The organism is uncultured Modestobacter sp. (assembly GCF_947486615.1).
GTDB lineage: Bacteria > Actinomycetota > Actinomycetes > Mycobacteriales > Geodermatophilaceae > Modestobacter.
The window spans coordinates 1-42,118 of record NZ_CANKUD010000018.1; the positions used below are offsets into that span (position 1 = coordinate 1).

General features: G+C 74.3%; 36 protein-coding genes and 2 tRNA genes. 17 read left to right on the forward strand and 21 right to left on the reverse strand.

Annotated elements, in window-relative coordinates; all coding sequences use genetic code 11:
- Positions 1 to 67: 67 nt before the first annotated feature.
- Positions 68 to 628, reverse strand: a complete 561-nt coding sequence (locus Q1A09_RS21995; protein ID WP_299960338.1) for a copper chaperone PCu(A)C — start codon at positions 626 to 628, stop codon at positions 68 to 70.
- A 139-nt stretch (positions 629 to 767) separates the two neighbouring features.
- Here Q1A09_RS21995 and Q1A09_RS22000 point away from each other — a divergent pair, with 139 nt between their 5' ends.
- A complete protein-coding gene (locus Q1A09_RS22000) occupies positions 768 to 1,922 on the forward strand; it encodes an acyl-CoA dehydrogenase family protein (RefSeq protein ID WP_299960340.1) in 1,155 nt (384 codons plus the stop codon).
- Positions 1,923 to 2,015: 93 nt separating this feature from the next.
- Here the strand turns inward: Q1A09_RS22000 and Q1A09_RS22005 are convergent, their stop codons facing one another.
- From Q1A09_RS22005 to Q1A09_RS22015, 3 genes are read right to left on the reverse strand one after another with little or no spacing between them, the layout of a single operon-like run.
- Positions 2,016 to 3,095 (reverse strand): NAD-dependent epimerase/dehydratase family protein, encoded by a 1,080-nt coding sequence (locus Q1A09_RS22005; RefSeq protein ID WP_299960343.1) that lies wholly within the window; start codon positions 3,093 to 3,095, stop codon positions 2,016 to 2,018.
- The gene (locus tag Q1A09_RS22010) at positions 3,088 to 3,954 is read right to left on the reverse strand and encodes an alpha/beta fold hydrolase (protein WP_299960347.1); all 867 of its coding nucleotides are present in this window, start codon (positions 3,952 to 3,954) and stop codon (positions 3,088 to 3,090) included. Before Q1A09_RS22010 ends, Q1A09_RS22005 begins: the two co-directional genes overlap by 8 nt.
- A 35-nt stretch (positions 3,955 to 3,989) precedes the next feature.
- Positions 3,990 to 6,560 carry an EAL domain-containing protein gene (locus tag Q1A09_RS22015; RefSeq protein WP_299960350.1) on the reverse strand — a complete coding sequence of 857 codons (2,571 nt, stop codon included), beginning with the start codon at positions 6,558 to 6,560 and terminating at the stop codon, positions 3,990 to 3,992.
- Positions 6,561 to 6,715: 155 nt separating this feature from the next.
- On the opposite strand from Q1A09_RS22015, the gene idi reads away from it, so the two are divergent.
- A complete protein-coding gene (gene idi / locus Q1A09_RS22020) occupies positions 6,716 to 7,273 on the forward strand; it encodes an isopentenyl-diphosphate Delta-isomerase (protein ID WP_299960353.1) in 558 nt (185 codons plus the stop codon).
- A 34-nt stretch (positions 7,274 to 7,307) separates the two neighbouring features.
- Here idi and Q1A09_RS22025 read toward each other — a convergent pair whose 3' ends face one another.
- Entirely contained in the window at positions 7,308 to 8,282 is a 975-nt protein-coding gene (locus Q1A09_RS22025; protein ID WP_299960356.1) for an ATP-binding protein, read from the reverse strand.
- Positions 8,283 to 8,420: 138 nt separating this feature from the next.
- Here Q1A09_RS22025 and Q1A09_RS22030 point away from each other — a divergent pair, with 138 nt between their 5' ends.
- Together Q1A09_RS22030 and Q1A09_RS22035 are read left to right on the forward strand one after the other, a co-directional pair.
- Positions 8,421 to 9,452, forward strand: coding sequence for an NAD(P)-binding domain-containing protein (locus Q1A09_RS22030; protein ID WP_299960359.1), 1,032 nt, complete (start codon positions 8,421 to 8,423; stop codon positions 9,450 to 9,452).
- A 36-nt stretch (positions 9,453 to 9,488) separates the two neighbouring features.
- Entirely contained in the window at positions 9,489 to 9,770 is a 282-nt protein-coding gene (locus Q1A09_RS22035) for a hypothetical protein (protein ID WP_299960362.1), read from the forward strand.
- A 139-nt stretch (positions 9,771 to 9,909) separates the two neighbouring features.
- On the opposite strand, the gene Q1A09_RS22040 is transcribed toward Q1A09_RS22035, so the two are convergent.
- Genes Q1A09_RS22040 through Q1A09_RS22050 form a run of 3 tightly spaced genes read right to left on the reverse strand, consistent with a single transcriptional unit; the run spans position 9,910 to position 14,182 of the window.
- Positions 9,910 to 12,291 carry a SpoIIE family protein phosphatase gene (locus Q1A09_RS22040; RefSeq protein ID WP_299960364.1) on the reverse strand — a complete coding sequence of 794 codons (2,382 nt, stop codon included), beginning with the start codon at positions 12,289 to 12,291 and terminating at the stop codon, positions 9,910 to 9,912.
- Positions 12,288 to 13,004: a biliverdin-producing heme oxygenase gene (locus Q1A09_RS22045; protein ID WP_299960367.1), complete on the reverse strand. Its 717-nt coding sequence runs from the start codon at positions 13,002 to 13,004 to the stop codon at positions 12,288 to 12,290. Before Q1A09_RS22045 ends, Q1A09_RS22040 begins: the two co-directional genes overlap by 4 nt.
- Positions 13,001 to 14,182, reverse strand: a complete 1,182-nt coding sequence (locus Q1A09_RS22050) for a CdaR family transcriptional regulator (protein ID WP_299960370.1) — start codon at positions 14,180 to 14,182, stop codon at positions 13,001 to 13,003. Before Q1A09_RS22050 ends, Q1A09_RS22045 begins: the two co-directional genes overlap by 4 nt.
- Before the next feature lie 134 nt (positions 14,183 to 14,316).
- Here Q1A09_RS22050 and Q1A09_RS22055 point away from each other — a divergent pair, with 134 nt between their 5' ends.
- Positions 14,317 to 15,249, forward strand: a complete 933-nt coding sequence (locus tag Q1A09_RS22055) for a proline dehydrogenase family protein (RefSeq protein ID WP_299960373.1) — start codon at positions 14,317 to 14,319, stop codon at positions 15,247 to 15,249.
- Positions 15,250 to 15,325: 76 nt separating this feature from the next.
- Positions 15,326 to 16,984: an L-glutamate gamma-semialdehyde dehydrogenase gene (gene pruA / locus Q1A09_RS22060; protein ID WP_299960376.1), complete on the forward strand. Its 1,659-nt coding sequence runs from the start codon at positions 15,326 to 15,328 to the stop codon at positions 16,982 to 16,984.
- A gap of 107 nt (positions 16,985 to 17,091) precedes the next feature.
- Here the strand turns inward: pruA and Q1A09_RS22065 are convergent, their stop codons facing one another.
- Entirely contained in the window at positions 17,092 to 17,640 is a 549-nt protein-coding gene (locus Q1A09_RS22065) for a gluconokinase (RefSeq protein WP_299960378.1), read from the reverse strand.
- 56 nt (positions 17,641 to 17,696) lie between these two features.
- Here Q1A09_RS22065 and Q1A09_RS22070 point away from each other — a divergent pair, with 56 nt between their 5' ends.
- Complete coding sequence (locus Q1A09_RS22070; protein WP_299960380.1) at positions 17,697 to 18,872, forward strand: MFS transporter; 1,176 nt, start codon at positions 17,697 to 17,699, stop codon at positions 18,870 to 18,872.
- A 4-nt stretch (positions 18,873 to 18,876) separates the two neighbouring features.
- Here the strand turns inward: Q1A09_RS22070 and Q1A09_RS22075 are convergent, their stop codons facing one another.
- Genes Q1A09_RS22075 through Q1A09_RS22085 form a run of 3 tightly spaced genes read right to left on the reverse strand, consistent with a single transcriptional unit; the run spans position 18,877 to position 20,812 of the window.
- Positions 18,877 to 19,248: a hypothetical protein gene (locus Q1A09_RS22075; protein ID WP_299960381.1), complete on the reverse strand. Its 372-nt coding sequence runs from the start codon at positions 19,246 to 19,248 to the stop codon at positions 18,877 to 18,879.
- 14 nt (positions 19,249 to 19,262) lie between these two features.
- Positions 19,263 to 20,057 carry an enoyl-CoA hydratase/isomerase family protein gene (locus tag Q1A09_RS22080; protein WP_299960384.1) on the reverse strand — a complete coding sequence of 265 codons (795 nt, stop codon included), beginning with the start codon at positions 20,055 to 20,057 and terminating at the stop codon, positions 19,263 to 19,265.
- Between the two features lie 29 nt (positions 20,058 to 20,086).
- Entirely contained in the window at positions 20,087 to 20,812 is a 726-nt protein-coding gene (locus Q1A09_RS22085) for a GAF and ANTAR domain-containing protein (RefSeq protein ID WP_299960389.1), read from the reverse strand.
- A 347-nt stretch (positions 20,813 to 21,159) separates the two neighbouring features.
- On the opposite strand from Q1A09_RS22085, the gene Q1A09_RS22090 reads away from it, so the two are divergent.
- Positions 21,160 to 21,894 (forward strand): GAF and ANTAR domain-containing protein, encoded by a 735-nt coding sequence (locus tag Q1A09_RS22090; protein WP_299960392.1) that lies wholly within the window; start codon positions 21,160 to 21,162, stop codon positions 21,892 to 21,894.
- A gap of 282 nt (positions 21,895 to 22,176) precedes the next feature.
- Here the strand turns inward: Q1A09_RS22090 and Q1A09_RS22095 are convergent.
- Positions 22,177 to 22,252 (reverse strand) — tRNA-Lys (locus Q1A09_RS22095).
- Positions 22,253 to 22,446: 194 nt separating this feature from the next.
- Between Q1A09_RS22095 and Q1A09_RS22100 the strand changes: the two genes are divergently transcribed.
- On the forward strand, positions 22,447 to 23,640 hold the full coding sequence (locus Q1A09_RS22100; protein ID WP_299960395.1) for an Ig-like domain-containing protein: 1,194 nt from the start codon (positions 22,447 to 22,449) through the stop codon (positions 23,638 to 23,640).
- Positions 23,641 to 23,694: 54 nt separating this feature from the next.
- Here Q1A09_RS22100 and Q1A09_RS22105 read toward each other — a convergent pair whose 3' ends face one another.
- Positions 23,695 to 24,237, reverse strand: coding sequence for a DUF1353 domain-containing protein (locus Q1A09_RS22105; RefSeq protein ID WP_299960398.1), 543 nt, complete (start codon positions 24,235 to 24,237; stop codon positions 23,695 to 23,697).
- A 399-nt stretch (positions 24,238 to 24,636) separates the two neighbouring features.
- Here Q1A09_RS22105 and Q1A09_RS22110 point away from each other — a divergent pair, with 399 nt between their 5' ends.
- Positions 24,637 to 24,906 (forward strand): hypothetical protein, encoded by a 270-nt coding sequence (locus tag Q1A09_RS22110; RefSeq protein WP_299960401.1) that lies wholly within the window; start codon positions 24,637 to 24,639, stop codon positions 24,904 to 24,906.
- A 107-nt stretch (positions 24,907 to 25,013) separates the two neighbouring features.
- Here Q1A09_RS22110 and Q1A09_RS22115 read toward each other — a convergent pair.
- Both Q1A09_RS22115 and orn read right to left on the reverse strand, forming a co-directional pair.
- Positions 25,014 to 25,089 (reverse strand) — tRNA-His (locus Q1A09_RS22115).
- A 62-nt stretch (positions 25,090 to 25,151) separates the two neighbouring features.
- On the reverse strand, positions 25,152 to 25,832 hold the full coding sequence (orn, locus tag Q1A09_RS22120) for an oligoribonuclease (protein WP_299960404.1): 681 nt from the start codon (positions 25,830 to 25,832) through the stop codon (positions 25,152 to 25,154).
- A gap of 139 nt (positions 25,833 to 25,971) precedes the next feature.
- Between orn and Q1A09_RS22125 the strand changes: the two genes are divergently transcribed.
- Positions 25,972 to 27,195 (forward strand): hypothetical protein, encoded by a 1,224-nt coding sequence (locus tag Q1A09_RS22125; protein ID WP_299960407.1) that lies wholly within the window; start codon positions 25,972 to 25,974, stop codon positions 27,193 to 27,195.
- A 115-nt stretch (positions 27,196 to 27,310) separates the two neighbouring features.
- Positions 27,311 to 29,296, forward strand: a complete 1,986-nt coding sequence (locus tag Q1A09_RS22130; RefSeq protein WP_299960409.1) for a hypothetical protein — start codon at positions 27,311 to 27,313, stop codon at positions 29,294 to 29,296.
- A 61-nt stretch (positions 29,297 to 29,357) separates the two neighbouring features.
- Here the strand turns inward: Q1A09_RS22130 and Q1A09_RS22135 are convergent, their stop codons facing one another.
- Positions 29,358 to 29,954 carry a TetR/AcrR family transcriptional regulator gene (locus Q1A09_RS22135; RefSeq protein ID WP_299960412.1) on the reverse strand — a complete coding sequence of 199 codons (597 nt, stop codon included), beginning with the start codon at positions 29,952 to 29,954 and terminating at the stop codon, positions 29,358 to 29,360.
- A 62-nt stretch (positions 29,955 to 30,016) separates the two neighbouring features.
- On the opposite strand from Q1A09_RS22135, the gene Q1A09_RS22140 reads away from it, so the two are divergent.
- Positions 30,017 to 31,621: a carboxyl transferase domain-containing protein gene (locus Q1A09_RS22140; RefSeq protein ID WP_299960415.1), complete on the forward strand. Its 1,605-nt coding sequence runs from the start codon at positions 30,017 to 30,019 to the stop codon at positions 31,619 to 31,621.
- Positions 31,622 to 31,661: 40 nt separating this feature from the next.
- On the opposite strand, the gene Q1A09_RS22145 is transcribed toward Q1A09_RS22140, so the two are convergent.
- On the reverse strand, positions 31,662 to 32,192 hold the full coding sequence (locus Q1A09_RS22145; RefSeq protein WP_299960418.1) for a ferritin: 531 nt from the start codon (positions 32,190 to 32,192) through the stop codon (positions 31,662 to 31,664).
- A gap of 98 nt (positions 32,193 to 32,290) precedes the next feature.
- Here Q1A09_RS22145 and Q1A09_RS22150 point away from each other — a divergent pair, with 98 nt between their 5' ends.
- From Q1A09_RS22150 to Q1A09_RS22165, 4 genes are all read left to right on the forward strand, one after another.
- Positions 32,291 to 32,467, forward strand: a complete 177-nt coding sequence (locus Q1A09_RS22150; RefSeq protein WP_299960421.1) for a hypothetical protein — start codon at positions 32,291 to 32,293, stop codon at positions 32,465 to 32,467.
- Positions 32,468 to 32,501: 34 nt separating this feature from the next.
- Positions 32,502 to 34,496 carry an acetyl/propionyl/methylcrotonyl-CoA carboxylase subunit alpha gene (locus Q1A09_RS22155; RefSeq protein ID WP_299960424.1) on the forward strand — a complete coding sequence of 665 codons (1,995 nt, stop codon included), beginning with the start codon at positions 32,502 to 32,504 and terminating at the stop codon, positions 34,494 to 34,496.
- A 2-nt stretch (positions 34,497 to 34,498) separates the two neighbouring features.
- Positions 34,499 to 35,653, forward strand: a complete 1,155-nt coding sequence (locus tag Q1A09_RS22160; RefSeq protein ID WP_299960427.1) for an acyl-CoA dehydrogenase family protein — start codon at positions 34,499 to 34,501, stop codon at positions 35,651 to 35,653.
- Positions 35,654 to 35,944: 291 nt separating this feature from the next.
- Entirely contained in the window at positions 35,945 to 38,275 is a 2,331-nt protein-coding gene (locus Q1A09_RS22165) for a metallophosphoesterase (RefSeq protein WP_299960431.1), read from the forward strand.
- 94 nt (positions 38,276 to 38,369) lie between these two features.
- Here the strand turns inward: Q1A09_RS22165 and Q1A09_RS22170 are convergent, their stop codons facing one another.
- The 3 genes from Q1A09_RS22170 to Q1A09_RS22180 all read right to left on the reverse strand — a co-directional run bounded on the left by Q1A09_RS22170 (position 38,370) and on the right by Q1A09_RS22180 (position 41,989).
- Positions 38,370 to 39,383, reverse strand: a complete 1,014-nt coding sequence (locus tag Q1A09_RS22170) for an NADPH:quinone reductase (RefSeq protein ID WP_299960434.1) — start codon at positions 39,381 to 39,383, stop codon at positions 38,370 to 38,372.
- Positions 39,384 to 39,529: 146 nt separating this feature from the next.
- Positions 39,530 to 39,790 (reverse strand): WhiB family transcriptional regulator, encoded by a 261-nt coding sequence (locus Q1A09_RS22175; protein ID WP_222193747.1) that lies wholly within the window; start codon positions 39,788 to 39,790, stop codon positions 39,530 to 39,532.
- Between the two features lie 519 nt (positions 39,791 to 40,309).
- A complete protein-coding gene (locus Q1A09_RS22180; protein ID WP_299960437.1) occupies positions 40,310 to 41,989 on the reverse strand; it encodes a DUF885 domain-containing protein in 1,680 nt (559 codons plus the stop codon).
- Positions 41,990 to 42,118 lie beyond the last annotated feature (129 nt).

Here is a 42,118-nt window from a genome sequence, read left to right on the forward strand (position 1 = left end):
GAGTGCTGACCCACCGGCCGCTACCGGCACCGAACCTGCCAGAGACCAGCAGGCTCGGTAAGCCCCATTAGTCGTCGCTGGTGGTGGCGCCGCCCGGCTCCGGGACGCCGGTCTCGTCACCCGGGTCCGGCTCCTCGGGGGACACGGTGGCCTCCACGTCGACCGTGCCGGCGTCGGCGAACTCCAGCGTCACCGGGACCGCCTGGGCCGAGCGCAGGCTCTGGGTCAGCCCGACCAGCGTCAGCCGGGCCACCCCGTCGTCCCCGAGCAGGACGGTCTCGCCGGCCGGGATGGTGAGGTCCACGCCGGTGGTGCCGTCGGCGTCCCGGACGTCGGTGAACCCCTCGCCGGTCACCCCGACCAGCCGCGCCTCGGTCGGGCCGGTGTTGCTGATCGCCATCTGCAGCTCGACGTCCGCGCCGGCCTCCCAGACGCCGTCGGGCGGGTAGGGCAGCTCGACGTTGGTCACCTTGACGTCCTCGCTGACCCGCTCATCGGCCATGGCGTTGCCGCCCGGCACCTCGACCCCCGGGGTCTGGCTGGGTGCGTCGCTGCTGCAGGCCGCGGTGCTCAGCGCGGCGGCCAGCGCCAGCACCGGGACCCAGCGCCGGGGAGTGTGCTCGCTCATGGTCGTCCTCTCCGTCGTCCTCGTTCGGTGTCCGCCCGTCGGGTACCCCGGGGCGGCCGATCCGTGCGACGTGGGCCCCCGACGTCATCTGTTCGCAAGGTCGGGTGCGCCGCCGGTGCCGGCGCGGCACCATGACCGGGTGGACACCGATGTCTTCCGCCAGGTCCAGGACGCCGTTCGCCAGCTGGTGCGGGGGGTGGTCGTCCCCCGCGAGGAGGAGATCGACCGCCACGACCGCATCCCCGACGAGCTGCGCGCCGCCGCCGCCGAGATGGGGCTGTTCGGGTACGCGCTGCCCGAGGAGCACGGCGGGCTCGGCGTGACGATGAGCGAGGACGTGCAGCTGGCCTTCGAGTTCGGCTACACGACGCCGGCGTTCCGCTCGCTGTTCGGCACGAACAACGGCATCGCCGGGCAGGTGATCGCCAGGTTCGGGAACGGGGAGCAGCAGAAGACGTACCTGCCTCGGCTGGCGGCCGGTGAGCTGATCGGCTCCTTCGCCCTCACCGAGGCCGAGGCCGGCTCCGACCCGGCCGGGCTGCGCACCACCGCCCGCCGGGACGGCGAGGACTGGGTGATCAGCGGCGGGAAGCGCTACATCACCAACGCGCCGATCGCTGACCTGTTCGTCGTCTTCGCCCGCAGCGACCCGGCCGAGCGCGGCGGCCGCGGCATCTCCACCTTCGTCGTGGACGCCACCGCACCCGGGGTCACCGTCGGGCCGAAGGACGCGAAGATGGGCCAGTCCGGTGCCTGGACGGCGGAGGTCTTCTTCGACGAGGCGCGGGTGCCGGCCTCCGCGCTGATCGGTGAGGAGGGCCGCGGCTACGCGAAGGCGCTCACCGTGCTCTCCCGCGGTCGGCTGCACATCGCGGCGCTGTGCGTCGGGATGGCGCAGCGGGTGCTGGACGAGTCGGTCGCCTACGCGGCCACCGCCAAGCAGGGCGGGGCGCCGATCGGCCGCTTCCAGCTGGTGCAGGCGATGCTCGCCGACATGCACACCGAGCTGCTGGCCGCCCGCAGCATGGTGGTCGACGTCGCCGCCCGCTACGACTCGGGCGAGGACACCTCGGTCGGCCCGTCGGCGGCGAAGCTCTTCTGCAGCGAGATGGTCGGCCGGGCCACCGACCGCGCCGTGCAGGTGCACGGCGGGCTGGGCTACCTGCGCAGCACGCCGGTCGAGCGCTTCTACCGCGACGCCCGGCTCTACCGGCTGTACGAGGGCACCAGCGAGGTGCAGAAGGTCATCATCGGCGGCGCGCTGCTGCGCGCCGCCGGCATGCCCAGGCCCTGACGCAGGACCCCCTCGCCCCCGCCCCTCTACCCGGCCCCCTCGCAGGGCCCCGCCGCGAGCCTGCGAGCGGTGGGGGGCGAGGGGGTCCTTTGACTAGGCGGGGGTGTGCTCGGGGCCGGTGCCGCCGTGCAGGAGTGGGCCGGTGTGGCCCTGCCCGCTGCCCAGCGCGGCCACGAACTCGCGCAGCAGGTCCCCACCGTTGTGCGTGGCCCGCCAGCCCAGCTCGGTGCGCGCCCGGGTGGTGTCCAGCGGGGGCACGCCGAGGCCGAGGTCCAGCCAGCCCGGCTCGATCTGCAGCACGCGGGCGAGGAACGCCCCCTGCATGCCGGCGCGCAGCACCGCGGCCGGCACCGGCACCCGCCGGACGCCGAGCGCCCCGGCCAGCCCGTCGGCGTCGAAGTGGGGCGGCGCGGAGAGGTTGAACGGCCCCGGTGCCCGGCGGTCGAGGATCCGGGCGATCGCGTCGGCGACGTCGTCGGCGTGCACGAACCCCAGGTGCAGCGAGCCCGGCAGCGGCAGCGGCAGCAGCTTCGCCACCGCGCCGGGCAGGGCGCGGGCGGCCGGGAAGGCGATCGGGCCGAGGAAGTAGCGGCCGATCTCGCTGGCCGCGTCGGGCTGCAGCACCAGCGTCGGGCGGGTCACCGAGACGGTGACGTCGGGGTGCGCGGCGTCGAACTCGGCCACCATCCGCTCGCACTCGACCTTCTGCCGGCTGTACTGCGAGCTGGGCACCCCGGTGGCCGGCCAGTCCTCGCCCACCGGGTGGGTCTGCGGGCCGGCGGCGTAGGTGCCGATCGAGGACATGTGCACCACATGCGGCACCCCGGCTGCGCCGGCGGCGGCCAGCACCCGGCGGGTGCCCTCGACGTTCACCGCGTGCAGCACCTCGGGCTCGCGGTCGGGGACGAGCGCCCACGCCAGGTGCACCACGGCGTCGACCCCGTCCAGGAACTCGGCCAGCACCGGCTCGCTGTCGGGGGACTGCAGGTCGGCGCTGTACCAGCGCACGCCGGCGTAGGGCTCGGTCTGCGGTGGCCGCCGCCGGGCGAGGCCCCGGACCTCGGTGACGCCGGCCTCGGCGAGCCGGCGCAGCAGCGCCGTCCCGACGTTGCCGCTCGCGCCGGTGATCGCCACGGTCATGCCGGGGAGGAGCCTGCCGGGTGTCTCAGCCATGCCCAGGCGCTACCCCCGCCGTCCGGTCGTCACCCCTCGTGCGGACGTGTGCGGTGACCAGCTCGCCGACCCGCTCGGCGGCGAGCTCCGGCAGCCAGTGGTCCGCGTCCTCGAGCACCTCCAGCGCGTAGCGGGCGGTGACGAACTCCCGGGTCGCCTCGGTGGCCGCCCGGCCGAGGAACGCGTCGTGGGCGCCCCACACGTGCAGGGTGGGCACCCGGACGGTGCCCACCGGGGCGCCGGGCAGCGGCAGCGCGCGGTACCAGTTCAGCGCCGCGGTCAGCGCGCCCGGCTCCCGCATCCGGTCGACGTAGTGGTCGACCAGGTGCTCGGGGAGGCCACCGTTGCGGAGCACCCGGCGCAGCACGGCGCCCTGGCGGGCCAGCAGCACGCCCTCGGGGACGGCGGGCAGCTGGAAGAAGCCGATGTAGCCCGACCGCAGGCCCTGGTCGCTGTGCAGCACCGCCTGCGTCATCGCGGCCGGGTGCGGCACCGACAGGGCGGTCAGCGTGCGGACCCGCCACGGGTGCCAGGCCGCCAGCGCCCACGCCGCGACGCCGCCCCAGTCGTGCCCGACCACGTGCGCGCTGGACAGCCCGGCGGCGTCCAGCAGGGCCAGCACGTCGTCGACCACCGCACGCAGCGAGTACGCCGACCGCCCCGGGGGCCGCGCGCCGGGGGAGTACCCGCGCTGGTCGGGGGCGAGGGTGCGCAGCCCGGCCGAGTGCAGCACCGGCGCCAGCCGGTCGAAGGCGCCGCCGTCCTGCGGGAAGCCGTGCAGCAGGACGACCGGCTCGCCGTCGGCCGGGCCGGAGTCGCGGACGTCGAAGACCAGGTCGCCCCGGCGGAAGGTGTCCATGCCGGGTCTGTGCCCGCTGGAGCGGAGGCCCACGCTCAGCCGACGGCGGCCACCGGGGCGGGCTCGGGGACGACGTGGGCGAACACCGAGGTGGCCCGGCCGTCGGCGTCCCGGACCACCGAGACCCGCACGGTCACCGGCACCTGCGAGCCGTCGGCGTGCCGGAAGCTGGTGGACAGCTGCGTGCGCCCGGTGGTCTGGCCGAACAGCTCGGTGACCGCGGAGGTCTGGCCGGGCCGGTCCTCCAGCGGGGTCAGGTCCTGCACCCGCCGGCCGTGCAGCTGCTCGGTGGGGGTGCCCAGCAGTGCCGCGAGGGCCCGGTTGGCCCGCAGCAGCGAACCGTCCGGGCGGGCCAGCAGCATGCCGATCGGGGCGTCGTCGAAGGCGTGCCGGAACATCAGCTCGCTGTCGGCCAGCGCCCGGCGTGCCACGACGGCCTCGGTCACGTCGCGGGAGACCGACAGCACCTCGCGCACCGCACCGTCCTCACCGGTCAGCCGGCGGGTCGTGCTCTCCAGCCACCGCACGCTGCCGTCGCGGTGCCGGACCCGGTGGACCGCCGTGCCCTCGTCCCAGCGTCCGGCCGAGGCGGGGTCGGCGGTGACCCGGTCGGGATCGTCCAGGTACAGGATCCCGGTCACGTCTGTGCCGGTGATCTCCTGGGGGAGCCAGCCGAGGACCGCACCGCTGCTGGCCGACGCGTACGTGACGATCCGCTCCGGGGTGGTGACGAGCACGAGCTCGTCGTTGCCACCGAGCGGGAGGACGGCGCCCTCGGCCAGCGGCTCGGCCAGCGACCGGGAGGTGAGCAGGGCGGTGAGCCGGGCGGAGGCCGGCTGCGGCCGGCCGAACAGCCAGCCCTGCGCGGAGTCGCAGCCCATCGCGACCAGTTGCTGGGCCTGCTCGGTGGTCTCCACGCCCTCGGCGCAGACCTGGCGCCCCAGGCTGTGCGCGGCCTCGATGACCAGCCGGGCGAGCACCGCGTCGGCGGTGTCGCTGGTGACCCGTTCGATGAAGGAGCGGTCGACCTTGACCAGGTGGACCGGGAGGGCGCGCAGCAGGCTCAGCGCCGAGTGGCCGGTGCCGAAGTCGTCCAGCGCCAGCCGGACGCCGAGGTCGCGCACCTGCTGCAGCCGGGCGGCGGTGGCGGCCAGGTCGGTGATCGCCGCGGTCTCGGTGATCTCCAGGCACAGCCGGTCCGGCGCCAGGCCGCTGTCGGTGAGCGCCTGGGTGACGTCGTCGATGAACCCGCGCTGGGCCAGCTGCACCGGGGAGACGTTGACCGCCACGGTGGGCGGCAGCCCTGAGGGGCCGGTGGACCAGCCCGCGGCCTCCCGGCAGGCGGTGCGCAGCACCCAGCGGCCCAGGTCGACGATCAGGCCGGTCCGCTCGGCCAGCGGGATGAACTGGTCGGGGGGCACCCGACCCAGCTCGTCGTCCTCCCACCGGGCCAGCGCCTCGACGCCGGTGACCTGGGCGGAGGGCAGGGAGACGACGGGCTGGTAGTGCAGGGCGAGCGAGCGGGTCTCGATGGCCTGGCGCAGCCGCCGTTCCATCTCGTGCCGGGCCCGCACGGCGGTGGTGTCCTCGGCGTCCTCCAGCAGCTCGGTGCCGAAGTGCGCCACCCGGCCCCGGCCCAGGGACTTGGCCCGGTACATGGCCAGGTCGGCCTGGTGCAGCAGGGCGTCGGGGGAGTCGGCCCCGGCGGCGACGCCCACGCTGGCGCCCAGGCTGACCAGCTGCTCACCCGTCTCGACCGCCCCGCGCGCGGTGAGCACGAAGGGCGCGGCGGCGGTGAGCACGATCCGTTCGGCCAGCGCGGTGCTCTGCGCGGCGGTCAGCGGCGCCTCGGTGAGCACCGCGAACTCGTCGCCGCTGAGCCGGACGACGAGGTCGTCGGTGCGGGCGACGGTGCGCAGCCGGGCGGAGAACTCGACCAGCACCTCGTCGCCGGCGCCGTGACCGAGGTGGTCGTTGACGTCCTTGAAGCGGTCCAGGTCGATGAAGAACAGCACCCCGGAGGTGCCCGCCGCGTGGGCCTGGCGCAGCCGCTCCAGCAGGAACAGCCGGTTGGGCAGCCCGGTGAGCGGGTCGTGCAGCGCCTGGTAGGCGTACTGCTGGGCGAGCTGCTCGAACACGGCGGTGACCGGGGCGACCCCGAGCCGGCCGTCGGGCCAGCAGACCAGCACCCCGTCGAGCAGGTGGTCGCCGGTCGCCCGGCGGTGGATGACCGCGGCGGCCACCCGGGCCACCGGGCAGTCGACCGGGAACTCCAGGGCCGACGGCGGTGCGCCGTCGGCGACCCGGCGCCGCTGGTGCAGCAGCCGGCCGTAGCCGAGCCGGCCGGTCATGGTGACCTCGAACCAGGTCCGGCTGACCAGCAGGGGCGCGCCGGGCACGTCGACGACGACCCAGCGCAGCGTGGCGTCCCGCCGGAACATGCTGTCCAGGGCGGCCATGGTGGTGCTCGCCGGCACCCGGTGCACCGGCAGTGCGAGCGACCCGAGGGTCGCCTCGGTCTGGGTCAGGGCCAGCTCTGCGGTGAGCGCGACCTGCAGCACGCCGCCGGGCAGGGCGGCGTCGAGCGTCGTCCCGGTGCTGGTCATCCTCGCTGTGCCTGCCTCTCGTGGTCCCCGTCCGTGGTGACGCGGCCAGTGTGTGGGCGGTTGCTCTGCGTGACGACCGCTCCTCACCCATCCGAGTCGATCTTGGTGTGGGGGTGTTTGGTGCACCACGTGCCGGCGTCGGGGACGATGGAGCCGTGGTGGCGTCTCCGGCAGCAGAGCTGATCGTCCTGGTCGACGAGGACGGGACGGCGATCGGCAGCATGCCCAAACCGCTGGTCCACCACGGGGACACCCCGCTGCACCGGGCCTTCTCCGCCTACCTCTTCGACGACTCCGGGCGGCTGCTGGTCACCCGCCGCGCGGACTCGAAGGCGACCTTCCCGGGGATGTGGACCAACACCGTCTGCGGGCACCCCGGACCCGGGGAGGCCGACGACGAGGCGATCGCCCGCCGGGCGGACTACGAGCTGGGGCTGACCGTGGACCGACTGCGCCCGGCGCTGCCCTCCTACCGCTACCGCGCGGAGTTCCGCGGGGTCGTGGAGAACGAGGTGTGCCCGGTCTACCTGGGCCGGTTCGCCGGCCTCCCGGCGCCGGACCCCACCGAGGTGGGGGAGTGGGAGCTGCTGGACTGGGCGACGTTCCGGGCCCGGCAGGAGACCACCCAGTACGACGCCTGGTCGCCCTGGTGCCGGGAACAGGCCCGGCTGATCGAGGCCGCCGGCCTGCTGGCCGACCTCACCACCACCTGATCACCCGCGCGGCACGTGCTGCGTGGGCCGCGCGTCAGGCGTTGACGACCAGCCGCACCGTGCACCCGTCGCCGGAGTCGTCGGCCGGGGCCGCGGTCAGGCTGTCGACCGACCGCCGGGCCAGCCACAGGCCCATCCCGCCGACCGCCATGTCGCCGTGCGCCGGCCCGTAGCCGGCCAGCGGGTCCTCGAACGCGGTGCCGCGGTCGGTCACCGCGCACAGCAGCCGCTCCGGGGTGCACCACAGCTTCACGTCCACCGGCGGGATGCCGTGCTCGGTGGCGTTGGCGGTCACCTCGTCGATCGCCAGCACGAAGTCCTGCGCGGCGTCGGCGGACAGGGCGCTCTCGGCCAGCACCCGGTTCAGCGCCCGGCGCAGCGCGCGCATGTCGTCCATGTCGACCATGGCCAGCGTCGGCTCGGTCTCCTCCAGCGGGTCGGGGATGCCGGCCCGCTGCAGCTCCCGGAGCAGCTCGGCCGGCGGGCGGAAGTCCGGATTGCGGACGGTGCCCTCGCTGGTGAGCAGCCACGGGTGGGTGGCCCGCGCGACCGCCCAGGGGTCGGAGCCCTCTGCCGCCATCGGGGCCAGCAGGCAGATGTGGTCGACCGGCCGCTCGGCCAGCACGTGGTTCAGCAGCGCCTCGGTCTGCACCCAGGCAGCCGGGTCGGCGTCCGGACCGCCCGGGCCGGTCACCAGGTGCAGCCGGCGGCCGGTGCTGGGCACCCGCTCGTCGACCAGCCGGGCGATCGCCGCCAGCGCCGCCGGCGGGCGGTCGGCCAGCGGCTCGGTGGGGGCCAGGTGGACGTCACCGGCGTCCTGGAGCGCTGCGGTCAGCGCGGACGCGACGGTCTCCGGGCAGGCGATCACCACCGGCTCGCCCTCGGCCACGGCGCGGCTCAGGATCGGCCCCACGACCGTGGCGACGTCCTCACCCGGGCTGAGCACGTACCCCACGTGGCGGTAACCCTGGTGCTCGTGGGGCTGGTGCTCTTCGATGCGCTGTGTCACGGGAGCACCTCCTCGTCGTCTGCTCCGACGGGGGTGCCTGTGCCCCCGAACCGTGATCGGGACACATGCGGCCACCGAGGTCACACCCGGAACGAGCGAGCCGGTGGCGCTGTTGCCGCCCGTGTGCACAACGACGTCGTGGTGATCGGGGCCGGTCAGGCCGGGTTGTCGGCCGCCCACGGCCTGCGCCGGGCGGGTGCGGACTTCGTGCTGCTGGACGCCAACGAGGGCCCGGGCGGGGCCTGGCAGCACCGCTGGCCCTCGCTGCGGCTGGACCGCGCGCACCGGATCGCCCCGCTGCCCGGCCTCCCGCTGCCCGACGCCGACCCGGCCGCCCCGGCCAGCGAGGTGGTGGCCGCCTACTTCGCCGAGCACGAGCGCCGCTTCGACCTGCCGGTGCACCGCCCGGTCGCCGTCCGGGCGGTGCACCGCACCGACGACGGCTTCGCGCTGGACACGAGCGCAGGGGAGTGGACGGCGCGCGGGGTGGTCAACGCCACCGGCACCTGGACCCGCCCGTTCTGGCCGGCCTACCCCGGCCGGGAGCTGTTCGGCGGCCGGCAGCTGCACGCCGCCGACTACCGCGGCGCCGAGGAGTTCCGCGGCCGGCACGTGGTGGTCGTCGGCGGCGGTACGTCGGCGGTGCAGCAGCTCATCGAGATCAGCGAGGTCACCAGCACGACCTGGGTCACCCGCCGGGAGCCGGTCTGGCGCACGGACGGCTTCGACGAGGACGCCGGCCGGGCCGCCGTGGCGCTGGTCGACCGGCGGGTGCGGGCCGGCCTGCCGCCGGGCAGCGTCGTCGGCGTCACCGGGCTGGTGGAGACCGACGCGGTGCTGGCCGCCCGCGCCCGCGGCGTGCTGGAGCGGCTGCCGGTGTTCGACCGGCTCGACGCCGACGGGGTGGTCTGGGACGCCGACGACCGGCACGCGCGTGCCGACGTCGTCCTGTGGGCCACCGGGTTCCGGCCCGCGCTGGAGCACCTGGCCCCGCTGCGGTTGCGCGCGCCGGGGGGTGGCATCGCGATGGACGGCACCCGGGTGGTCGCCGAGCCGCGGTTGCACCTGGTGGGCTACGGACCCTCGGCGAGCACCATCGGCGCCAACCGGGCCGGGCAGTCCGCCGTCCGGGAGCTGCTGCGCACCCTGTCCGCCGACGCCGCGGCCTGAGGGTTGTCAGAAGCCCGGACCAGGTAGGAGAGGGCCATGAGCGCCCAGCCCGAGAGCCCCGACCCGAGCCTGCCCGACACTGGGATGGCCACCGGCAACGACGAGGGCGAGCCCGGCCACCTCGACAGTCGTCCGCTGGCCAAGGACGAGCGGCGGCTGCTGAAGCAGCTGCGCAAGCCCGGTGAGGGCACCGCCGAGCCCGCCGTCGAGGACGACGCGGCGGTTGCGGCCGCGGCGGCCGACGACGCCCCACTGCCGGCCGAGGGAGCGGCCGGCGGCAACGCCGACGGCCTGGACGCGCAGTTCACCGACCGCTGACCCCACGCCCGGCCCCGCCCGGCCATGTTGGCCAACATGGCCGGACGGGCGGCTCCGCGAACATGGCCGGACGGCGGGCGGCCCCGCTGACATGGCCGGACCGAGAGCGGCCATGTTGGCGAACATGGCCGCTGGTGGGTCAGTCGTGCTGGGGGTTCAGCCGGACCGCGATCAGGGCCACGTCGTCCTCGGCGCGGTCGGGGAGCAGCCGGTCCAGCAGCTGGTCGGCCAGCTCGGCCATCGGCACCCCGCCCATCGTGGTGAGCTCCGCTGCCAGCCGGTCGATGCCGACGTCGAACACCTGGTCGCGCCGTTCCACCAGGCCGTCGGTGTAGAAGAGCACCGTCGAGCCGCGGGGCACGGTGACCACGTGGTCCCGGCGCACCGCGTCCAGGTGCACGCCCACCAGCAGTTCAGCGCGGTCGGCGGTCAGCACCCGGGTGGAGCCGTCGGGCAGCAGCAGCACCGGCGGCGGGTGCCCGGCGTTCGACCAGCGCAGCCGGGTGACGCCCTGCTCGAACTCCTCGGGGGTCTGCTCCAGCCGGGCCACGATCAGCGAGGCGAGGGTCTGCAGCTGCAGCCCGTCCATCGCCCGGTCCAGCCGGGCCAGCACGCCGGCCGGGCTGTCGGCGCTGTCGTAGCTGATCCCGCGGAGCAGGCCGCGCAGCTGGCCCATGCAGGCCGCGGCCTCGGTGTCGTGCCCGACGACGTCGCCGATCACCAGCGCGGTGGCCCCGTCGGGCTGCTGGAAGACGTCGTACCAGTCGCCCCCGACCTGGGCCTCGCGGGCGGCCGGCACGTACCGGACGGCGAACTCCAGGTGGTCGGGGTCCGGCGGCTCGGACAGCAGGCTGCGCTGCAGGGTCAGCGCGGCCTGCGCCACCCGCCGGGACCGGGCGTACAGCGCCTCGAGCAGGTTGGTGCGCAGGTCGCCGACCTCGGCCAGCTGGGCCGGTGACCAGGCGTCCGACCGGTTGCGCACGGTCTCCCGCCACCGGTCGAAGGACTTGCGCGGGGACAGCCGCACCGAGTCGCCCTCGCGCTCGGCGATCGCCTTGTTGTGCGGGTCGCCGCCCCAGTCGACCGAGTGCACCGTCTCCGCGCGGGTCCAGACCACGTACTGCCCCTCGGGCAGCGGCAGCGCCAGCACCCCGCAGGCCAGGTCGGCCGGGACGTCCAGCTGCGGGGCGACCAGCGGGAGCCGGTCGGTGCAGACGACGTCCTCGCCCTGGGCGGCGGCCCAGCCGGCGACGGCGCGGACCACCTCGGGCGGCAGCGGGACGCCGGCGCTGCCGGTGGCGCCCTGCAGGTTCACCACCACCGACTCGGCCGGGACGACGTCGAGCAGGCCGGGGTGGCCGAGCAGGGTGTCGGCCAGCGGCCGGTCCTCGTCCAGGGCGGCGGCGGTCAGCCAGGCCATGGTGGAGCGCACCTGCAGCGCCCGCCGGTGCTCCTCGTCCTCGGCCCGGTCGACCAGCCGCAGCGACAGCGTCGAGCCGAGGAACTCCGCGGCCGCGCGGGTGGCGTAGGGCGGCGCGTGCGGGCCCGAGTAGTGGTGGCAGGCGATGAGGCCCCACAGCTTGTCGTCGCGCAGCAGCGAGATCGACATGGACGCCCGCACGCCCATGTTCTGCAGGTACTCGCAGTGGATCGGCGAGACGCTGCGCAGCGTCGAGTAGGTGAGGTCCAGCGGCTGTCCGGTCGCCGGCAGGTCGACCGGCTCCAGCGGGGCCGGCGTGTACGTGACGTCGGAGATCAGCCGGATCCAGTTCTTCTCGTACAGCGCCCGGGCCTGCGCCGGGATGTCCGAGGCCGGGTAGTGCAGCCCGAGGAAGGAGTTCAGCTCCGGCAGCTTGGCCTCGGCCACGACCTCGCCGTTGAAGTCGGCGTCGTACCGGTAGACCATCACCCGGTCGAAGCCGGTCAGCGTGCGCACCGCCTCGGCGGTGATGTCGTAGAGCTGCTGCAGCGAGGTCGCGCGGTTCAGGTCGCTGATCGTCCCGCGCACCGCCTGGTAGGTGTTCGGGAAGGAGAACGGGCGCGGGCCGTAGGCCGGCTCCAGCTCCACCACGAGCGTGCTCGTCGCGGTGGTCTGGCGGACGCCGCTCACCGGGGGCCCGGCCTCGGCAGGCGGCCGCGTGCCGTCCTCCACCGAGTGCACGGCGCGGTGCAGGATCGCGTCGACCGGGCAGGGCGTGCCGTCGCAGTCCAGGGTCAGCTCGACCGGGTTGCGCTCGCGCAGGTCACCGAAGGCGCGGGCGGAGCGGGCGATCGCCTGGGCGGGCACCACGCCGACGACGTCGGCCAGCGGGCGGCCCAGGGCGTCGTCCCAGGCCACGCCGACCAGGTCGGCGAGGTTGCAGGAGACCTGCCGGACCACCATGTCCGGCTCGCTGACCGCCAGCAGCACGCCCCGGGGCTGGATGCTGCCCGGCACGTGGATCGGTTCGCGCTCGCAGTTGGTGAGGTCGACCGGCTCGCCGGGGGCGAGCCAGGGGCCGGCCTGCAACTGGTCCGTCACGCGACGTCCTCGTTCCCTCGGGTGTGTCCCCGGCGGGACGGCGTCTGTGTCCAGGGTGCCTGCTCGGGCCCTGCCGCGCCGCACCAGCGCGCCAGGGTGCCGAACGTCTCGCGGGCGGCGGCGACCAGCCGGTCGGCGTCCCCACCGGCGGCGGTGACCCGGTGCCGGGTCACCGTACGGAAGGCGTGCCACATCTGGCCGGTGCGCGCGCCGTAGGGGGAGAAACAGCTGAGCCGGGCAGTGCCGCTCAGCTGGGGCAGCGTGGCCAGGTGCCGGTCGATGAACACCCCGCCCAGCGAGGAGCCCTCCAGCACGTACAGCCGGCCCAGCGCCTGATCGGTGTCCGCGACGTCGGGCAGCGGGGTGCGGTCCACCGCCGCCGGGGCGCCGAGCGCGGCCAGGTCGGCGGCGAACAGGTGCGACCGGCGGCGGGCGGCCCAGTCGACCTCGGCGGCGTCGGCCGGGTGCGCCGCGGCCCAGGCGTCCAGACCGGCCTCGGCGGCCAGCCAGAACCCGTGCATCCGGGTGAGCGCCCCGACCAGCCGCTCCCGCGTCAGGTCGGCGTCGAGCAGGTCCAGGGTGTCCTCGACGGCCTGGTGCTCCGCGGCGGTCTCGGTGCGCAGGCGGCGCAGCACGTCTCGGTCGTCCACCCGGTCCCCGTCGTCGATCGCGTCGTCCCGGGGCGCGGGTGTCGCGTTCTCTCCAGCTGTCATGAGCGCGTCAAGAGTAGGTCACCGGGCGGCCGAGGTGGTTGCGCCACCCACCCGATCCCGGCCAGCCGGGCGGCCCGCACGCCGAGGTGCAGCAGCAGCCGGTCGGCGCCGTCGGCGAGGTCCAGACCGGTGAGCTGCTCGATCCTCCCGAGCCGGTAGTACAGCGTCTGCCGGTGGATGCACAGCTCGCCCGCCGCGCGCTGCGGGCTGCCCGCGCAGTCCAGCCAGGTCGCCGCCGTCGCGGTCAGCACCGGGTCGGCCAGCAGCGGCGCCAGCACCGGGTCCGGTGCGGGCAGCGCGGCCACGGCCCGCCAGGCGCCCAGCTCGGCCCACGACGCGGCCGGGGCGAGCCGCGGGTCGGCGGCGGCCACCCGCGCCGCCGTCCGGGCCTCGTGCCACTGGGCGGTCAGCTCGCTGCAGCCGTGCCGGGCAGCAGCCACCCCCGCGGTGCTGCCCGGCGGCAGGCCACCCAGGGCCGCTCCGCTCAGCGCACCGGCGGGCCGGTGGTCGCCGCGGCCGGGCAGCGGCAGCAGGACGGCGACCGCGCCGTCGTCCAGCACCGTCGGGACGGCGCCGGCGCCCGGTGGGGTCCAGCCCGGCGGGAGCCCCGGCTCGGCGGGCAACAGCGCGACCAGGGTGACCGGGGTGCCGGCGCCCAGTGCCTCGGTGAGCGTGCGCACCGCCCGGCCCGGGGAGGGGGCGGTGAGCGCGGTGCGCAGCGCGGCCGAGAGGTCCGCGGTGCCCGGCCGGCCCTCGGCGAGCAGCCGGCCGGCCTCCGCGGCCAGCGCCACCGCCTCGGCCAGGCCGGGGGCGCCGGGGTCGGTGACGTCGGTGCGCTCCTCGTCGAGCAGCCACAGGTAGCCGTGCAGCCGGCCACCGGCACGCACCGGCAGGCACAGCCGGGTGAGGATGCCGGCCGCCGGGTCGGCGGGCACCCGCAGCGGGGCGGTGGCCCGGGCGATGCCGTGGCTCTCGAACCAGGCGCGCACCTCGGGGGTGGAGCTGCGGCCGAGGATGGAGCGGGCCCGGACGGCGTCCATCGTGACGCCGGGGGTGGCCGGGCCGGTGCCGTCGTGGGCGCAGAAGGCCAGCAGGGTGAAGTCGCGGTCCTCCAGCGTGGCCGGGGCGCCGAGCAGCGCCGACACCTCGTCCACCAGGTCCTGCAGGTCGTCGCGCACCGGGCTCCTCCTCCTCGTTCAGACGATCGTACGAGAGCTGCCCGGCGAGTCCGGACATCTGTCGCTGGTGCGCCGGCACGGGCGTCCCTAGCGTTCGCAGGCACCACCCGCCACCAGTCGCCCGCGGAGGCGCCGTGCTCACCCAGAAGGCCCTGCTCGCCGCCGCCCGCCGTCCCGGCCTGCGCCGGGTGATCACCGGCACGCCGGTCACCCGGCGGGTGGTCGACCGCTTCGTGGCCGGGGAGACCCTCCCCGAGGCGCTCGAGGTGGTGCGCACGCTCTCCGCCGACGGGCTCGCCGTCACCCTGGACCACCTCGGCGAGGACGTGACCGACCGCAGCGAGGCCCAGCGCACCCGGGACGCCTACCTCGACGCGCTCGAGGGGCTCGCCCCGCTCGGGCTCGGCGCGGCCGCGGAGGTCTCGGTGAAGCTGTCCGCCTTCGGCCAGGCACTACCGGTCGGCGGGGACGACGTCGCGCTCGCCCTCGTGCGCCCGGTCGTCGAGGCCGCCACCGCCCAGGGCACCACGGTCACCCTGGACATGGAGGACTCCCGCACCGTCGACTCCACCCTCGGTGTGCTCGCCGAGCTGCGCCGCGACCACCCCGGCACCGGCGCCGTCCTGCAGGCGATGCTGCACCGCACCGAGGACGACGCCCGGGCCCTCGCCGTCCCCGGGTCGCGGGTGCGGCTGGTCAAGGGCGCCTACCGCGAGCCCGCCTCGGTGGCGTACCAGGACAAGGCCGACGTGGACGCCGCCTACGCCCGCGGCCTGGAGGTGCTGGTCCGCGGCGGCGGGTACCCGATGGCCGGCACCCACGACCCGGCGATGATCGACCGGCTGCTGGCGCTGGTCGCCGAGACCGGCCGCGACCGCGACAGCTACGAGTTCCAGCTGCTGTACGGCATCCGCCCCGACGAGCAGCTGCGGCTGGCCCGCGCCGGGCACACCGTGCGCGCCTACGTGCCCTACGGCGCCGACTGGTACGGCTACTTCATGCGCCGGCTGGCCGAGCGCCCCGCCAACCTGCAGTTCTTCCTCCGCTCCCTCGCCACCCGTTCCTGAACCACCCCCGCTTCCTGAACCACCCCCGCTTCTGAACCACCCCCGCTTCTGAACCACCCCGGCCATGTTGGCCAACATGGCCGCCACCCGACCGCAGGAGCTGCACCTCATGGACGCCGTCACCCAGGTCCCCGCACCGCGCAACGAGCCGGTCGGCGACTACGCCCCCGGTTCGCCCGAGCGGGCCGCGCTGCAGCAGCGGCTGACCGAGCTGGCCGCCGCACCCGTCGAGCTGACCGCCACGATCGGCGGTGCCCAGCGGATGGCCGGCGGCGCGGCGTTCGACGTGGTCGCCCCGCACCGGCACGCCCAGGTGCTCGGCACCTCGGCCGCCGCGACCGCGGCCGACGCCCAGGACGCCGTTCGGTGTGCCAAGGAGGCCGCGCCGGGCTGGTCGGAGCTGTCCTTCGACGACCGGGCCGCGGTGTTCCTCAAGGCCGCCGACCTGCTGGCCGGCCCCTGGCGGCAGACGCTCAACGCCGCGACGATGCTCGGCCAGAGCAAGACCGCCTACCAGGCCGAGATCGACGCCGCCTGCGAGCTGATCGACTTCTGGCGCTACAACGTGCACTTCGCCCGCCAGGTGCTCGCCGAGCAGCCGGTGAGCAGCCCCGGGGTCTGGAACCGGGTCGACCACCGCCCGCTGGAGGGCTTCGTCTACGCGGTGACGCCGTTCAACTTCACCGCCATCGCCGGAAACCTGCCCACCGCGCCGGCGCTGATGGGCAACACCGTGGTCTGGAAGCCGGCGCCCACCCAGCAGCTGGCCGCCTGGTACACGATGCGGCTGCTCGAGGCGGCCGGGCTGCCCCCGGGCGTGATCAACATGCTGCCCGGTGACGGCGTCGCCGTCTCCGACGTGGTGCTCGCCGACCGCGACCTGGCCGGCATCCACTTCACCGGCTCGACCCCGGTGTTCCAGCACCTGTGGCGCACGGTGGGGGAGAACATCTCCGGCTACCGCGGCTACCCGCGGGTCGTCGGCGAGACCGGCGGCAAGGACTTCATCGTCGCCCACCCCTCCGCCGACCCCGACGTGCTGCGCACCGCGATGATCCGCGGCGCCTTCGAGTACCAGGGCCAGAAGTGCTCGGCGGCCTCCCGGGCCTACGTGCCGCGCAGCCTGTGGGCGAAGGTCCGCGACGACCTGATCGGCACCGTCGAGGAGATCCCGATGGGCGACGTCACCGACTTCGCCAACTTCATGGGCGCGGTCATCGACCGGAAGTCCTTCACCAAGCTGTCCGGCGTGCTCGAGTCGGCGAAGGCCGACGACGCGCTCACCGTGGTCGCCGGCGGCACCGCCGACGACAGCGAGGGCTTCTTCGTCCGGCCGACCGTCATCGAGGGCACCGACCCCGGGCACGAGGTGTTCGCCACCGAGTACTTCGGCCCGGTGCTCGCCGTGCACGTCTACGACGACGCCGACTACGACACGGTGCTCAAGCAGATGGAGTCGGTGGCGCCCTACGCGCTCACCGGCTCGGTGATCGCCCAGGACCGGGTGGCGATCGCGCACGCCCAGCGGTTCCTGCGGCACGCGGCCGGCAACTTCTACGTCAACGACAAGCCCACCGGCGCGGTCGTGGGCCAGCAGCCCTTCGGCGGTGGCCGCGGCTCGGGCACCAACGACAAGGCCGGCGCCGCGCAGAACCTGCTGCGCTGGACCAGCGCCCGGTCGATCAAGGAGACCTTCGTCCCCGCCACCGACCACCGCTACCCGTACATGGCATAAGGACCCCCTTGCCCCCCACCGCTCGCAAGCTCGCGGCGGGACCCTGCAAGGGGGCCGGCGAGCGACCTCGGTGAGTGGCGCTCCGCCACTCACCGAGGGCACGGTGCTCAGTCCGGGAGCGGGATCTGGCGCTCGTCGCAGAGCTCGGCGAGCAGGTCGCCGACGGTCTCCTCGACCGAGCCCTCGCCGGGGACGACGGCGCCCGGCTCGTCCTCGCCCAGCGGCTCCAGGGTGTCCAGCTGGCTGCGCAGCAGGGACGGCGGCATGTAGTGGCCCTGCCGCTTGGCCAGCCGTTCGGTGAGCGTCTCCTCCGAGGTGTTCGCGTGGGCGAACCACACCGACGGGTTGTCGTCGCGGAGCCGGTCGCGGTAGCTGCGCTTGAGCGCCGAGCAGGTGAGGATGAACGAGGTGCCGGCCGCCTCGTGCTCGCCGATCAGCTCGGCGATGCGGTCCAGCCAGGGCCAGCGGTCCTCGTCGTCCAGCGGGGTGCCGCTGCGCATCTTCTCGACGTTCTCCGGCGGGTGCAGGTCGTCGCCCTCGATGAACTCCCACTGCAGCCGGCGGGCGATCTCGGTGGCGGTGGTCGACTTGCCGGAGCCGGAGACCCCCATGACGACGATCGAGGTGGTCGCCGGGATGCTGGGCGTGGATTCCATGTGCCGACCGTAGGCAGTCGGGCGCACGGTTGTGAACCGGGGCGGGGGCTTGACGGGTGACGACGACGGAACGGCGTGCCTCGCTGTGGCGCCTGCCGGCGGTGCGCTCCCTGTTCGCGCTGAACGCGCTGGGCTTCCTCAGCTACTCGCTGCTGCTGTCGGCGCTGCCCGCCCATGCCGCCTCGCTCGGCGCCGGGCTGACCGCGGCCGGGTCGGTCACCACGGTGTTCCTGGTCGCCACCGTGCTCGCCCAGACGGCGGTGCCGGCGCTGGTCGCGCGGCTGGGCATCGGCCCGGTGCTCGCCGCCGGGCTGGTCGCGATCGGGGCGCCGTCGCCGCTGTACCTGCTCGCCGACGACGTGCGCTGGTTCGCCGTCGTCTCGGTCGTCCGCGGGGTCGGGTTCGCGGTGATCACGGTGCTGGGCTCCACCGTCGCCGCCCAGGCGGTGCCGCCGGAGCGGCGCGGTGAGTCGATCGGCATCTACGGCCTGGCGATCTCCGTGCCGACGCTGGCCGCCGTCCCGGGTGGGACGGCGCTGACCCTCGCCGGCCACTTCCCGGTGGTCGCGGCAGCGGCGGCCGCCCCGGTGCTGGCGCTGGTGTTCGTGCCGGGCCTGGTGCGGGCGCTCGGCCCGCCGGAGGTGACCGCTCCCGGCGGCTCCCGGGCGGCGGTGTGGGCGGCGGCCGCGCCGTCGCTGGTGCTGCTGGTGGTGACGCTGGCCGGTGGGGGCCTGGTCACCTTCCTGCCGATCGAGCTGCCCGACGGCGCGCTGGCCGTGGTCGCGCTGCTGGTGTTCGGGGTGAGCACCGGGTTGTGCCGCTGGGGCGCCGGGGTGCTGGTCGACCGGCTGGGGGCGCGGGTGCTGATGCCCGCGGCGCTGGCCAGCGGGGTGGCCGGACTGCTCCTGCTCGCGCTGGGGCTGCGCGCCGCGGGCACCGGCGGGGCTGCGGCTGTGCTGGCCGGTGCCTTCGCGCTGGGCATCGCCTACGGCGCGGTGCAGAACCTGACCCTGGTCATCGCGCTGGCCCGGGCCGGTGCCGGGCAGACCACCACGGTCAGCGCCGTGTGGAACGCCTGCTACGACAGCGGCACCGCGATCGGGGCGCTGGCCGTCGGGGTCGTCGCCGCCCAGGTCGGGCTGTCCACCAGCTACGTGCTGGTGGCGGTGCTGCTCGCTCTCGCCCTGCCGCTGGCGGTCACGCTGCCCCGCGCCCTGCGCACCGCGGGCTGACGGCTCAGCCGGCGGTGGCCTGGTCGCCCAGCCGCTCCCGGACCGTCTCGGCGAGCCGCTCGACCATCCGGACCTCCTCGGCGGACGCCCGCAGCCACGAGCGCAGCCCGTCGACGTCGCGGCGGTTCGCGTCGCGCAGCTGACCGAGCAGCACTTGCCGGCTGCTGGACTGCGCGCGCATCGCCGTGGGCAGCGTGCGGCCGGTGCGGCGGGCGGTGGTGGTCAGCGCGGCCCCGACGAACGCCAGCTCCCGGGGGTCGGACAGGCCGGCGAGCAGCGCCTCGGCGTCGTCGGTGCGCCCGTCGGCGATCAGCTGCAGGTACTCGGCGGCGCGGCGGGCGCCGGTGTCGGCGGGGGACTCAGACGGTGCGGTCACCCCTCCACTGTCCCTCAGCGCCCGGACCAGCGTGGTGGCCGCTTCTCCAGGTAGGCGGCGATGCCCTCGCGGCGGTCCTCGCTGAGGTAGGGGTTCGGCCCGACGTCCAGCCGGAGCGCGGCCGACAGCGGCAGCTCCACGCCCTTGACCGCGGTCTCCTTCATCCGCCGCACCGACAGCGGCGCGTTCGCCGCGATCCGCTCGGCCAGCGCCAGCGCGGTCGGCAGCACCTCCTCGACCGGGACGACGCGGTTGACCAGCCCCCAGCGGGCGGCGTCCTCGCTGGTCACGTACTCGCCGGTGAGCAGCATCTCCAGGGCGATCCCCATCGGGACGCGCTTGGGCAGCACGACCGAGCCGTAGTTGGCGCCCATGCCGATGGTCGCCTCCGGCAGGCCGAGCTTGATGCCGGGGGCGGCGACCCGCAGGTCGCAGGCCAGGGCCAGCTCGAAGCCGCCGGCGACCGCGTGCCCGCCGAGCGCGGCGACGACCGGGACGTACGTCTCGCCGAGCACCTCGAAGAGATTGCGGCCCGGCCGGCTCATCGGCGGCCGGAAGTGCTCACCGCGCTGGTCGCGCTCCCGGATCTCCTTGAGGTCGAAGCCGGCGCAGAAGGCCGGCCCGTTGCCGGTCAGCACGATCGCCCGCACGTCGGCGTCCTCGGCGCAGGACAGCAGCTCCTCGACCAGGTCGGCCTGCAGGTCGCTGGAGAGCGCGTTGCGGCGCTCGGGGCGGTCCAGGGTGAGCACGCGGACGTGCCCCCGGGTCTCGGTGACCAGTCCCGACTCGCGGCGCTGCGGTTCGCTCATGGCCGTGATCCTGCCCGGTCGCCGGCCGGTCAGCTCGAGGGGAGCTCGCCGGTGCGCACGAACTGCTCGGCGATGTCGCGCACCTTGGTGTTGGTCTCCATCGACAGCTGCGCCAGCGCGGAGAAGGCCCGGTCGGCGGAGAGCTTGTGCCGCTCCATCAGGATGCCCTTGGCCTGGTCGATGACCGCCCGGGAGTCCAGCGCCGCGCGCAGGTGCTCGGCCCGCTCGACCGCACTCTCGTACAGGTACATGTTCGACACCGGGACCACCGCGTAGGCCGCGAACCGGGCGGTCAGCTCCCGGGTGCGGGCGTCCAGCGGGTCGTCGGTGCGGGCGTAGACGTTCAGCCCACCGGAGATCAGCTCCTGCGGGGGCAGCGGGAAGGACAGCATGCTCCGGCAGCCGCGCTGGGCGGCCAGCTGCGGGAACGATCCCCAGCGCCGGTCGGCGCCGGTGTCGACCACCTCGACCAGGTGACCGCTGGTGGCCGCCTCCATGCAGGGGCCGGCGCCCAGGGCGTACTGCGCCTGGTCGAGCTGGCGGGCGAGGGGCCCACTGGCGGCCACGGTGGCGGGCGGGCCGTCGCCGATGATGGTCACCGAGGTGACCGGCTCGCCGGGGAGCACCCGGGCGGCCAGGTCGGTGACCTTCTGCAGCACAGACTCCAGCGAGTGCTCGGCGAAGGACATCCGGCCCAGCTCGTCGAAGGCGAGCTGGACGACGTCGGCGTCGGGATCGGGGGTGGGGCGAGTCACGGTGGTACTCCGGCGTCAGGTGGCACCGGACAGCGCGTGTGCCGGCGGATGTGGAGCCCGGGGAGACCCCGCGGGCCCTGCGGGACGGGACCCACGGGATCCCGCTGCCGCACGCCGGCTGTGTGACGCGGAGGCTGGACGAGCATAACCAGCAGTTGATCGTGTCCTCGGCAGGCTGTCTGCCGCGCGTGCGCGCCCCTGAGGAGAGCCCGTGAGCGGGTAGTATCCGCCGTGGTGCCGGGGAGACCCGGCGCCGTGCGTCAGACAGCGGCGTGCGTGTGTGCGGGCCCCATCGTGGGGCTCTCGCCGAGGCTGCCGCCCCGGTGGACCACAGACCGGAGTCCGACGTGCCCGCTGACGGCCATGTGACCGATCGCGCCAACGCCGCGTTAGAGCAGCTCGGCGGGTTGGCGCTGCGCGACCACTCGATGGAGTCGGTGCTGCAGACCGTCGCCGACCTCGCCAAGGAGGTCCTGCCGGGCCGGCTGGAGACGTCGATCTGCCTGCTGCAGAACGACCGGGCGAGCACGACGGTGTCCACCGGTCAGCTCGCCCTCGACATGGACGAGAGCCAGTACGGACGCGGCCACGGGCCCTGCCTGCACGCCGCGGCCACCGGCGAGCTCACCGAGATCCCCGACACCCGCGTCGAGCGGCGCTGGCCCGACTACGCACGCGTGGCCTGGGAGCGGGGCAACGGCAGCTCGCTGTCCGTGCCGCTCCCCATCCAGGAGTCGGTGCGCGGGGCGCTCAACATCTACGCCGGTCAGCCGCACGCCTTCGACGACGAGGCCCGGGCAGCCGCGCAGCGGTTCGCCCCCTACGCCGCCGTGGCGGTGGCCAACATGCACGCGTACGAGACCGCCCGGGGCATGGCCGACAACCTCCAGGTCGCCCTGGAGTCACGTGCCGTCATCGACCAGGCCAAGGGGATCCTGATGGAGCGGCACAAGCTGACCGCCGACCAGGCGTTCCAGGCGCTGGCCGCGGTGTCGATGCGGCGCAACCGCAAGGTGCGCGACATCGCCGACCAGCTGGTGCGCACCGGCGAGCTGGACGCCGAGCGGCCCTCCGGGACCTGAACACCGCCTCGGTGACGCCTGGTTGGGGCACCGTGGGTGAGGGCAGAAACCCGAGCAGGGGCCGTCTGTGTGCCGGCACTCAGGGGACCCCAGGCTCGGTGGTCGAATCGACGGCCACCGAGCCGCCTCGCCCGGGAGCCCATCCGGGTCGGCCACGCGATCCGAACACCTGCCGGTCGCGCCGTCCCCGCTGCCCCTGGAGGGCGGCGTGACCCTCGTCGGGACGCCCCCCAGACGACGAAACGGCCCCGTCCGAGGTGGACGGGGCCGTTCGCGTTGCGGTGGTGCGCCATCAGGGACTCGAACCCCGAACCCGCTGATTAAGAGTCAGCTGCTCTGCCAATTGAGCTAATGGCGCGTGTCGCGCGGCAGGGCCGGGCAACAGGAGAGGACTCTACACGCCGATCCGGCGCCGCGATGAGGTGGGGCCGGACACCGCGACATGTCCTCGGACACATCCAACTGTCAGCGGGAGCGTGTTCACTGGAGTGCGGCGCACCCACCGGGAGGGTCCCGGACCGGGTGCGCGCCGGTACAGGAGGCAGGGTCTTCGTGGGGTCGCACCAGGCGAGACGGATCGCCGCAGTGCTCATCGCCGTCCTGCTCGCGTTGCTCGCGGGCTGCTCGGGGTCGTCCGACGACGAGAGCGAGGCCGCGGCGTCGTCGTCGTCCGCCCCGCCGGCGGAGCTGACGCTGAGCCTGGCCGACGGCGCCGTCGACGTGCCCCCGACCACCCCGCTGGAGGTCACGGTCACCGGTGGGGAGCTCGGCGACGTGACCGTCGTCGACGCCACCGGCACCGCGGTGCCGGGCAGCGTCGCCGCCGGCGAGACGGGCGCGACGGTCTGGACGCCGGAGACCGACCTCGCCTACGGCACCAGCTACACGGTCACCGCGACCGCGATCAACGAGACCGACGACGAGGCGACGACCGAGTCGACGTTCACCACCGTCACCCCGGGCACGCTGTCCACCCCCGGCATCGGGCCGCTGGACGGCACGACCGTGGGCGTGGGCATGCCGATCCGGGTCTTCTTCGACGAGCCGGTGGCCGACAAGGCCGCGGTCGAGAGCCACCTGCTGGTGACCTCCTCCGCCCCGACCGACGGGGTCTGGAACTGGGTCCGCGACGACGAGGTGCACTTCCGCCCCTCCACCTACTGGCCGGCGAACTCCGAGGTCACGCTGGAGGCCGACCTGTACGGGGTCGACTTCGGCGAGGGCGTGTGGGGTGAGAAGGACCGCACGGTGTCCTTCTCCGTCGGTGCGAAGCACGTGAGCGTCGCCGACGCGGCCGCGCACACGCTGACCGTCTACGACGGCGACCAGCTGGTGCAGAGCTGGCCGATGAGCGCCGGCAGCGCGGAGAACCCGACCCACAACGGGGCGCACGTCGTGCTGGAGAAGTTCGCCGACATCACCATGGACTCCTCGACGTTCGGCCTGGCCGTGGACGCCCCCGGCGGCTACCGCACCGACGTCGAGTACGCCACGCGCATCTCCAACAACGGCGAGTTCGTGCACGCCGCCCCGTGGTCGGTGGCCGACCAGGGCTCGGCGAACGTGAGCCACGGCTGCATCAACCTCGCCACCGAGAACGCCCGGTGGTTCTACGACTTCTCCCAGCCCGGTGACGTGGTGGAGGTGGTCAACTCCATCGGCGGCACGCTGACCGCCGCCGACGGCGACATCTACGACTGGGCCATCCCCTGGGACCAGTGGACGGCCGGCAGCGCGCTGTCCTGACCAGCTGAGCACAGGAGGCCGCGACCCACTCCGGGTCGCGGCCTCCTGTGCGTCTCAGAGCCGCAGCCCCCGGTCCTGTCGCCCTCCCTCGCCAGCGACGAGCCGGCTGACCACCGCCTCGACGGCGGTGTAGGCGCCCAGGGCCACTGCGATGACCGCAGCCGGTGGGACGACGAGCGGTGCGGCCAGCACCGACAGGCCCAGCAGCCGCGGGACGTCGAGCCACCAGCCGGGGCGGCGCACCGGGTTGGCCAGGGCGGACCAGCGCACCCCGCACCACATCAGCCAGCGGCGCACCGGGGGCACCCCCAGCTCGCGCATCACCCGGCGGAAGAGGCCGTCGGCGTCCCGGGCGGAGACGGCCCCGGCGGCGATTCCGACGTCGGTCAGCCAGTCGTGCAGCACCGCGGCCAGCGTGTAGCGCCCGAACCGGGGGAACAGCCACACCGCGACCCGGGGCACCGAGGCGAAGTCGGTGCGGAAGCCGACCGGGACGACGAAGGTGTCCCGGCGCCCGCGGTAGGTCAGCGGCTCGAGGACCTCCCACGACTGGTCGGTGACCCGCCGGACGGTCAGGGTGGGGGAGTCGAAGGGCACGGCTCGTCACTTCCCGTCGAGCCGCGGCCCACACCCAGCGGGGGATGGACAGATGCCCTGGTCAGCCGGCCGACCACGCCATCCCGCCGGCACGGGCGCCCGGATCGGGAGCGGCGAGGTCAGATCGTGGCGGCTCGCAGGTCCAGATCCGGCCCGTGGCAGCGTACGGTCGGCGTCAGCACTGACACGTTGAACAAGCGGCGTGTGCTCGTGGGGCCGCACCTCGTGGCCCTCGCCGTGGCCCTCCCCCCCCCCGGTGCCAGACCACCGGAGCTGAGACTTGCCACCAGACACCTGTTGCAGCAGCACGATCGCCGCGGAGGGACACGATCCCCTCGCCCTCCCGGTCCATGCGGAGAGCGGCTGCCGGACCGCTGCCTCGGTGACCGGGGCGCGGCCGTGATCGCCGGCGCCCGGCACCAGCTGATGGACGCCGCCCGGGTCCGGGCCCAGCTCACCCTGGACGAGCTCTGGGTCCGGTACGCCGCGCTGACCGGCACTGTCGACGTCATCGACCTGGACGGGTTCCTCGCCGGGCTGATGCTCCTGGAGCCCGGTCAGGACGCGGTGCTGACACAGACCCTCAACGAGGCCCTAGAAGAGGCTCACCGGGCGAACCTCGTCCCGCTGTCCCCGTTCGCCGCGGTCAGCACCTCTACGGGGACCTGAGCGTCCTCTCGAGCGGGCGGAGCGTCCCGGACGGGTCGATGTCGCTCCCGGTGGCAACGAGGGAGAAGAAGAGGCCCCGGTCGTGTTCTGACCAGGGCCTCTTCCGGTGGGGTGAGTGACGGGACTTGAACCCGCGACATCCAGGATCACAACCTGGCGCTCTACCAGCTGAGCTACACCCACCATGCACACCGGGCGGCTGGCGAGAGCCGGCCCGGTGGACGAGCACACGATACCGGAGACCCTCAGCCCTCCGACGAGCCCGGGGTGGCGACCGGTCCAGGGCCGGCTGCGCCGGCCTCCAGCGCCGGCGCGAACGCCGCCACGACCTCGGCCGACGCGGCCTGCGCCTGCTCGCTGGCCGGTCCGGGCGTGGCCACGAACAGCGTCTTCCGGTAGTACGCCAGCTCGCGGATCGACTCGAGGATGTCGGCCAGCGCCCGGTGGGCGAGCCCCTTGGGCGGCTGGGCGAAGTAGACCCGCGGGAACCAGCGGCGGGAGAGCTCCTTGATCGAGGAGACGTCGATCATGCGGTAGTGCAGGTGGTCGTCGAGCTCGGGCATGTCGCGGGCCAGGAAACCGCGGTCGGTGCCGATCGAGTTGCCGCACAGCGGGGCGGTGCGGCGCTCGGGCACGAACCGCTTCACGTAGGCGAGCACCTGCTCCTGCGCCTCGGCCAGCGTCACGGTCGAGGCGCGCACCTCCTCGGTGAGCCCCGACTTGGCGTGCATGTCCCGGACCACGCCGACCATCCCGGCCAGGTCGGCGTCGTCGGCGTGGATGATCACGTCGAGGCCCGGGTCCAGGACGTTGAGCTCGGAGTCGGTCACCACCACCGCGACCTCGATGAGCTTGTCGCGGGTGAGGTCCAGTCCGGTCATCTCACAGTCGATCCAGACCAGGTTGTTCGCTGCGCTGTCCGCCACGCGGGCGACCCTACGCACCCGGGCGGGGCACACCCGTCCCACCCGCCCCAGAACCGCCGGTCACGTCTCGAAATCCACCCGGACGGCTGATCCGCGCCGTTACGCTCTGCCCTCCTGCACCGACCTAGCGGAGTCGCTCGTGTCCTCCAGCACGCCCCTCGCGCTGCCTCCCGGTGCGGTCGCACCGGCGCCGTCCTCCCTCGGTGCCGGGCTCCGGCACCCGGTCGCGCTGCTGCGCTGGCTGTGGCAGGCCCACATGACGCCGGGCCGGCCCGGGCGGCCGACCGGTCCGGACGAGCTCCGCTGGATCTACACGGCCTGGCTGGTGGCCTTCGGGCTGAAGATGCTCGGCTCCTCCTGGGACGTGTCCTGGCACTTCAAGTGGCTGCGCGACGACCTCGCCCCGCCGCACCTGCTCAACTCCGCCGGGACGGCGCTGGTCGTCGCTCTCGTGGTCTTCCACAGCTACAGCGGTTCCGGCGTCGACCGGCGGGCGCTGCGGCTGATGCAGGCCGGCATCGCCACCTTCCTGCTGGCCATCCCGATCGACCTGCTCAACCACCGCATCAACGGCCTGGACATCACCAGTTGGAGCCCCAGCCACGCGCTGCTGTACCTGGGGACGGCGATCATGCTGGCCGGGGCGATCCGCGGCTGGTGGCTCTACGCCGCACCGGGCCGGCTGCGGGACCTGGTCTCCCTGGGGCTGTGGCTGTTCTTCGTGGAGAACGTGCTGTTCCCCAACCAGCACCAGGAGTACGGCGTCCTCGCCCTGGCCGACTACCGGGCCGGGCGGACCACCGCCGAGCCCTCGCTGCTGGACTTCGCCGCCTCGCAGGGGCAGACCCCGGTCCAGTTCATGCTCCCGGTGCCCTCCTGGGTGCACCCGGCGTGGCTGATCTGCGCCGGACTGCTCGCCCTGGTGGTCGCCCGCCGGACCGTGGGGCTGCGCTGGACCGCCACCGCCGTCGCCGGGGTCTACCTCGGCTACCGGTTGGTCACCGGGTGGCTGCTCACCGCCACGGGCTTCCCGCCCTCGGTGGTGCCGATGATGCTGCTGGCCGGGGCGGTCCTGATCGACCTGGCGGTCACCCGTCGGGTGCCCGGCTGGCTGGCCGGACCGCTGGTCGCCGGGGGAGTGATCGCGGCGGCCCTGGCGCAGTCGGCGGTCGGCGACATCCCGCCGTGGAACTGGGCCGCCCTGCCGGTGATCGCCGTCGGGTTCGCCGTGCTGTGGGCGGGGCTGGACCGGGTGACGGGCACCGCCGCGTTCGCCCGCTGGCAGGCGGCGGACGAGTCCGGCCGGGAACGGTCGGGGGACACGCCGGGTCTCCTGGTGGGCGGCGGCGCGTCCTCGCGGTGAACCCGGGACGGGCCGGTCGATGACGTAACGTCGAGCCGGTCCGCTGCCGAGCCGGCGCGGCCCACCGCGGTCGACGCCCTCCCGCCGCGCCCCGCCGCCTGCCCCTGGAGAGCCCGTGCTGATCCTCACGCCGACGCCGTCCCAGACGGCCGCCGAGCGTGCGTTCTTCGCCGAGCTCGCCGGCTGGGACACCGGCGGTGGCGTGCGGGGCGCCCTGATGGCCGCCCTGCCCATCGTCGAGGGCCCGATGCAGCGCCGGCAGTCCGACGCCGTGCTCTTCGTCCCCGAGGGCGTCGCCGTCGTCCGGGTCGTGGAGGTCGAGCGTCAGTCCGGGGTGGTGACCGCGGCCCCGGAGGGCGCCTGGACGATCGGCTCGGGGGAGGGGCCCGGCGACGTCCTGCAGCTGGCCGGTGGCGGCTCGACCCCGCTCGACGGGCTGATGCGGGCCGGCATGCACGTGGCGGTGACGCTGCGCAAGGCCGGCCTGGAGCCGGGCCGGATCGCCCGGCTGACCGTGCTCACCGGTGCCGTCACCGGGCTCGTCCCCGCCGACGGCGACCTCGGCGAGGGCGACCAGGTGGCCATGCTCGACTCGCGCTCGCTGCTGCTCGGCGTGGCCCGGGCCAGCCGGCACGCCGGCACCGACAACCCCCGCCTCTGGACGACGGCCGACGTCCGGGCCGCGGTCGAGGCGCTCGGGGTCGGTGGACGCACCCCGTCGGTGGAGGAGCTCAACGGTGAGGGGTTCCCGTACTCGCCCTACGTCCTCCGCCGGCCGGACCTGCTGACCCCGGCGGCGCTGAACGCCTCACCGGGCCGGATCGCCGCTCCGTCCAGCGGCGGACAGCCCGTGCCCGGGGCCGCCCCGGCGACCGGCACCGAGCTGCCCCGGCTCGCGCCGGGCGGACCGCTGGTGGACCCGGCGGCCGCCGCCCGGGTCGCAGCCGCGGCCGTCCACGCCCAGGAACAGGCCGAGGCGCAGGCGGACGACCATGCCCAGGCGCCGGACGGCGCTCAGGCGCAGGACCAGAGCCAGGCCCACGCCCAGGCGGAGGATCGTGCCCGGGCGGACGCTCGTGCCCGGGCGGAGGACCGTGCCCGGGCAGGGGACCACGGGCGGGCTGCGGCGCAGGACCACGCCGAGGTGCGGACGGCGGAGCGAGCCGGCCGGGGGCCGGCGGTGCCGGTGTCCACCGGCCTCCACACCGCGCAGCCGCTCGCCGGAGCCGGCGCGCAGCGGAGCTCGGTGTTCCCGACGGCGCGGGCCGGTGACACGCAGGCGCTCGTCCCCGATCCGCCGGCGGGCGTCGACCGACCGCACCCGTCCGCGGAGGACACCGGTGGTGGCATCGGCGGGCTGTTCGGCGAGTCCCCGGTCGGGGCGTCGGAGCCCCGGCGCGAGCTCCCACCGGAGCTGCAGCCGCGCCGTCCCGCCGTCCAGTCGGCGCCGCGCGGCAGCAGCCCCTCCGGGCAGGGCGGGGAGTCGACCGGTCGGGGGCGGGTCCTCGCGCTGGTCCTGGCCGGGCTGGTGCTGGTCGCGGTGCTCATCGGGTTCGGCGTCCGGTCGTTCGGCGGTGACGACGGCGGCACCGCGAACGCCGACCCCGGCAGCAGCAGCGCCCCGGCCGAGGAGACCGCTCCGGCCGGCCCGGTCGTGGGGAGCACCGAGGTGGTCAACGGCGTGACCTTCACGCTGCAGGCCACCCAAGTCGACGCCACCTGCCAGGGCCACGCCTACGACGCGGTCGCCGGGTTCTTCCAGCAGAACGACTGCACCGGGCTCGACCGCTCGCTGTGGTCGGCGCAGGCCGGCGGCCAGCCGGCGGTCGTCTCGCTGTCCCGGGTGACCATGCCCGACGACGCCAGCGCCCAGGCACTGCGCTCGCTCGCCGACACCGACGGCAGCGGCAACGTCAGCGACCTGCTGCGGGAGGGCGTCACCTGGGAGGGTGGCCCGACCGCGCTGTCCCGCGCCCAGTACGCCAGCAGCCAGCAGGACGTGACCGTGACCATCGTGGAGACCTCCTGGACGGGCGAGGCCGGCCCCACCTCCGCGCTGGACGAGCTCGCCAGCTCGGCCCTGTCGCTGCCCGCCGACTGACGGCCCCGCTGCAGGGGCCCGCCACGAGCTCGCGAGTGGTGGGGGGCAGCGGGGTCCTCTCTCAGGCAGTTGCCGCGGCGAGGGCCATGTCGGCGAGCAGGGCGGCCGTCGCCGGGCGGGAGAGCCGGCCGGCGCTGTGCGGGGTGGAGTTGATCAGCCCGAAGACGGCGTGTGCCCGGGCCCGGACGGCCGCGGTCGACGCCTCCGGGTGCAGTCGGGCCAGCACGGCGACCCACTCCTCGACGTAGCGACGCTGCAGCTGCCGCACCCGCCGGGCGTCGGGGTCGCTGAGCGCGCCGAGGTCGCGGTCCTGCACGGTGATCAGCGCCGGGTTGTCCAGCGCGAAGTCGACCTGGAAGTCGACCAGGGCGCGCAGCTGGTCGACGGGTGAGTCCCCGGCCGCGGCGATCCGCTCGGTGCCGCCAGCCAGCAGCCGCTCGCTGATCCGCAGCAGCATCTCGGCCAGCATCGCGTCCTTGCTGGCGAAGTGCCGGTAGATCGCCGGGCCGGTCACGCCCACCGCGGCCCCGACGTCGTCCACCCCGACGGCCCGGGAACCGCGCTCGGCGAACAGCTGGGCGGCCGCGCGCAGGATCTGCTCCCGGCGGGAGGGGTTCGTCGAGTCGCTGTGCAGCGCGCTGTCGGGCTCGGACCTCACCCGAGGAGGTTAACCGCGGGTAACCCTGGACCGGCAGAGTGAACGGTGGTTAACCTCACCTCGTGGACGCACCGGTGCTCCCCGTCACTCCGCCGACCGACCCCTCGGCGGCCGCCAGCAACGCCGCCCACCACGCCGCACTCGCCGCGGAGCTGGCCGCCGAGCTGGCCCGGGCGGCGCAGGGTGGCGGTGAGCGGGCGCGGCAGCGGCACGTCGACCGCGGCAAGCTGCTGCCCCGCGAGCGGGTCGACGCGCTGCTGGACCCGGGCAGCCCCTTCCTCGAGCTCTCCCCGCTGGCCGCGCACGGGCTGTACGACGGCGAGGCGCCCTCCGCCGGGATCATCACCGGCATCGGCCGGGTCGCCGGCCGGGAGGTCGTCGTGGTCGCCAACGACGCCACCGTCAAGGGCGGCACCTACTACCCGATGACGGTCAAGAAGCACCTGCGGGCGCAGGAGGTCGCGCTCCAGAACAGGCTGCCCTGCGTCTACCTCGTCGACTCCGGGGGTGCCTACCTGCCGCTGCAGGACGAGGTCTTCCCCGACCGCGACCACTTCGGCCGGATCTTCTTCAACCAGGCCAACCTCTCCAAGGCCGGGATCGCGCAGATCGCCGCCGTCCTCGGGTCGTGCACCGCCGGTGGCGCCTACGTGCCGGCGATGAGCGACGAGGCGGTCATCGTCCGCGGGCAGGGCACGATCTTCCTGGGCGGCCCGCCGCTGGTGAAGGCGGCCACCGGCGAGGAGGTCAGCGCCGAGGACCTCGGTGGCGGTGACCTGCACTCCCGGGTCAGCGGGGTCACCGACCACCTCGCCGAGGACGACGCGCACGCCCTGCAGATCGTCCGGCAGATCGTCGGCACCCTCGGGCCCCGCGAGCCCCGGCCCTGGGACGTCGAGCCGGTCGAGGAGCCGCTGCACCCGGCGGAGAGCCTCTACGACGTCGTCCCGGTCGACACCCGTACGCCCTACGACGTGCGCGAGGTGATCGCCCGGCTGGTCGACGGCAGCCGGTTCGCCGAGTTCAAGCCGCTCTACGGGCAGACCCTGGTCACCGGGTTCGCCCGGCTGCACGGCCACCCGGTCGGGATCATCGCCAACAACGGCGTGCTGTTCGCCGAGTCGGCGCTCAAGGGCGCGCACTTCATCGAGCTGTGCGACCGCCGGAAGATCCCGCTGCTGTTCCTGCAGAACATCTCCGGCTTCATGGTCGGCCGCGACTACGAGGCCGGCGGCATCGCCAAGCACGGCGCGAAGATGGTCACCGCCGTCGCCTGCGCCCGGGTGCCCAAGCTGACCGTGGTCATCGGTGGCTCGTTCGGCGCCGGCAACTACTCGATGTGCGGCCGGGCCTACTCGCCCCGCTTCCTGTTCACCTGGCCCAACGCCCGCATCTCGGTGATGGGCGGGGAGCAGGCGGCCTCGGTGCTGGCGACGGTGCGCCGGGAGCGGCTGGGCGAGGACTGGAGCGCCGAGGACGAGGAGGCGTTCAAGGCGCCGATCCGGGCCCGGTACGAGGAGCAGGGACACCCCTTCCACGCCACGGCGCGGCTCTGGGACGACGGGGTCATCGACCCGGCCCAGACCCGCACCGTGCTCGGGCTCGCGCTCTCCGCGTGCGCCAACGCACCCCTCGAGGAGGTCGGCTATGGCGTCTTCCGGATGTGACGCGCTCCGCCGAGATGGCCATCGTGGCGGAGCGGAGGGGTCAGTCGGCGACGCCGGCGATGGCGGGGGCCGTCGGGTCAGCGCCCTCGGGCTTGACCTCGCGCAGCACGTAGTCCTCGATCGTCTCCAGGTCGTGGGTCGACCGGCGGACGACGGCGAGCAGGTCGCTCATCTTGCTGACCTCCTCGACCTGCTCCTTGATGAACCACTGCATGAACTGGTCGGAGGCGAAGTCGTTGTGCCCCCGGGCGACCGCGGTGAGCTGGTTGATCTGCTCGGTGACCCGCTTCTCCTGCTCCAGCGCGAGGGCCACCGGCGCGACCACGTCGGAGAACTGGTTGATCGGGGCGGCGATGCCCGGGATCTGCACCGGGGCGTCGGCGTCGAGCAGGTAGCGCACCATCATCATCGCGTGGTTGCGCTCCTCGGCGGCCTGGTCGAAGAACAGCTGCGCGGTCTGCGGCATGGTCAGGTCGTCGAAGTAGATGGCGATCGCCACGTACTGTTGGTGGGCGGCGAACTCGTGGCCGATCTGGGCGTTGAGCAGGTCGATGAAGGGCTCGGCGGCCATCGTGACTCCCGGGGATGGTCAACTGGTGTTCACCGCACGTTAGTCGGCGACACGCCGCTCGCGTGGACCGGTGGGGAAGGCATGGCTAACCTCACCGCGTGGGGAAGTCGTCGAAGTTGCCCAAGAAGAAGTGCTGCGTCGACAAGCCCCGGTGCGACCGGTGCCCGCTGCGGGCGCTCGCCGAGGGCACGCTCCCGCCGGGCTACACGGTCAAGAAGCGCCGGCTGGTCAAGGTCGATGCGAGCCTCCCGAAGGGCTCCCGCAAGGCAGCCTGACCGCACCCGCGCCCTCGGCGGGGGGTGCTGAGTGGTGTTCGACACCGTCCTGGTCGCCAACCGTGGTGAGATCGCCGTCCGGGTCATCCGGACCCTGCGAGCGATGGGCATCCGCTCGGTCGCCGTCCACAGCGACGCCGACGCGGGCGCGCTGCACACCCGGCTGGCCGACGTCGCCGTCCCGATCGGCCCGGCCCCGGCCGCGCAGAGCTACCTGTCCATCGACCGGGTGCTGGACGCCGCCCGGCGCACCGGCGCGCAGGCCGTGCACCCCGGCTACGGCTTCCTGTCCGAGAACGTCGACTTCGCCCGGGCCTGTGCGGCGGCCGGGATCGTCTTCATCGGTCCGCCGGTCGCCGCCATCGAGGCGATGGGCGACAAGATCCGGGCCAAGCAGACCGTCGCCGCCGCCGGCGTCCCGGTCGTGCCCGGCCGCACCGAACCGGGCATGGACGACGACGCGGTCGCCCGGGCCGCGGTCGAGGTGGGCTTCCCGGTGCTGCTCAAGCCCAGCGCCGGGGGCGGCGGCAAGGGCATGCGGGTGGTGCGTGGTCCGGGGGAGCTGGCCGGGCAGATCGCCGGCGCCCGCCGCGAGGCGCGCAGTTCCTTCGGCGACGACACGCTGCTGGTCGAGCGGTACCTGGGGCACTCCCGGCACATCGAGGTGCAGGTCTTCGGCGACGTCCACGGCAACGTCGTCCACCTCGGCGAGCGGGAGTGCAGCCTGCAGCGCCGGCACCAGAAGGTCATCGAGGAGGCGCCGTCCCCGTTGCTGAGCGCCCACCAGCGGGCCGCGATGGGCAGCGCCGCCGTCGACGCGGCGCGCGCGGTCGGCTACACCGGCGCGGGCACGGTCGAGTTCATCGTGGACGCGGACTCCCCGGGCGACTTCTTCTTCCTGGAGATGAACACCCGCCTGCAGGTGGAGCACCCGGTCACCGAGGCCGTCACCGGCCTGGACCTGGTGGAGCTGCAGCTGCGGGTCGCCGCCGGCGAGCGGCTGCCGGTCGACCAGGACGACATCAGCCTCGACGGGCACGCCATCGAGGCCCGGGTGTACGCCGAGGACCCGGCCCGCGGCTTCCTGCCGCAGACCGGCGAGGTCGTCGGGCTGCTCGAGCCCGCCGGCCCCGGCGTCCGGGTCGACAGCTCGCTGCGGGTCGGCGGGGTGGTGGGCTCGGACTACGACCCGATGCTGGCCAAGGTGATCGCCTGGGGCCACGACCGGGAGACCGCGCGTGCCCGGCTGGTCGCCGCGCTCGGCGAGACTGCCGTCCTGGGCGTGGTCACCAACACCACCTTCCTCCGCGACCTGCTGGACGACGCCGACGTGGTCGCCGGCCGGCTGGACACCGGCCTGATCGAGCGGCGCGGCGAGGCGCTGACCCGGGCCGACCCACCTCCGCCGCAGGTGTACTCGGTGGCCGGCCTGGCCCTGCTGCTGGAGTCCGAGCCGGCCGGTGCCGGCGTCGACCCGTGGCAGGACACCTCCGGGTGGCGGCTGGGCGAGCCGGCCTGGACGGTCCGCCGGCTGCAGGCGCCGGGCGGTGACCCGGTCACCGTGCGGGTCCGCGGCCGCTCCGGCGCCGCGGAGGTCGCCGTCGGGGACGGCGCCCCGGTGCCCGCCAGGGTCGAGCGGTACGGCGGCGAGCTGGGCGTGACGCTGGACGGCGTCACCACCCGCTACACCGTGGTGCACGCCGGCGGCACGGTCTGGCTGGCCGTGGACGGGCACGTGGCCGCGCTGCGCGAGCACGAGCGGCTCGCGCCCACCGGGGCGGCCGCGAGCGCAGACGGCGCCGTCACCGCCCCGATGCCGGGGACCGTGACGCTGGTGCAGGTGTCCCTCGGCGACGAGGTGGCTGCGGGGACCCCGCTGCTGGTCGTCGAGGCGATGAAGATGGAGCACGTGCTGACCGCCCCCGTCGGGGGGACGGTCACCGAGCTCCCGGTGACGGCCGGCCAGTCGGTCCGGCTGGACGAGCGGGTGGCCGTGGTGACCCCACCGCCGCCCGGCGAGGGGGAGTGACAGTGCTGGACTACCGGCTCGACGAGGAGACCGAGGCGCTGCGGAAGGTGGTCCGCGAGTTCGCCGTGGAGGTCATCGCCCCGCAGATCGGCGGGTTCTACGAACGCGACGAGTTCCCCACCGACATCGTGCGGCAGATGGGCGAGCTGGGGCTGTTCGGCCTGCCGTTCCCCGAGGAGTACGGCGGCTCGGGGGGCGACTACTTCACCCTGTGCGTGGCGCTGGAGGAGCTGGCCCGCGTCGACAGCTCGGTGGCGATCACCCTGGAGGCGGGGGTCTCGCTGGGGGCGATGCCGATTTTCCGGTTCGGCACCGAGGAGCAGAAGCAGCAGTGGCTGCCCCGGCTGTGCGCCGGTGAGGCGCTGGGCGCCTTCGGGCTCACCGAGGCCGGTGGCGGATCGGACGCCGGGGCGACGAGGACCACCGCCCGGCTCGAGGACGGCGAGTGGGTGATCAACGGATCGAAGGCGTTCATCACCAACTCCGGCACCGACATCACCGACCTGGTCATCGTCACCGCGGTCACCGGCACGAAGCCCGACGGCGGCAAGGAGATCTCCACGATCATCGTGCCGTCGGGCACCCCGGGCTTCGCCGTCGGCAAGCGGTACGCGAAGGTCGGCTGGAACGCCTCGGACACCCGCGAGCTCGCCTTCAGCGACGTCCGGGTGCCGGCGGAGAACCTGGTGGGGGAGCGGGGCCGGGGCTACGCCCAGTTCCTGTCCATCCTGGACGAGGGCCGGATCGCCATCTCCGCGCTGGCCGTGGGGCTGGCCCAGGGCTGCGTGGACGAGTCGCTCAAGTACGCCGGGGAGCGGGAGGCGTTCGGGCAGCCGATCGGCCGCAACCAGGCGGTGCAGTTCATGATCGCCGACATGGAGGTGCGGGCCTCGACCGCGCGGCTGGCCTACTACCGGGCCGCGGAGAAGATGCTGCGCGGGGAGCCGTTCAAGCGCGAGGCTTCCATCGCCAAGCTCTACAGCTCGGAGATGGCGATGGAGAACGCCCGCTACGCCGCCCAGGTGCACGGCGGGTACGGCTTCATGACCGAGTTCCCGGTCGGCCGGTTCTACCGCGACGCCAAGATCCTGGAGATCGGGGAGGGGACCTCCGAGGTGCAGCGGATGCTGATCGCCCGCTCCCTCGGCCTGGGCTGAGCGCCTGGAGGCGAGCGCCCGGCGGTGAGCGCCCGGCGGTGAGCGCCCGGCGGTGAGCGCCCGGCGGTGAGCGCCCGGCGGTGAGCGCCCGGCGGTGAGCGCAGGGCCCCGCCGGGCGCGTGCCGGGCGGGGCCAACGGCCCTGATCCGGCTCGAAACGTGGAGTGACTACAGCTTCACGCAGCCCTGGGGTGCTGTACACAGACGCGACACCAGCTGGCCACAGCCCCTCGACAGCGTCGTGCGCGGTGGGACGACCCACCACACCCACGCCAGTCGGAGGACCACACCCATGCTCCTGCTCAGCTCACGGCCCGCGCCCCGCGCGGACGGACCCGGTCGGAGGTCACGGCTGCGCGCCCTGGCCGGCCTGGGGGTGGTCACCACCGCGGCTGCCCTGGTCACCGCCGGCGGGCTGGCCAACGCCGCCCCCGCCACCGCCGCCCCCGCCGCGGCGGCACCGGAGGCCGGCGCGCAGGCCGTGGAGCCGGCCTCCCGGTTCACCTTCCCCGTGCTGCCGGACACGCAGTTCTACTCCCGCTACGCGAAGTCCGAGTTCGAGCGGCCCGACCGCTACGGCGCGGGGAACAACCCCTTCGCCGTCCAGACCCGCTGGCTGGCCGAGCACGCCGACGAGCTGAACATCCCGTTCGTCGCCCACCTGGGTGACGTGGTGGACCAGGTGAACACCGAGGGCGAGTGGCGCGTCGCCGACGCCGCCATGCAGGCCCTGGACGACGCCGACCTGCCCTACTCGATCCTGGCCGGCAACCACGACGTCCGGAACTCCGCGAGCAACTGGTACGACGACCAGTACGACCTGGCCGCCGAGCCCTTCCTCCGCTGGTTCGGCCCCGACCGCGCCGCCGAGCAGTCGACCTTCGGCGGCAGCGACCCGACGGGGATGAACCAGTACCACGTCTTCGAGGCCGAGGGTCAGCAGTTCATGGTGCTGGCGCTGTCCTGGCGCGCCTCGGACGCCACCCTCCGGTGGGCGAACGAGGTGATCGACGCGCACCCGACGGTGCCGGTCATCCTCACCTCGCACGACATCATCGCCGTCCAGAACGACGGGGTCTCCCCGCAGGAGACCGACCACGGCCTGCGGCTGTGGAACCAGCTCATCAAGAGCAACGACCAGATCTTCATGACGCTGAACGGCCACTTCCACGGCGCGACGCAGCTGGTCAAGCAGAACGACTTCGGGCACGCGGTGACCCAGATCCTGATGGACTACCAGATGGCCTACGAGGGTGGGAACGGCTACCTGGGGTTGTTCGAGTTCGACCTCACCAACGACACCATCACGGCGCAGACCGCTTCTCCGTGGGTGGTCGCCAAGCCGCAGGAGAAGCTCACCTCCTACGACCAGGCGTTCCTCGAGGGCGCGAACCAGCAGTTCACCATCGACATCGACTTCTCGGAGCGGTTCGGCGGCTTCAACCCCGCGTTCACCGCCGGCTCCGCCGACGAGCCCTCGCTCACCCAGGCGGCGCGGGACATCCTGCTCGACGGCTTCGTCGCCCCGGACCCGGTCACCACGGAGCTGCCGGGCTCGACCGCGGACTACCCGCGGGTCGAGGGGACGCTGGCGCACTGGCGGATGAACGGGCTGCGCGGCGTGGTCGCCCAGGGCGGCGTCATCCGCGACGTCGAGGGCGACAACCGCAACAACCTGATGCGCGTGCCGATCAGCCAGTCCGGCTCGCCGACCGCCCAGCTGCGGGACGTCAACTTCTCGCAGGACGCGCACCCGTACTCCTCCGACGGCGCGGCGGTCTGCTTCACCAACGCCAACAAGCAGACCAACCGGTTCAGCTACCTGAGCACCCGCGGGGACGCGCCGGTGAACCTGGAGGCGCTGGAGGACGGCTACACGATCGAGACCTTCCTCAAGATCGACCCCAGCTGGAACCAGTCGGACAACGCCTGGATGAAGGCGATCGTGCGCTCGGGCAACCGCTCGCAGATCGGCGTCCCGCAGACCCGCTGGGACTGGACGGCCTCCCCGGTGGCACTGGGTCTGTCCAACCTCAAGGAGTTCCAGTGGACCGAGGTCCCGATCGACACCGCCAAGGGTGACCGGACCGCGTGGTCGGGCGAGATCATGGTCGACACGTGGGCGCACGTCGCGCTGGTGAACGACCCGGCCACGGCCACCACCACGATGTACGTCGACGGCGCCCCGGTGCTGCGCAACGCCTCCAACACCGTGGGCCACGGGCTGGACGGCGCGATGCCGTGGATCTTCGGGTCCGACTGGGTGGACGACAAGGCCACCAACGGCTGGAACGGCTGCATCGGTGAGACCCGCGTGGTCGACCACCCGATCGGTCAGGACGAGTGGCTGACCGCCCGGGCCGACATCGAGGGCCTCACGGTCACCTCGCCGGCGGTCGACACGACGGCGAAGCCCGCGGTCACCGCGACCGGCACCGGCACCCCCGGCGCCACCGTCACGGTCCAGGCCGGCATCACCCGCACGGTGGTCGTCGGCAAGGACGGCACCTGGCGGGCGGCGATGGGCACCCTGCGGCCGGGCAGCTACGAGCTGGTCGCGACGCAGTCGCTGGGCGGCCGGACGGCCGACCCGGTGAGCGTGCCGTTCACCGTCGCTCGCTGACCTGACCCGCGCACGGCGACGCCCCCTCTCCCGGCCTGAGCCGGGGGAGGGGGCGTCCTCGCGTCCGGGTCTGCCCCCTGCAGGGAGACCTTCCTCAGGCCGTGACGTCGATGAGCACCTTGCCGACCGCGCCGTCCTGCACGGCCTGGTGGGCCGCCGCGGTCTCGGCCAGCGGGTAGACGTGCAGCGGGAGCCCGGCGTCCTCGCCGACCCGGACGGCGCCGTCCAGCACGGCAGCGTTGACGTCCTCCACGGCGAGGTCCTTGGCCCGGGTGGGCTCGGTGTAGACCAGGACGAACTGCCAGCGGGCGTTGGGCCCCATCTGGGTGCGCACCGGGATGGTGACCTCGGCGCCGCCGTCGTCGGCGTACATGGCGACGGCCCCGTGCGCGCCGATCACCTGGGCGTCGACGGCGGCGTTCTGCGCCGCGGAGACCTCGACGATCGTGTCGACGCCGGCCGGCACGATCTTGCGCACCTCGGCGACGACGTCCTGCTGCTTGTAGTCGATGACGTGGTGGGCGCCGGCCTTCGCGGCCAGCTGTGCCTTCGCCGGTGAGCTGACTGTGGCGATCACGGTCGCCTCGGCCCAGCGGGCCAGCTGGATGGCGGCGTTGCCGACTGCGCCGGCGCCGCCCTGGACGAGCACGGTGCGGCCGTTCAGCGAGCCGGGGGCGAGTCGGTCGGGCAGCGACTCGGCCACGGTCAGGCAGCGGTGCGCGGTGAGGAAGGGGATGCCCAGGCTGGCGCCGAGCTCGAAGGAGGGGTCCTGGCCGAGCAGCACGGTCTGCCGGGCGGGGACGACGGTGTGCTCCGCCGCGGTGCCGTGCGGCCGCTGCCAGGCGGCCTCCCAGACCCAGACGCGCTCACCGACGAGCACGGGGTCGACGCCCTGGCCGACCGCCTCGATCGTGCCGGCGCCGTCCTGGTTGGGGACCTGCCCCTCGGGGCCGGGCTGTGCGCTGCTGCGGGACTTCCAGTCGGTGGGGTTCACGCCGGAGAAGGCCAGGCGCACCCGCACCTCACCGGGTCCGGGGTCGGGGGTGTCGCGGTCGACGAGCTGCAGGACGTCGGGACCGCCGGGCTGGGTGTAGGTGATCGCTCGCACGACCGGGTCCCTACCCGCCGGCCATGCCCTGACGCCTGTCGGCCCCTCTGCAGGGGCCCGACGCGAGTGGAAGGACCCCGTCCTCCTCATCCCTCGCAGGCTCGGGACGAGCCTCGGGACGGGGCCAGGGGCGAAGGGGTCCTTCGTCAGGAGGCGCGGCGGCGGAGGCGGCGGCGCTCGCGCTCGGACAGGCCGCCCCAGATGCCGAAGCGCTCGTCGTTGGAGAGCGCGTACTCCAGGCACTCGGCGCGGACCTCGCAGCCGGTGCAGATCTTCTTGGCCTCGCGGGTCGAGCCGCCCTTCTCCGGGAAGAACGCCTCCGGGTCGGTCTCGGCGCACAGGGCGCGCTCCTGCCAGCCCTGCTCCTCGTCCAGGCCGGTGAAGCCGGCGTCGTAGACGTCCGCCAGGCCGAGCACGTCCTGCCCGTAGTCCATCGGCGTCGCCTCGACAGCGGCAGCCCGGTAGTCGTCCATCCACGTCACGTCGGCGATGCTCACGATTGGTCCCCCTGCGTCGCGTTCCGGCCTTCGCTGGTGCGGTGGCCGCGCCCTCACGATTCGTGACGACGAGGGAATTACACGGGTGGTGTTCAGCCCGGGTCAAATGTCCACCGTGTTACGCCGAGTCACAGGAGCACCACTCGCCGCAGTGGTCTCAGCGAGCCGGTGCAGCGCCACCGACACGCCGTGTCAGGCGTCAGGTATTGCCGACGGACCACCCCTGGTTCGTCCAGATCAAGTTGCCCGCCGAGACCGCTCTGGACGCCTCAGCGCCGGTCCGTCGACCACTCGTCACCGCCCGGCCACCCGATCGACCCCACCCCGCCCGTGCGCGGGAGGCTCGCGCCGGGGACGGTCGGCCCCGGCCCCGGCGCTCCTCCTCCGCGGTCGCCGGCCCGGAGCCGAGGACACCCGTGGCGGAGGGCGTCAGGAGCGGGCCAGCTCCGCGGCCAGCGGCCCCAGGCCCAGCGGGCCGAGGTCCAGCGCGGCCCGGTGCCAGGCCTTGAGGTCGAAGTCCGCGCCGGCGCGGGCGCGGGCCTCGTCCCGGCAGGTGAGCCACACCCGCTCGCCGACCTTGTAGGACGGCGCCTGCCCCGGCCAGCCGAGGTAGCGGTGCAGCTCGTCGACCCGCATCGCGTCCTCCATGTCCACGTGGGCGCGGAGGAACGCCAGGGCCACGTCGTAGGTCCACCGGTTCCCGGCGGCCCGGCCGGCCGGGATCGGCAGGTCCAGGTGCACCCCGATGTCCAGGACGACGCGGGCGGCCCGCAGCTCCTGGGCGTCCAGCATGCCCAGCCGGTCGCCGAGGTCGTCGAGGAAGCCCAGCTCGCCCATCAGCCGCTCGGAGTACAGCGCCCAGCCCTCGGCGTGGCCGGAGCACATGGCCAGCAGCCGCTGCCAGCGGTTGAGCAGCGCGGCGTTGTAGACGGTCTGCCCGATCTGCAGGTGGTGGCCCGGCACGCCCTCGTGGAAGACGGTCGTCGTCTCCCGCCAGGTGGTCATGTCGGTGACCCCGTCGGGCAGCGACCACCACATCCGGCCCGGGCGGGAGAAGTCCTCGGTCGGGCCGGTGTAGTAGACCCCCTCGCCCGACGTCGGCGTCAGCCGCCCCTCGATCCGCTTCACCGGGCCGGGGACGTCGAAGTGCACGCCGTCCAGGTCCGCGATGGCCCGGTCGGCGGTCGCCTGCAGCCACGCCTGCAGCGCGTCGCGGCCGCGCACCTGGCGCGCCGGGTCGGCGTCCAGGGCCGCCACCGCGCCGGCGATGCCCTGCCCGGGGGCGATCTGCTCGGCCACCGCCTCCTTCTCCGCGACGATCCGGGCCAGCTCCGCCCAGCCCCAGGCGTAGGTCTCCTCGAGGTCGAGGTCCATGCCGGTGAACAGCCGGGACTCCAGCGCGTACCGCTCGCGGCCCACGCCGTCGGCCTCCGGCGCGTGCGGCAGCAGCTCGCGCTCCACGGTGTCGGCGAAGGTCAGCAGGGCCGCGTTCGCGCCCGCCACGGCGCGGTCGAGGTCGGCGCGCAGCGCGTCGCCCACCGGCGCCCGGCCGGCGAACTCGGCGTAGAAGCTCGGCTGCCCGGCTGCGCCGGCCCAGCGGCGGGCGATGCCGGCGGACAGCCGGACCTGCCGGACGGCGGACACCCTGCCCTTCGCGGCGGCGTCGAGCAGCCCGGCGGTGTAGCCGGCGAGCGCCTCGGGGATCCGGCTGATCCGGCGGGCGATGGTGGCCCAGTCGTCCTCGGTCTCGGCCGGCATGAGGTCGAAGGTGGTGCGGAAGCCCTGCAGCGGGCTCTCCATGCTGTTCAGCGAGGCCTGCGTCCAGCCGGCGTCGTGCAGCGCCAGCTCGGCGCCCAACCGCTCCAGCATCGCGCTGCGGGCGACGTCGTCCCGCCGGTCGACCGGATCGGTCCGCTCGACCTCCGCGATGGTGCTGCGCAGCAGCTCGGCGCTGGCCGCGTGGCCGTCGGGGGTGAGGTCGGGCCACCGGTCGTCGTGGCCGGGGACGCCCATGTAGGTGGCCACGGTCGGCTGGTCGGCGGCGTAGGCGTCGACGAAGCGGTCGGCCAGCTGGTCGAGGGGGGACGGCGGACGCACGGGCTCACTCATGCCGGCACGCTAACCCCGGGCGCACCCGGTTTCCCGGGGTCGGCCGCCGGCAGGGTCAGACATCCCATGGGCTTGGAGGTCAAGCCGCGGTGGCGGTGAGGTCGGGCCAGGCGGTTGTCTCGTTGTAGG

Bases quoted from the DNA above. Each gene is read 5' to 3' on its own strand.
- Q1A09_RS22010 (WP_299960347.1), bottom strand. From the start codon at position 3,954: ATGGACACCTTCCGCCGGGGCGACCTGGTCTTCGACGTCCGCGACTCC.
- Q1A09_RS22145 (WP_299960418.1), bottom strand. From the start codon at position 32,192: ATGGCCGCCGAGCCCTTCATCGACCTGCTCAACGCCCAGATCGGCCAC.
- Q1A09_RS22035 (WP_299960362.1), top strand. From the start codon at position 9,489: ATGAGCGCCCAGCCCGAGAGCCCCGACCCGAGCCTGCCCGACACTGGG.
- Q1A09_RS22005 (WP_299960343.1), bottom strand. From the start codon at position 3,095: ATGGCTGAGACACCCGGCAGGCTCCTCCCCGGCATGACCGTGGCGATC.
- Q1A09_RS22045 (WP_299960367.1), bottom strand. From the start codon at position 13,004: ATGACAGCTGGAGAGAACGCGACACCCGCGCCCCGGGACGACGCGATC.
- Q1A09_RS21995 (WP_299960338.1), bottom strand. From the start codon at position 628: ATGAGCGAGCACACTCCCCGGCGCTGGGTCCCGGTGCTGGCGCTGGCC.
- Q1A09_RS22165 (WP_299960431.1), top strand. From the start codon at position 35,945: ATGCTCCTGCTCAGCTCACGGCCCGCGCCCCGCGCGGACGGACCCGGT.
- Q1A09_RS22180 (WP_299960437.1), bottom strand. From the start codon at position 41,989: ATGAGTGAGCCCGTGCGTCCGCCGTCCCCCCTCGACCAGCTGGCCGAC.
- Q1A09_RS22015 (WP_299960350.1), bottom strand. From the start codon at position 6,560: ATGACCAGCACCGGGACGACGCTCGACGCCGCCCTGCCCGGCGGCGTG.
- Q1A09_RS22065 (WP_299960378.1), bottom strand. From the start codon at position 17,640: ATGGAATCCACGCCCAGCATCCCGGCGACCACCTCGATCGTCGTCATG.
- pruA (WP_299960376.1), top strand. From the start codon at position 15,326: ATGGCCGCCACCCGACCGCAGGAGCTGCACCTCATGGACGCCGTCACC.
- Q1A09_RS22080 (WP_299960384.1), bottom strand. From the start codon at position 20,057: ATGAGCGAACCGCAGCGCCGCGAGTCGGGACTGGTCACCGAGACCCGG.